General features: G+C 70.9%; 48 protein-coding genes and 8 pseudogenes (1 of these 56 only partly in view). 20 read left to right on the forward strand and 36 right to left on the reverse strand.

Going from position 1 to position 57,039, the window contains the following annotated elements:
* Positions 1-293: 293 nt before the first annotated feature.
* The 4 genes and pseudogenes from ACLZN2_RS36640 to ACLZN2_RS36655 all read right to left on the reverse strand — a co-directional run.
* Positions 294-1,061 (reverse strand): IS110 family transposase, encoded by a 768-nt coding sequence (locus ACLZN2_RS36640; RefSeq protein WP_416983865.1) that lies wholly within the window; start codon positions 1,059-1,061, stop codon positions 294-296.
* Positions 1,058-1,315 carry a hypothetical protein gene (locus ACLZN2_RS36645; RefSeq protein WP_416983867.1) on the reverse strand — a complete coding sequence of 86 codons (258 nt, stop codon included), beginning with the start codon at positions 1,313-1,315 and terminating at the stop codon, positions 1,058-1,060. The genes ACLZN2_RS36640 and ACLZN2_RS36645 overlap by 4 nt, the downstream gene beginning before the upstream one ends.
* 78 nt (positions 1,316-1,393) lie before the next feature.
* Positions 1,394-1,588 (reverse strand): hypothetical protein, encoded by a 195-nt coding sequence (locus ACLZN2_RS36650; RefSeq protein WP_416983869.1) that lies wholly within the window; start codon positions 1,586-1,588, stop codon positions 1,394-1,396.
* Positions 1,589-1,703: 115 nt separating this feature from the next.
* Positions 1,704-1,984: pseudogene (locus ACLZN2_RS36655) on the reverse strand (transposase); the annotation flags it as partial.
* A gap of 47 nt (positions 1,985-2,031) precedes the next feature.
* On the opposite strand from ACLZN2_RS36655, the pseudogene ACLZN2_RS36660 reads away from it, so the two are divergent.
* The 3 genes and pseudogenes from ACLZN2_RS36660 to ACLZN2_RS36670 all read left to right on the forward strand — a co-directional run.
* Positions 2,032-2,750 (forward strand): annotated as a pseudogene (locus ACLZN2_RS36660) (IS5 family transposase); the annotation flags it as partial.
* 941 nt (positions 2,751-3,691) lie between these two features.
* Positions 3,692-3,853: a hypothetical protein gene (locus tag ACLZN2_RS36665; protein ID WP_416983871.1), complete on the forward strand. Its 162-nt coding sequence runs from the start codon at positions 3,692-3,694 to the stop codon at positions 3,851-3,853.
* Positions 3,854-4,096: 243 nt separating this feature from the next.
* Positions 4,097-4,366: a hypothetical protein gene (locus ACLZN2_RS36670; protein WP_416983873.1), complete on the forward strand. Its 270-nt coding sequence runs from the start codon at positions 4,097-4,099 to the stop codon at positions 4,364-4,366.
* A 306-nt stretch (positions 4,367-4,672) separates the two neighbouring features.
* Here the strand turns inward: ACLZN2_RS36670 and ACLZN2_RS36675 are convergent, their stop codons facing one another.
* Positions 4,673-5,245 carry a hypothetical protein gene (locus ACLZN2_RS36675; protein WP_416983875.1) on the reverse strand — a complete coding sequence of 191 codons (573 nt, stop codon included), beginning with the start codon at positions 5,243-5,245 and terminating at the stop codon, positions 4,673-4,675.
* 71 nt (positions 5,246-5,316) lie between these two features.
* Positions 5,317-5,556, reverse strand: a complete 240-nt coding sequence (locus ACLZN2_RS36680) for a hypothetical protein (protein ID WP_416983877.1) — start codon at positions 5,554-5,556, stop codon at positions 5,317-5,319.
* An 86-nt stretch (positions 5,557-5,642) separates the two neighbouring features.
* Here ACLZN2_RS36680 and ACLZN2_RS36685 point away from each other — a divergent pair.
* A pseudogene (locus ACLZN2_RS36685) lies at positions 5,643-6,533 on the forward strand (IS110 family transposase); the annotation flags it as partial.
* A gap of 8 nt (positions 6,534-6,541) precedes the next feature.
* On the opposite strand, the gene ACLZN2_RS36690 reads toward ACLZN2_RS36685, so the two are convergent.
* The 4 genes and pseudogenes from ACLZN2_RS36690 to ACLZN2_RS36705 form a co-directional block, all read right to left on the reverse strand.
* The gene (locus tag ACLZN2_RS36690) at positions 6,542-6,958 is read right to left on the reverse strand and encodes a nuclear transport factor 2 family protein (RefSeq protein ID WP_416983878.1); all 417 of its coding nucleotides are present in this window, start codon (positions 6,956-6,958) and stop codon (positions 6,542-6,544) included.
* A 58-nt stretch (positions 6,959-7,016) separates the two neighbouring features.
* Positions 7,017-7,094, reverse strand: a complete 78-nt coding sequence (locus tag ACLZN2_RS36695; protein WP_416983937.1) for a hypothetical protein — start codon at positions 7,092-7,094, stop codon at positions 7,017-7,019.
* 97 nt (positions 7,095-7,191) lie between these two features.
* Positions 7,192-7,332: pseudogene (locus tag ACLZN2_RS36700) on the reverse strand (hypothetical protein); the annotation flags it as partial.
* Between the two features lie 16 nt (positions 7,333-7,348).
* Positions 7,349-7,780: an Rrf2 family transcriptional regulator gene (locus ACLZN2_RS36705; RefSeq protein ID WP_416983880.1), complete on the reverse strand. Its 432-nt coding sequence runs from the start codon at positions 7,778-7,780 to the stop codon at positions 7,349-7,351.
* 1,384 nt (positions 7,781-9,164) lie between these two features.
* Between ACLZN2_RS36705 and ACLZN2_RS36710 the strand changes: the two genes are divergently transcribed.
* Together ACLZN2_RS36710 and ACLZN2_RS36715 are read left to right on the forward strand one after the other, a co-directional pair.
* Entirely contained in the window at positions 9,165-9,506 is a 342-nt protein-coding gene (locus tag ACLZN2_RS36710; protein WP_416983944.1) for a hypothetical protein, read from the forward strand.
* Positions 9,507-9,768: 262 nt separating this feature from the next.
* Positions 9,769-10,119: pseudogene (locus tag ACLZN2_RS36715) on the forward strand (transposase); the annotation flags it as partial.
* On the opposite strand, the gene ACLZN2_RS36720 reads toward ACLZN2_RS36715, so the two are convergent.
* The 5 genes from ACLZN2_RS36720 to ACLZN2_RS36740 form a co-directional block, all read right to left on the reverse strand.
* Positions 10,079-10,507, reverse strand: a complete 429-nt coding sequence (locus ACLZN2_RS36720) for a hypothetical protein (RefSeq protein ID WP_416983945.1) — start codon at positions 10,505-10,507, stop codon at positions 10,079-10,081. The pseudogene ACLZN2_RS36715 and the gene ACLZN2_RS36720 sit on opposite strands and share 41 nt — an antisense overlap.
* A 72-nt stretch (positions 10,508-10,579) precedes the next feature.
* Positions 10,580-10,804 carry an ArsR/SmtB family transcription factor gene (locus ACLZN2_RS36725; RefSeq protein ID WP_416983938.1) on the reverse strand — a complete coding sequence of 75 codons (225 nt, stop codon included), beginning with the start codon at positions 10,802-10,804 and terminating at the stop codon, positions 10,580-10,582.
* 33 nt (positions 10,805-10,837) lie between these two features.
* The gene (locus tag ACLZN2_RS36730; protein WP_416983881.1) at positions 10,838-11,269 is read right to left on the reverse strand and encodes a hypothetical protein; all 432 of its coding nucleotides are present in this window, start codon (positions 11,267-11,269) and stop codon (positions 10,838-10,840) included.
* A gap of 535 nt (positions 11,270-11,804) precedes the next feature.
* On the reverse strand, positions 11,805-12,449 hold the full coding sequence (locus ACLZN2_RS36735; protein ID WP_416983882.1) for a GNAT family N-acetyltransferase: 645 nt from the start codon (positions 12,447-12,449) through the stop codon (positions 11,805-11,807).
* Between the two features lie 24 nt (positions 12,450-12,473).
* Positions 12,474-12,851 (reverse strand): hypothetical protein, encoded by a 378-nt coding sequence (locus ACLZN2_RS36740; RefSeq protein ID WP_416983884.1) that lies wholly within the window; start codon positions 12,849-12,851, stop codon positions 12,474-12,476.
* 734 nt (positions 12,852-13,585) lie between these two features.
* Here ACLZN2_RS36740 and ACLZN2_RS36745 point away from each other — a divergent pair.
* The 6 genes and pseudogenes from ACLZN2_RS36745 (at position 13,586) to ACLZN2_RS36770 (ending at position 22,734) form a co-directional block, all read left to right on the forward strand.
* Positions 13,586-14,008, forward strand: a complete 423-nt coding sequence (locus tag ACLZN2_RS36745) for a nuclear transport factor 2 family protein (RefSeq protein WP_416983939.1) — start codon at positions 13,586-13,588, stop codon at positions 14,006-14,008.
* Positions 14,009-14,095: 87 nt separating this feature from the next.
* Positions 14,096-14,386: pseudogene (locus ACLZN2_RS36750) on the forward strand (hypothetical protein); the annotation flags it as partial.
* 330 nt (positions 14,387-14,716) lie between these two features.
* Positions 14,717-15,217, forward strand: coding sequence for a GNAT family N-acetyltransferase (locus ACLZN2_RS36755; protein ID WP_416983885.1), 501 nt, complete (start codon positions 14,717-14,719; stop codon positions 15,215-15,217).
* Positions 15,218-15,700: 483 nt separating this feature from the next.
* Entirely contained in the window at positions 15,701-16,825 is a 1,125-nt protein-coding gene (locus ACLZN2_RS36760) for a hypothetical protein (RefSeq protein WP_416983886.1), read from the forward strand.
* 131 nt (positions 16,826-16,956) lie between these two features.
* Entirely contained in the window at positions 16,957-22,146 is a 5,190-nt protein-coding gene (locus ACLZN2_RS36765) for a hypothetical protein (protein ID WP_416983887.1), read from the forward strand.
* A 225-nt stretch (positions 22,147-22,371) separates the two neighbouring features.
* Positions 22,372-22,734: a hypothetical protein gene (locus ACLZN2_RS36770; RefSeq protein WP_416983888.1), complete on the forward strand. Its 363-nt coding sequence runs from the start codon at positions 22,372-22,374 to the stop codon at positions 22,732-22,734.
* Positions 22,735-23,002: 268 nt separating this feature from the next.
* Here ACLZN2_RS36770 and ACLZN2_RS36775 read toward each other — a convergent pair whose 3' ends face one another.
* The 5 genes and pseudogenes from ACLZN2_RS36775 to ACLZN2_RS36795 all read right to left on the reverse strand — a co-directional run bounded on the left by ACLZN2_RS36775 (position 23,003) and on the right by ACLZN2_RS36795 (position 26,142).
* Positions 23,003-23,380 carry a fic family toxin-antitoxin system, toxin component gene (locus tag ACLZN2_RS36775; protein ID WP_416983889.1) on the reverse strand — a complete coding sequence of 126 codons (378 nt, stop codon included), beginning with the start codon at positions 23,378-23,380 and terminating at the stop codon, positions 23,003-23,005.
* Positions 23,380-23,619 (reverse strand): hypothetical protein, encoded by a 240-nt coding sequence (locus ACLZN2_RS36780; RefSeq protein ID WP_416983891.1) that lies wholly within the window; start codon positions 23,617-23,619, stop codon positions 23,380-23,382. The genes ACLZN2_RS36775 and ACLZN2_RS36780 overlap by 1 nt, the downstream gene beginning before the upstream one ends.
* A gap of 122 nt (positions 23,620-23,741) precedes the next feature.
* Positions 23,742-23,894: pseudogene (locus ACLZN2_RS36785) on the reverse strand (EamA family transporter); the annotation flags it as partial.
* A complete protein-coding gene (locus ACLZN2_RS36790; protein WP_416983893.1) occupies positions 23,879-25,744 on the reverse strand; it encodes a caspase, EACC1-associated type in 1,866 nt (621 codons plus the stop codon). The gene ACLZN2_RS36790 and the pseudogene ACLZN2_RS36785, both read right to left, overlap by 16 nt.
* Positions 25,741-26,142, reverse strand: coding sequence for an effector-associated constant component EACC1 (locus tag ACLZN2_RS36795; protein WP_416983895.1), 402 nt, complete (start codon positions 26,140-26,142; stop codon positions 25,741-25,743). The genes ACLZN2_RS36790 and ACLZN2_RS36795 overlap by 4 nt, the downstream gene beginning before the upstream one ends.
* 168 nt (positions 26,143-26,310) lie before the next feature.
* Here ACLZN2_RS36795 and ACLZN2_RS36800 point away from each other — a divergent pair, with 168 nt between their 5' ends.
* Together ACLZN2_RS36800 and ACLZN2_RS36805 are read left to right on the forward strand one after the other, a co-directional pair.
* Positions 26,311-26,436, forward strand: coding sequence for a hypothetical protein (locus tag ACLZN2_RS36800; RefSeq protein ID WP_416983897.1), 126 nt, complete (start codon positions 26,311-26,313; stop codon positions 26,434-26,436).
* A gap of 86 nt (positions 26,437-26,522) precedes the next feature.
* Positions 26,523-27,401, forward strand: a complete 879-nt coding sequence (locus ACLZN2_RS36805; protein WP_416983899.1) for an alpha/beta fold hydrolase — start codon at positions 26,523-26,525, stop codon at positions 27,399-27,401.
* A 32-nt stretch (positions 27,402-27,433) separates the two neighbouring features.
* On the opposite strand, the gene fxsT is transcribed toward ACLZN2_RS36805, so the two are convergent.
* The 5 genes from fxsT to ACLZN2_RS36830 all read right to left on the reverse strand — a co-directional run bounded on the left by fxsT (position 27,434) and on the right by ACLZN2_RS36830 (position 36,053).
* The gene (fxsT, locus tag ACLZN2_RS36810; RefSeq protein ID WP_416983901.1) at positions 27,434-31,375 is read right to left on the reverse strand and encodes an FxSxx-COOH system tetratricopeptide repeat protein; all 3,942 of its coding nucleotides are present in this window, start codon (positions 31,373-31,375) and stop codon (positions 27,434-27,436) included.
* Positions 31,372-32,688, reverse strand: a complete 1,317-nt coding sequence (locus ACLZN2_RS36815; protein WP_416983902.1) for a TIR-like protein FxsC — start codon at positions 32,686-32,688, stop codon at positions 31,372-31,374. Before ACLZN2_RS36815 ends, fxsT begins: the two co-directional genes overlap by 4 nt.
* Before the next feature lie 103 nt (positions 32,689-32,791).
* Positions 32,792-33,574 (reverse strand): aminoglycoside N(3)-acetyltransferase, encoded by a 783-nt coding sequence (locus tag ACLZN2_RS36820; protein WP_416983904.1) that lies wholly within the window; start codon positions 33,572-33,574, stop codon positions 32,792-32,794.
* Positions 33,575-33,590: 16 nt separating this feature from the next.
* Entirely contained in the window at positions 33,591-35,735 is a 2,145-nt protein-coding gene (gene fxsBH / locus ACLZN2_RS36825; RefSeq protein WP_416983905.1) for a radical SAM/SPASM protein FxsBH, inactivated beta-hydroxylase extension form, read from the reverse strand.
* A gap of 150 nt (positions 35,736-35,885) precedes the next feature.
* Positions 35,886-36,053, reverse strand: a complete 168-nt coding sequence (locus ACLZN2_RS36830; protein ID WP_416983906.1) for a hypothetical protein — start codon at positions 36,051-36,053, stop codon at positions 35,886-35,888.
* Positions 36,054-36,328: 275 nt separating this feature from the next.
* Here ACLZN2_RS36830 and ACLZN2_RS36835 point away from each other — a divergent pair, with 275 nt between their 5' ends.
* Positions 36,329-37,246: a DUF4231 domain-containing protein gene (locus ACLZN2_RS36835; protein ID WP_416983907.1), complete on the forward strand. Its 918-nt coding sequence runs from the start codon at positions 36,329-36,331 to the stop codon at positions 37,244-37,246.
* A 56-nt stretch (positions 37,247-37,302) separates the two neighbouring features.
* Here ACLZN2_RS36835 and ACLZN2_RS36840 read toward each other — a convergent pair whose 3' ends face one another.
* Positions 37,303-37,833: a hypothetical protein gene (locus tag ACLZN2_RS36840; RefSeq protein WP_416983941.1), complete on the reverse strand. Its 531-nt coding sequence runs from the start codon at positions 37,831-37,833 to the stop codon at positions 37,303-37,305.
* Between the two features lie 82 nt (positions 37,834-37,915).
* The gene (locus ACLZN2_RS36845; RefSeq protein WP_416983908.1) at positions 37,916-40,411 is read right to left on the reverse strand and encodes an NACHT domain-containing protein; all 2,496 of its coding nucleotides are present in this window, start codon (positions 40,409-40,411) and stop codon (positions 37,916-37,918) included.
* A gap of 239 nt (positions 40,412-40,650) precedes the next feature.
* On the opposite strand from ACLZN2_RS36845, the gene ACLZN2_RS36850 reads away from it, so the two are divergent.
* Positions 40,651-42,297: a protein kinase domain-containing protein gene (locus ACLZN2_RS36850; RefSeq protein ID WP_416983910.1), complete on the forward strand. Its 1,647-nt coding sequence runs from the start codon at positions 40,651-40,653 to the stop codon at positions 42,295-42,297.
* 3 nt (positions 42,298-42,300) lie between these two features.
* Here ACLZN2_RS36850 and ACLZN2_RS36855 read toward each other — a convergent pair whose 3' ends face one another.
* The 3 genes from ACLZN2_RS36855 to ACLZN2_RS36865 all read right to left on the reverse strand — a co-directional run bounded on the left by ACLZN2_RS36855 (position 42,301) and on the right by ACLZN2_RS36865 (position 45,442).
* Positions 42,301-43,347 (reverse strand): NADPH:quinone reductase, encoded by a 1,047-nt coding sequence (locus ACLZN2_RS36855; protein ID WP_416983911.1) that lies wholly within the window; start codon positions 43,345-43,347, stop codon positions 42,301-42,303.
* 115 nt (positions 43,348-43,462) lie between these two features.
* Complete coding sequence (locus ACLZN2_RS36860; protein WP_416983912.1) at positions 43,463-44,020, reverse strand: TetR/AcrR family transcriptional regulator; 558 nt, start codon at positions 44,018-44,020, stop codon at positions 43,463-43,465.
* 282 nt (positions 44,021-44,302) lie between these two features.
* Positions 44,303-45,442, reverse strand: a complete 1,140-nt coding sequence (locus tag ACLZN2_RS36865) for a hypothetical protein (RefSeq protein WP_416983913.1) — start codon at positions 45,440-45,442, stop codon at positions 44,303-44,305.
* A gap of 135 nt (positions 45,443-45,577) precedes the next feature.
* On the opposite strand from ACLZN2_RS36865, the gene ACLZN2_RS36870 reads away from it, so the two are divergent.
* Positions 45,578-47,395, forward strand: a complete 1,818-nt coding sequence (locus ACLZN2_RS36870; RefSeq protein WP_416983914.1) for a GNAT family N-acetyltransferase — start codon at positions 45,578-45,580, stop codon at positions 47,393-47,395.
* A gap of 48 nt (positions 47,396-47,443) precedes the next feature.
* Here ACLZN2_RS36870 and ACLZN2_RS36875 read toward each other — a convergent pair whose 3' ends face one another.
* The 4 genes from ACLZN2_RS36875 to ACLZN2_RS36890 form a co-directional block, all read right to left on the reverse strand.
* A complete protein-coding gene (locus ACLZN2_RS36875) occupies positions 47,444-49,375 on the reverse strand; it encodes an AMP-binding protein (protein WP_416983915.1) in 1,932 nt (643 codons plus the stop codon).
* 82 nt (positions 49,376-49,457) lie between these two features.
* Positions 49,458-49,658, reverse strand: coding sequence for a hypothetical protein (locus tag ACLZN2_RS36880; protein WP_416983916.1), 201 nt, complete (start codon positions 49,656-49,658; stop codon positions 49,458-49,460).
* Between the two features lie 231 nt (positions 49,659-49,889).
* Complete coding sequence (locus tag ACLZN2_RS36885) at positions 49,890-50,690, reverse strand: thioesterase family protein (RefSeq protein ID WP_416983917.1); 801 nt, start codon at positions 50,688-50,690, stop codon at positions 49,890-49,892.
* Between the two features lie 91 nt (positions 50,691-50,781).
* Positions 50,782-53,778 (reverse strand): carbohydrate binding domain-containing protein, encoded by a 2,997-nt coding sequence (locus ACLZN2_RS36890; protein WP_416983918.1) that lies wholly within the window; start codon positions 53,776-53,778, stop codon positions 50,782-50,784.
* 241 nt (positions 53,779-54,019) lie between these two features.
* Here ACLZN2_RS36890 and ACLZN2_RS36895 point away from each other — a divergent pair, with 241 nt between their 5' ends.
* Positions 54,020-55,009, forward strand: coding sequence for a helix-turn-helix domain-containing protein (locus ACLZN2_RS36895; RefSeq protein WP_416983919.1), 990 nt, complete (start codon positions 54,020-54,022; stop codon positions 55,007-55,009).
* Between the two features lie 5 nt (positions 55,010-55,014).
* Here the strand turns inward: ACLZN2_RS36895 and ACLZN2_RS36900 are convergent, their stop codons facing one another.
* Positions 55,015-55,278, reverse strand: coding sequence for a cupin domain-containing protein (locus ACLZN2_RS36900; protein ID WP_416983942.1), 264 nt, complete (start codon positions 55,276-55,278; stop codon positions 55,015-55,017).
* 19 nt (positions 55,279-55,297) lie between these two features.
* Here ACLZN2_RS36900 and ACLZN2_RS36905 point away from each other — a divergent pair, with 19 nt between their 5' ends.
* The gene (locus ACLZN2_RS36905; RefSeq protein WP_416983920.1) at positions 55,298-55,426 is read left to right on the forward strand and encodes a hypothetical protein; all 129 of its coding nucleotides are present in this window, start codon (positions 55,298-55,300) and stop codon (positions 55,424-55,426) included.
* Positions 55,427-55,468: 42 nt separating this feature from the next.
* Here the strand turns inward: ACLZN2_RS36905 and ACLZN2_RS36910 are convergent, their stop codons facing one another.
* Positions 55,469-55,750: a hypothetical protein gene (locus ACLZN2_RS36910; RefSeq protein ID WP_416983921.1), complete on the reverse strand. Its 282-nt coding sequence runs from the start codon at positions 55,748-55,750 to the stop codon at positions 55,469-55,471.
* A 203-nt stretch (positions 55,751-55,953) separates the two neighbouring features.
* On the opposite strand from ACLZN2_RS36910, the pseudogene ACLZN2_RS36915 reads away from it, so the two are divergent.
* Positions 55,954-57,039: pseudogene (locus ACLZN2_RS36915) on the forward strand (MFS transporter); it runs 354 nt beyond the window's last position.

Below are 57,039 nucleotides of genomic sequence, written 5' to 3' on the forward strand. Positions count from 1 at the left end.
GAGTACGAGGAAGCCTTCTGGCGAAGCCAGGAGCAAACCCCGCAGTCCGCCTGAAACAAGATCACCGGACTCTACGAAACTCGGGGCAGCTCAGTATGCGGTTGTGGGTGTCGCTGTTATCCAGCCCGCGATGCGGGAGGGCAGGGCCGTACTCGGCTGCCGGTCATTCCTTCGCGACGCTGGGCCGCATGGAGCGATACGACGTGGGGCAGGCGGGGCCAATCAAATCCACGGCCGCGCCGTTGAGGGGGCCGGACAATTGCCCGGCCACGCGCCTGCCGCCACCGAGCTGCTCACGCCGCCTGGCGGGCCAGGGCGCGGATGTGTCCGTCGCGCAGCCCGTAGTAGACCAACGTGAGCAGTTTGCGGGCCGCGGCGACCTTCGCGATGTTCCTGCCGCGGCGGGCCTCGATCCGTGCCCGGTCTTCGGCGATCTTGGGTGTGGTGGCGCGTTGGATGGCCTCCACGACGGCCCAGCGCACGAGCTTGCTGCCCTGCTTGGTGACGTGCCCGCGGCGCACGACGGTGTCGGATTCGTAGGGGCGCGGGGTCAGCCCGGCCCAGGAGCACAACCGGTCGGCGGAGGGGAACCGATGCACGTCGCCGATCTCGGCGACCAGCACGGCGGCCAGAACCGGTCCGATGCCGGGCAGCCGCCGGATGGCCTCACAGCCGGTGTGGCCGCGAAGCCGCTCGGCGATCCGGGTGTTGAAGACGGCTTCCTCGGCGTCGAGGATGTCGATCAGCTTCAGTAGAGAGTCCACGCGCTGGGCGTAGGCACCGGACAGCGTGGTCTGCCCCAACTGGCGGCGGCCGTCGGTCCCGAACAGGTCGGAGACGGCGATAAGGACCCCGGCCTTCGCGAGCACCGCGTGCACCTGGGCCTTCAGTCCGCTGCGCAGGGCCACCAGTTTGGCCCGGTAGCGGACCAGTTCGCGCAACTCCCGCTGGTCGGGCGGGGCGATCCAGGACTCCGGAAGACGCCCCATGCGCAGCAGGCCGGCGAGGTCCGAGGCGTCCTTGATGTCGTCCTTGACGCGCCGGTAGGCGAAGCCCTTCACGCCCAACGGGTGGGCCAGGTGGACCTCGGCCCGGCCGCCTGAAGCACGTCAACTGCCCAGTACCAGCCGTAGGTAGCCTCCACGACCACGTCCGGGCAGCTGCCGGCCTGCTCGATCTGCAGGCCCAGCGCGACCGGGTCGTTGGCGATACGCACCGCGCTCAGCTGCGTGCAGTCCGCGGTCTGACGCACGATCACGGAGCGCCTGCGATGCAGGTCGATGCCGACGTACTGATGTCCGTCGTACTCGCTCATCTGGGGGCCTCCTTCGCCATGACGAACGTGAACACCGGGTATGTACCCGGCCCCCGCGGGGGCGGAGGCCCCGCCCCTTCAGCGCATCAATTCCTGTGGATCGGTAATGCGCTTCAGCCTTCCTCGGGCTTTTGACCCTTGGCTTCGAGGAGGCGGCGGAGACGTCGGATCTCGGGCGATCAGGCGGGGAATGTCCTGGCGGGCGTTGGCGATGAAGTTGGCGTTCTCGTCCCAGCGTTCGTCCGCGACGTCGACGGCACAGATCTTGAGCATTGCTCGCATCGGCTCAGCCGTCACTCAATCAGTGCCACTCTGAAAGTGCTCATTGACTGACGTGCAAGATGCGTCCTGTCCCCGAAGCTGAACCGCTTTCCCCTGTGAGGTGCGGTTATCCGGCGAGCGCGAGGTTGTGCAGGCGGGCGATGCCGAGCATGGCGTGGTGAACACCGTCACCTTTCAGGCGGCAGTCGCGCAGGATCTTCCAGCCGTTCATCCGGGCCAAAGACGTGCTCGACACGGGCACGGACCTTGCGGGTGAGAGGCGTTGTGTTCCTCTTTCCAGGCCGGGAGTTCGGCCTGGCCGGGCTCGCGGCGGTGCGGGATGACCAGGCCCGTTCCCCGGTAGCCGCCGTCAGCGATGACGGTGGTCCTGCCGACAGCGTCCTTAGAACTCCTAACGAAATGATCTTCGAGGTGGTTGGATCACTCCGGGACTGATGATCCGGGGGTGCGGGGTGGCGCGGCCGAAGCCGTGGGAAGTCGATGACGAGCTGTGGGCGGTGATTGAGCCGCTGCTGCCGAAGGTGGAGCGTCGGGCCCGGCATCCCGGGCGCAAGCGGCATCCGGACCGGCTGGTGTTCCAGGGCATCCTGTTCGTGCTGCACACCGGGATCGCCTGGGAACACCTTCCGCAGGAACTCGGCTTCGGCTCGGGCATGACCTGCTGGCGCCGCCTGGCCGAGTGGACCGAAGCAGGTGTGTGGCCACGGCTGCACGAGGTCCTCCTCGCCAAGCTCCGCGGCGCGAACGCCCTGGACTTCTCCCGGGCGGCGGTCGACGGCTCCCACATCCGCGCGTTAAAGGGGGAGCCAAGACCGGACGAAGCCCTGTCGACCGGGGCAGAACCGGCAGCAAGCATCACCTGATCACCGACGTCACCGGCATCCCGCTCGCCGCCACCCTGACCGGCGGCAACCGCAACGACGTCACCCAGCTGATCCCGCTCCTCCAGGCCGTGCCACCAGTGCGGGGCAAGCGCGGCCGGCCCCGGCGCCGACCGGACGTAGTGCTGGGCGACCGTGGCTACGATCACGACAATTACCGCCGCCTGGTCCGGGACCTCGGCGTGAAGCCGCTGATCGCCCGGCGCGGTACCGAGCACGGCTCCGGGCTCGGCACCCAACGCTGGGTCGTGGAGCGCGCGTTCGCCCATCTGCAGCCAGCCACCGGCAAGCCCCATCGAACTTGGCCATCGCCTGGGCACGCCGAGTTCGTCGAGCCGGGTCAGTTTGGTGTGTCGGAAGCGGTGGGTGTTGCTCAGCCCGACGGGCTTGCCCTTGCTGTCGGTGATCTTCACGAGCTTGCTGAACTCGCGGAGCATCCAGTTGCAGGTGCCCAACGGGTAGGGCTTGTCGCCCTGGCGGTTGCCGGTCCGCTGCAGGAACAGGTGACGCGGGGTGACGCCGGGGAAGTGATCGCGGACCCACTGCCGTTGTTCTTCGATGACGGCGACGACCTCGGCGTCGACGAGGATGTTGTCCGGCGCGATATCGATCTTGCTCTGTGCGTAGTGGAAGCGGTCGATCTGTTCGCCCTCGGCGGCGTCGACGGCCCGGTCGGGGACCGGGGAGAGGCAGTCGAAGGGCAGGTGCGGATCTCGCTGGACCGCCGTCCGGTGAGGATCTGCAGCAGGATCATGCGCATGGCCTGCGGGTCGTCGAAGCCGCGGGCGGCGGCCTGCTGCCCGTCGCCGCAGGTGACCAGCATCTGTTCGTCGCGCCCAAGGCCGAGCAGGGGCAGGGCGGCGGGGATCTGGGCGAGCACGTGGTCGTCGGCGTAGTGCTCGTCGTTGAGCTCCCGCTGGTGTGGGATGCGGGAGACCTGGCGGAACCAGCCGGCCCCGTGTGTGTCGTGACGCGGGACCACGGATTGGGCCCGAGAACCTGGCGGGCCTCGGCGGGGTTGGCGGCGACGAATGCGAAGAGTTCGGCGACGGCCCGCAGGTCGTCGTTGATCTGACGAGCGGAGACAGGGCAGTTGGCGATCCGTTGTTCGTTCTGGCGAAGGAGCCGGTTGGCGGGGTCGGCGCCCCAGGGGCGGAAGGCGGCGGCCAGCTGGACCGCGTGGGCGGGATCGCCCAGGACGTCGAGCGGGTCGGTGAAAGTCTCAAGCCACCGGTCGAAGCGGACGAAGCACCGCATCCTCTCCTGGCTCACCGTCGACCAGCGCAGGGTCCCGGCCTCCAGCTGGGTTCCCAGGCACCACTTCACGGCCTCCCGCAGCCACGGCTGGCCGATCTTCGAGGGCGAACAGCCGTAGTGGGCCTGGGGCTCGTGCTCGGCCGGCGGGATCCGCGGGTCGCAACGGGGATGCCACTCGTCCAGGGACCACCAGGGGCCGCCTGTGCAGCGGGCCAGCAGGGCCAGACGGGAGAAGCGGAAGATCACCCGTAGCCGGCGACGCTGCCGTGCGGCGGAAGCCGGCCCCAGCGGGTGGCATGGAACCACCGCTGCAAGGCGGCCGCCGTCTCCCAGTCCATGCCCGGATCGAGGTCGGGAAGGGGTGGTTGTCGCGGATCGCGCGGCGCAGGATGTTCGAGAACTGGTTGGTGCCCAGCACCGACGGCCGGGTCCCGTCCAGGGCCTGCCAGTGCGCCATCCAGGACAGTTCGGCGGCGACCAGATCGGGCAGACCGGCAAGGTCGATGCGGCGGTCGCCGTTCTCGGTGATCCGGTCCCAGTCGTCGATGCCATCACCGGTCCCTTCCAGGGCTCGGGCAGCTCCGGCCAGAGCCGCCAGAACGGATCCTCGTCGCCGGCTGCGTTCAGATGACGCTGTTCACCGGCCATCGTCGACCTGTCAGGCGGAGATGTACGACTTCCAGTTCGCTGCGGCCCCAGGGCCTCGTCCTCGCGGACCCAGCCATAGAGGTCGAGCGTGGTCTGCACGTGTGCGTGACCGAGTCGGCGGGAGACCACCCAGTCCGGCGTCCCGGCCAGCAGCAGCGCGGTCGCGTGGCTGAGGCGGAACCAGTGCGGCGTCCAGCAGGCGGGGCCGATACTCTACCTGCGCAGGGTGGACACCTTGTCCCGCACCGTGCCCTCGCGTAGGGCGGCCAGCAGCGGCGGCGCTCCAGGTTCACCAGCAACGACGGCCGGTATCGATCCCGATGCCGACCTCGGTGGCCCGGCAGGCGAGTTGGGTGAGGTACTCGGCGAACAGTCGCTCCAGATCGCAGCCGACATAGACCCGCCGAGGGCGCATCATCTTCACCCTGGCCCCGTTCGTGTTGTCCTCTCGCGGCACGATCTCGACATAGGGAGTGCCGCCTCGGCCCATGACGAAGTCGCAGATCCGCAGGCCGAGGGCCTCACCCAGCCGCATCCCGGTCTCCGCGAGCAGCGCGAACAGCAGCCGGTCACGCAGGTTGCCCGCCCACTCGCCGACCGTGGCGTCCGGCATCGCGCAGCCGTCCAGGATCGCCTGGATCTCGGAGGGAAGAAGCAGTGGCGGGCGCCCCCGATGCCGCTGGCGCCGGACCCTGACCAGCGAGGACGGGGCGGGCGCGGTGCGGGCGTCCAGATGCGCGAGCAGGCCCCGCGCCGGGGCCCGGCGCGGTGTCCCGCGCATGAGCCGGCCCGCGACCGGCACCGAGAAGACCGCCTCCTGCCAACGGTAGAAGGAGATCAACGCGGCCAGTCTCGCCTCCAACGTCCCGGCCTCCGGGGCCTGCTCGAGCTCGACCAGGGCGTGCTCGACGGTGCGGCCGTTGCGCAGCCAGGTCAGGAACCCCGCGACCGCCGGGGCCCCGCGACCGCCCCACCTCCCGTCTCGTCACGCTGTTCGAGGAACGTCCACCACTGGGCCAGCGAGGTCGCATAGCCGCGGACCGTGTTCGGCGACCACAGCTGCCGATGGGCCTCCAACCAAATCTCGACCGGAGCGACGGTCCTGTACTTCTCGTCGATCACGGTCCACGTCCGCTGCCCGTTCGCGGGCCGGACCGCCAAGCTGTGTGCCACTGATGCCGTGCCGTCTCGTTGAAGAACTCCCGTTGACAGCAATGCATCAACGACACAGAACGCTCACGGTGACGCTCGTTGCAGACAGAGAAGATGCCAAGGACGCCACCGTCATCGCGGACCAGGCCCGCATGCGTCGCGACCTGGCCGTCCTGCAGCCGGACGACGAACGCGCCATCGAACTGCGGGTCCTCACCAGTCGGCGAGCCGATCTGAGCGCGGACCGCACGCGACGAATCAACCGCCTGCGCGGTCAACTCACCACGATCTTCCCGGCGTTGGAGCGGGCTCTGGACCTGGGCAACGTCGGCCCGCTGATCCTGCTGACCGGATACCAGACCCCGGCCGCCCTGCGCCGCACCGGCCGCAAACGGCTCGTGACGTGGCTGCGCAACCGTCAGGTGCGCGGGGCCGAAGACCTCGCCGCGGCCACTCTGGAGGCGGCCGAGCGCCAGCACACCGCCCTCCCCGGTGAGAAGATCATCGCTCAGATGATCCACGCCCAGGTGATGGACCTCAACGGGCAGATCGCAGAGATTGACAAGCTCATTGAGGCCCGGTTTCGCGAGCACGAACTCGCCGAGCTGATCTCCAGCATGCCGGGCATCGGCCCGCTGTTGGGCGCCGAGTTCCTGGCCGCCACGGCCGGTGACATGAGCCGGTACGGCAGCGCCGACCACCTGGCCAGCTTCGCCGGAGTCGCCCCCGTTCCGCGCGACTCCGGCAACATCAGCGGCAACCTGCACCGGCCCCGGCGCTACCACCGCGGCCTCCAACGCGTCTTCTACACCTCCGCGCTGATCAGCATCCGCAGCTGCGAGGCGTCCCGTCGCTTCTACGCACGCAAGCGCGCAGAAGGAAAGCGGCACACCCAGGCGGTGCTCGCGCCGGCCCGCCGACGAGTGCACGTCCTGTGGGTCCTCATCCGTGACGGACGGTGCTTCCAACGTGAACTCCCGGTCACAGCGGCGGCTTGACAACATCATTAGGAGGTGCTGAACGCCTGGTCGACGCTCAGCGTGTCCTCGTAGAGGTGCATGCGGACGATCTCGCCGTCTTCGACCACCAGGTGCATGGCCGACGGGGTGGTGAACTCCTTGCCGGTGACCGCGACGGTGTGCGTGAAGACCCCGAGCAGCATCACGTCACCGCCGTCGACGATGATCCGCTCCAGCACGACCTTGCTCTTGCCGGGTACGAAGTGCGGCCACATCGTGGTGAAGTACGGCGCGACGTCCTCCCGCTTCGTACGGCGGCCGGTCCAGGGCAGTTCGTCGTTTCCGGGGACGTACCAGTCGATGTCAGCCGCGAACAGTTCCTGGATGCCGTCCTGGTCCTGCCTGCCGAGGCGCTCCACGAACTGCTCGGCCACTGCCCGTGAGGTCTGGGTATCTGTTGTCATGGTGCTTGTCCTTGTCTCTCGTACGTGTGGGGTGGGTGTGTGCCGCATGCGCCTCACGTCACCTCTGGAGCCGGGTGGCGCCGCCGCCAACGAGCAGTTCCGCACCGGTGGTGAAGGAGCTGTGGTCTGCGGCCAGGCAGAGGGCGGTGGCAGCGACCTCGCCGGGACGACCGGCGCGGCCAAGCGGGGTCGGTGCGGCCGGTCAGGCAGACCGTCGCTCCTTCGATGGCGAACCTGCGCGCGATGGCCGGACCGATGCCGGCAGAGGCACCGGTCACCAGGGCGGTCCTGCCGTCCAACTGTTCCTTGGGGTTCTCCGAATCCTCGAGGTAACCATTTTGGTTACATTGACGCCCGCGGAAACGAGCCACCACCGGGGCCAGGGGTGGGCTAGGCCGTTTTGAGTATGTCCCGCAGGACGTCCTCCAGTGTGGTCCTCGCCAACTCCCGGCGGAGGACAGCCTCGATCTCGTCGTAAACGGAGGCCAACGCCGGTCCTATGCCGTGGCCCACGACGCATTCGGGGTCAGGCGTCGAGCGGTGCAGAGCGAAAACCGGCCCGGCGGCGACCGCCTCATGGACGTCGAGCAGGGTGATCGCCGCCAGGTCCCGGGAGAGCATCCAGCCTGCCCCTGTACCTCGCCGCGAGTCAGCGAGGCCGGCCTTGCGCAGCTCGGCCAGGAGGCGACGGATCACCACCGGATTGGTGTTGACGCTCGTCGCGATCTGCTCGGAGGTGGCGACCTCGTGACCGCGACGCTGATACAGCCCTATCCACGTGAGGACATGCGCTGCGATGGTCAGCCTGCTGTTGGCGCTCACCTCGGACCTCACCTCCCTCGACCCTTCAACCTCGTCGTAACTGTAGTCGTTACAACGGCGTGCAGCAAATCTCTGCAGGGCGAACCCGAGCCGAGCGCCTGGACGCGCACGCGAATCCGCTCACAGGGCGGAGCCGAGGAGGGCGGAGCCGCGTACTGCGAGCCGGCCGGGAACAGGTCGCGCAACCGCGGGCGGTCGCTGTGCAGGTCGCACAGCTCCACGACCCATTCCGCCCAGCCCGGCATTGAGCAGCGTTCCCGGCGTCCTGGCCGGCGGCGGTGAAGCGGCCGAGCACTGCCCCGCCGGGCCGGGCGATGGTCACCACCGCGGCAGCCGGCCCCGGCGCGACACGTGGGGGGAGAACTCGCTGAGGGCGCGCAGGGCGCACGCGAGAGCCCGACCGCGGCGGCTGCATCGCCTGTCTGCGCGGTGCCGACGCTGTCCGTGCTGGTCCAACGGCCGTACTGCTCAGCGGGCACGACAGGGTCCTCGGGCGAAGTGTCTCTGCGGCCGAGGACCCGATGACCACCGCCAGGGGAATACCGCAGCTTCCGAACAACGGCGCTTCGCCAGCGGCACGCGGACACGGCGACGCCACCGCGGTCGGCTTCACCGGCAGTTCCCGGCATCCCAAGGCGCTCGCCGTGCGGCTGCCCGGCAAGCACGCCGCGCTGTCCCAGCAGCTGACCACGGCGCTCGCCCCCACCATCGGTCCACGCCTGCTCCCTAGGCCGGTCGCGCGTTCACGAAGGCCGACGACTCCTCCACACCCGCCGCCGGTGATGTGGTGGTGGAGGCCGTGGCGGGCACGCCCCGGCACGCCGTCGTCACCGTGGTCCGGCTGCGCTGACCGGTGACCAAGTGGACCGGCAGCCGGGAAACTCCGAGCGGGTGGAAAGAGGCACTCGGCAGAATCCGGCGTGCGGGAACAGCACAGCAGACATCGCGGCAGCACCTCGTATCCCAGGTCCTGCTCAAAGAGCTCACGATGCCCGACCCGAAGGGCAGCAGCCGGCAGTTGCTCCCGTCCGACCCGCACAACCCCGCACGCGTGCACCAGCGGATGCCCACCAGCCGATGCGGCTGGGCCGAGAACTCCGTCGCCGTCTACTCCCCCTCCGCTGAAGCACTGTGGTGCGACGTGGACAGGTGCGTGCCTGCAGCCTTCGCCGCCGTGCACGCCGGCACTCCCGTTCGCCGACCCGCTTCACGTGGCAGCTGCGCCTCGAGGCACTGCGCGAGACGGGCCTGTATCTGTCCGGCCCGGCTTCCCCAGGCGCCTTCGCCGAACGCCTCATCGAACGTCCCCGGTCATGCGCGACCACGAGAGCGGCGAGATCTTCCGGACCAGCATCGAGGACACCTTCCACAAAATGCGGGCGCCATGGCGTCGACGCGGCGGCTGGAGGTGATCACGCCCGAGACAGGCCAGTTCCTGATCGGCGACAACCCGGCCCTGACCCTGTCCGTGGAGGGAAGCCGCACCCTGTACGGCACGGCGTTCGGTGACGCCCGGACCCTCGTACCTCCCACCGACCCACGGCACATGCTGTCCTCGGGCCCCGAGGCCGTCCTGCTCACCGTCCCCCAGTCCTTCGCCGACCGCCTCAACACCGTGCGGTCCACGCCGCCCACCGCTATGTCTACATGCACAACCGAGAGCGGCCTGGAGCCGTTCGTGGAACGGGCCGCGCAGCGACGACCGGCCGGGGGCCGTACCACCTGACAGGCGATCGTCGTTGCTGTACCTCTGCGAGAACCCGCGGCAACGCGTCGGCCGGCGCATCCGAGCCGACAGGCTGATTCAAGTCCAGGTAGCAGCGCAGTCGTACGCCAGGCTCGCCCCGCGTCCCGGGTCGTGTGGTCCGCTGTCGCCGTCGCCCACCCGTCGGCGAGCAACTGCCGGAAAGCCATGGCGGTGGCGTCGTCCGCGGCCGCGACGTCGACCAGGAGCTGTCCGGGCGATCATATGACTGCCCCGTGCCCAGGTGATCGACAAAATCTTGCACCGGGTGCGGACCGGCGTGCAGTGGCGGGGTCTTCCCGAGAAGTACGGCCCCTGGAAGACCGTCCGTGAACGCCACCGCCTGTGGTCGGCCGACGGCATGCGTCTGCTGCAGCAGGTCCAGGCCTCGGCCGACGCCGCGGGCGGGAGCGGCTGGGACGTCTCGGTCGACTCCACCATCGTGCGGACCCATCGGCACGCGGCCGGTGCCCGGACCGAACCGCCGCCGGCGCCCGCCTCAAAGGGGGGCCGGAACGCAGAACACCAGGGCGAAACACCGTGGCAGAGCCTGCTCACCCGGCTGGTGGAGGTGGTCCGGTGCCCGCGTCCGCTACGACGAGAGCTGTCTGCCCGATGCGCGGCCGGCTCCAACCCAGTTTGTCGGCGGCCACCATCCGCTCTGCACCGAGAAGCAGCTCCAGCACGGCGCCACTGGCTGACGAGGTGAGCCAGGGTTCGTGATCCACGCCGTACCGCCCATCCGCGGCAAACACGGACGATCCCGTCAGCGCCCCGACGTCCTCTACGCCGACCGCGGTCACGACCACACCGTCTACCGCCGCCAGGTCCGTGAGCTGGGCATCCGCACGCTCATCAACCGGCGCGGCACCGGGCACGGAAGCGGCCCGGGCAAGCACCGCCGGGTCGTCGAAGCGGCCTTCGCACTTCTGCGCCGGTTGCGCCGACTGCGTATCCGCCGGGAAATCCGCGCCGACATCCACCAGGCATTCCTCACCCCCGGCCGCGCAATCATCTGCTGGCGGCACCTCAGAAAACAGTGCTGATCCGAGCCCTCAGCCCGAACCGGCGACCAGCGCCTCGCCGAGCGGGGTGCGCCGGTAGAGCACCGACCGTCCGGACCGGGCGCGGACGAGCAGCCCCGCGCCCCGCAGGATGGCGAGGTGGTCTCCCACCGCGCCGGGTGCCATGGCGAGGCTTCGGGCGAGGTGGCTGGTACTGGCCGGGGCGTCCAACGCCAACAGCAGCCGGGCTCGGGCCCGGCCGACCAGAGGGGCCAGCGCGTCCGGTTGGGGGACGGTCGCCTGTTCGCCCTACAGGGCGGCGGTGCCGCGAGCACGATAGACCAAGGTCCTGGGCCAGGGGTCTTCCAGGTGGGCGGCGATATTCCCGACGAAGACCGAAGGAATCAGCAGGAGCCCGTCGCCGGCGAGCCGGACGCTTCCGACTGGGGGGAAGAAGCCGATCTCGATACCGCCGGCGCGCCAGTCGATGCTCGGGTGCAGGCTCTCGATGGTCCTGGCCCATCCGTGTTCGCCGATCACACCCACCCGGTGCACGACATCGCGCTCACAGATCGCGCGCAGTTGCGGCCAGTCCGCGGCGAGCAGCTCGTGCCACGCCTGGTCCATCGCCTCGGCGATCCTGGAGACGGCGTCCGGCGAGTCCAGCACCGCGCGTACGCGGGGATCACGGGCGGACGGGCCGGTCGCGGTGGCGGCGAATTCGTGGCGGGCCGCTTCCAACCTCGGTGTCGTGGCGCTGGTCGCCCTCACCACAGCGGTGTTCGGCGGCGCGTCGAGTCGGCTGGTCGCGCAGTGGCTCAAGGGCGACGCCTATGTACTGGGCCGTTCACTGAACAACATCGCCTCCTCTGGCGCGCAGTTGTTCGGTCTGGCGCTGGGAGGCGCGGTCGTCGCGGTACTCGGCCCGTACCGGGCGCTCGCGGTCAGCGCCGCCCTCTACCTCGGCTGCGCGCTCGCTGTCCGCATCCGGCTGCCCCGGCTGGAGCCGGGAGAGTTAGGCGGCACACCCGGCAGCGCTCGGGGCGATGGCGGGGCCGTCCGGGCAAGCCTGCACGGTGCCCGCCTGCTGCTGCGCGGACACACGGTACGACGACTGATGCTGGCCCAGTGGCTGCCGCCCGCGTTCGTAGCGGGCGCGGAAGGTCTGATCGTCGCCTACACGGGAGGACGCCACTTCGCGCCCGGCTGGTACGCGGTGCTGATGGGCTGTCTGCCCGTCGGCATGCTTGCCGGTGACCTGCTGGTGGGTCGACTGCTACGGCCACCCACCAGGGAGCGACTGGTCGTCCCGTTGACCGCGCTGACGGGACTGCCGCTGGTCGGCTTCGCCACCGAGCCCGCAGTGGGCGTCTCGTCCTGTCTGCTGCTGCTCTGCGGCTTCGGATTGGCCTACGGAACGTGACCAATTGCGCAGGACGCCCTCGAAGCGGGCGCCGGCGGCCTCGATCGCCACGCGGGACCTGCTGTTGCGGGCGTCGGACTTCAGGTCGACGCGGGCGACCTTCCAGGTCTCGAAGGCGTGCCGGAAGAGCATGAGCTTGGCTTCGGCGTTGATGCCCATCCCCTGGGCCGATGCCGCGAGCCAGGTGAACCCGACCTCCACGGCGGACAACTGGTCCTCCCCGACCCACATCCGGGGATCCCAGTAGGCGGTGGCTCCCACGACCCGCCCTGTCTTCACCGACACCTGCGCATAGGGAGCGAGGCGTCCCGCCGCCGCCCGCTGGAGCTGTGCGTCGATGTACGACTCGGCCTCCGACGCGGTGGGCACCCATGTGAAGTTGTACGAGTCCCGGTTCTCCTCCGCGGCCCCGGCGAGACCCTCCACATGATGTCGGCCGAGCGGCTCCAGTCGTACCAGAGAGCCTTCCAGCAAGGGTCCTTCGAGCTGAAACACCATCAACTGCTCCGTGATTGCGCTGTGTTACTCGCGCTGTCCTGATTTGATCACGGTGAGAAGGCCGACGGGAGTTCCCACCGGAGTTTCGATCAAGGCCATGCGCACCGGCCGTCCGCCGACGGAGGTGGTGATCGGCTCCGCGCGGAGTTTCGCCCCGGCGGTGACCGCCTTGGCGCAGTCTGTGTCGATGGCGGTGCTGAAGACACCCATGGACGGGAAACCGGCATCGTTCATGGCGTGGCCGGGGGCCGGCTCCCCATGGGCCGGCACGATCAGGAGCCGGCAGCGGGTCTCGGGAACGGGCGAGGGTACGGTCCCCCATGCGGCTTCCCGGGCACGGCTCTCCCACCGCAGCCCGGCGAACCGCGACCAGAACTCCGTCTCCGCCGGAAGGTCAGCCACCGAGCACAGGACGCCCGCGAGGCCGCCCTGCAGTGATCCCGCGTCGCCCCCCCTCGCCGTCGGCTGCGGGTACAGCGACACACACGGCGTCGCTCACCATGCCGGCAGCGGAGAGGAGTTCACCGATGCGCTGCCGGCCGGTCACCTTCCGTGCCTGTGCCGGCGGCGCGGAGCGAAACACGCCCGTGTAGGCGTTGCGCACTCCCGAGTGCCGTCGGTGGTGCACTATTTCGAGCCGTATCCCGGACGGGCCCGCCATCACGGCCAGGGGCAGCGCGTGGGGGGATTCCTCGATGTTCTCGAAGGACGCCGGAAGCGCCGCCTCGTCGTGGAAGAGTGGCTCGAACCCCCATTCCGCGCCTGCCGCCAGGCCGTCGTCCAACTCGGCCTGGACGGAGCAAGGTGCACCGGCCCTCCGGAGCCGCTCCGATCGCCCCGCTCGCCGCGCTGGTGAGGTGGGTCGAGGCGGGCGAGGCCCCCGAACGCCCTGCCGGCCGGGAAGGGGCGCATCACCCGGCCCCATGCCGCCGGCGCGCCGTTGCCCGTTACACCGGCCACGGCAGCACCGACGACGCCGCGAACCTTCGCTGCGCACCGACACAGGAAGGAGTAATTCTCAGGTAAAGAGTACTGACCTGTATCCGCATGTCGGCGTCCAGCGCGACGGCCGATAATGATCGTTAGCTGACTGTTCGTATTTCTTGGGGGGTCTTGTGAGTCTGAGTCCGCGCGAGGTGTTTCTCCGGCTTGTTCATGGGGTCGCCGACGGGAACTTGAGCGAGTTGCCTGACCTGTATGGCGAGGTCACCGATGTCCGGCATCCGATGGCGACGCCGGAGTCCGAGCCGTTGACGAGTCGGCGTGCGCTCCGGGAGCACTTCACGGTGCCCCCGGAAGTTCGGGAGTCCTTGCCGAAGAGGAGTGTCGTCGATGTCGTCGTTCACGAGACCGCCGATCCTGAAGTGATCGTCGCCGAGTTCGCCTACGAGTTCACGTTGCCGGACGACTCCATGGCCAAGGTGCCCTGTGTCTTCGTCATGCGTGTGCGGGACGGTCAGATCATCGAGTCGCGCGACTACATCGACCCGATCCGTACGTACACGGCACGCGGGGACCTTGACCGCCTCATCGCGTCGTTGCGCAAGGGCGTTTCCTAACCTCGCGCTTTCACGAGAAGAAGCGCATCAGATCCTATCCGCATGTCCGCGTCGAGGGCGGCGGTCGCGACACAGGCCCCGTCGCGCTTCTCCTTCGTTCTGAGCCTGTACTTCGGCTCGCACGGCAACTGGACACCCTCACCGCCGGCTACCGGCTGCTCATGGTCACCTCGATGTCCGTCCTGGTGGGCATCCCGGCCGGATGCCTGATGCACCGGGTCTCTGCACACTTGCTGATCAGGAGCGGCCTGCTCAGCGCGGATGGGCGCGGTGATCACGCCGATGACCGCCACCGCGGTCGCCTCGGTCCCACACCACCTCGCGGGCATGGCGTCCTCCGGCAACAACGCCTTGCGCCAGGTCGGCGGCGCACCGGGGCGTGTTTCGAAAGTCCCGCCTGCCCGGCCTACGGGCAGCGGACGACCCTCCTTTCGAAACTCGTTCTTTCGAAACCCGCGCCGGGCTTCGCGCCACCGGTACCAGGTCGTGACATGGCCAGGACAGTCGCGCCCACTCGCACGCTGGGTCCGCGTCATCTCCGCGATCATGCTGGGAGCCGACAGGTTCGTACTCCAGGCCGGCAGCGGCTCAGGCCGCACGGGCCAATCCACGTCGTCGGACTCGGACCAGGGCTGGACCGGGGCGTCTATCGAAGGTGGATCAAGGTGCTCGTGAGGGTCCTGACATACGGCATGTCATGCTCGCGGCATGACTGATCAACGTGAGGTTGTCATCGTCCGCCGGCCAGGTCAGGACCCTTCCGATCAGGGCGGACTGGCCGCGCTGCTGGCGGCCTACCATCTGCAGACGCAGGCGGAGAAGGGCGAGGCCGTCGAGGATGCGGCCCAGTTGCCGGACCGCTACCGGGCAGAGGTCCTGGACCCGCGAGCCGCGTTCGCCGACGACGTCGTGCTGGTGGCGTTGAGCGGGGACACCGTCGTCGGCTGCCTGGTGGTGACCGCTCCCGTCGGCGGGCGGTGCGAGGTCAAGAGGCTCTGGACGGCTCCGGCATTCCGGGGCCAGGGTATCGCGTCCGGCCTGGTCAGCGCCGCGCTTGCGCATGCTGTGGACGGCGGCGTCAGCACCGTGCGGCTGTCGGTGTGGCGGTGGCGGGCAGGCGCCATCGCCCTGTATGAGCGGCTCGGCTTCACCGTCACCGAGTCGTGGGACGAGCGGGATCAACTGGTCTGTATGGAGCGCGCCGTGTGAGTGGTCACAGTCAGGCGTTGGCGACCGCGAGAAGGACGGTCTCCTCGTAGCAGACTGCGAGTTGTTCGTCTCGTGGCCACAGCCCGGTTGGCAGACGTGCCGGACACACACCCGCCAGCTCTGACGTCGGGCCCGTCCCGGTCGACGCCCAGCCCAGCCCCGAGGTCTGGCCGACTCGTCCTTCTCGCAGGGAGGCTGTGGCCTCCGGGGCGAAGGGATCCGCACGGTTGCCGCCTCCTCCGCCGCCGTGTCACGGGTTCGGTACGCGTGTGGACGTCCCTTGTCGTCGGTACGACCCGTCGGCGTACGGCCTGGGCTCAAGGGGTATCCAGAGCAAGGCGCGGGGGCGCGGCATCAGAGCGAAGGGGGCGTGGGATGGCTGCTTCGTGTGGGTCGACCATGTGCGGGGGCACAGGCGGTTCGACCGAACAGGGCCGAGCGATGGCGGGGGTGGCGCGGACGCGCGGCCCGGAGCACCTCAGGATGCCGGCGGCCCGTGTCCGTGGCGCCGACGTGGTGGGCTGGGCGGGTGCGCCGCGGCAGGCGGTGGCGGGGCTGCGCGAGGACCTCGACATCGCGGGGCACACCTTCCCGCTGACCACCCGGGCCGTCAAGGCCCGCGCCGAACTGACGCGTTGGCGGGTCGCGGATCGCCGGCCCGGTCGGGTCCTGGTCACGACGGAGGAACTGGTCGGATTCCGGCTCGCCGCCCGGTGGCCCGACTCCGACGCGGTGCTCGACACCCGTTCGCCGACTGCGGACCAGCGCGGCTGGAACGGTGACGCGTTGGATGCGGTGACCGAACCGCGCACTGTCCTCGCCGTGCTCGCCGGCCCGGGTACGGCCCCCGGTTCCGTAGCCCCTTTCGTCGGTGCGACGAGGTGCGGTGGCCCCGCGGCGCGGCAGGTGTCCCCCATCTGCCGTCGGCTGGAACAGCTCCCGGAGGCAGGTGGAAGGGACCTGGCCAACGTCGACTGTCAGGGGGACCTGCCGGCCGACGGCTACGCCGCGGATCCGAGCCGCGCCCCGTCCGCCCGTCGGCAGACCGGACAGCTGTGTGTCCGCCTGGCCGACATCCGGATGTGCACGGGCGACTCGGCCGCCGCATCGATCGAGTACCGCGTCCTCATTCCGGCGACCACGCGACTGAAGGACGCCCCCTTATGTCTCCTTCCTGCTTATGTCTCCTTCCTGAAGCGGCCCCGCCGACCGGCCGCCGTCCTCCTCGCGGCCGGTCGGTCCGGCGAAGTGGCCGAGACACCGCGCACGGCGCCCGACGCGATGGCCGGAGGCGGCTCTGACAACGCCGACGCCGCCGCTGCCTGGCCCGGCCTCGCCTTCATTTTCCGGGTAGGTACGGACATATCGCCCCACCTCGCGCTCTGTTCGCCGGTGTACGCGGAGTGCCCCGTGGGCGAGTTCGGTGCGGCAGTAGCTCATCTGGCGGAGCCATACGCCCGTCGGCGCGCGAGTTCGGGCGAAAAGGCCCGCGACACCTGCGCCGTGGCCGGAGTGCCGGCCGAGTGGCGCGGCAGGCGTGCCGGTACGACCCGCCTCGAGCGACGTGCGGGACGCGACGGACAGGTGGGGCAGGGGGGCTGTCGATGAGCCCTCAGGACTGGACGACTGACCCCCGCGATGACGCCAACACCCCCGGTGGCGGCGGTCGTTGCCACTTCAGCGGCGGCCCTGACAGCGTTGACCTCCCCGGGCAGTCCGGGTCTTTGGCCGAGCCGGGCGTGGATGACGGCCTCCACACGCTGTTCGACGACCAGGTCGCGGCATCGCTGCGTGTCCACTGGGCCGAGCAGGGCGTCACCGTACGCGCCCAGGCCGAGCCGTGGCGACGCTCCGGCCACAGCGGTGCCCGGCTCGGCCTCGTCGTGTTGGGCCATCCGCACGGACCGGACGAGCGGGTCGTCGTCAAGCTGCTGCCCGCCGGGCAGGACACCCATGAGGCCGGGCGGCACGACCAAGCCGTCTCCGAGGCGCCGGAGTTCGCCGACGCGTACTTGGTCAGGCAGGCATATCCGCCGCACGATCTGCCCGACGGCCGCCGGGTGATGTACCAGAAGCTGCCGCCCGCCACCGACGAGGTGATGCCCCTGGGCGCCGCACTCAACGGCGAACTGGCCTCACCTTGCGGTCAGTTGGTCACGTCTCTCTTCGAGACCTGGAACGCCGGGCGGAGCCTGGTCTCCACCACCGTCGGGGAGTTCGTGGCGAGGGAGTTACGTGCGGCTCTGCAACCGGGGCGCTCGGCCCGCGCTTGGGCACAGGCGATCCTCATGGCCGACGCGGAGGTCGGCCGGTGGATCCGGGAGGAGGACGACCCGGGTGTGGTCCTGCCGAACCCGGTCCGGATCACCGAGCCGGGCCATCCGATCGGCGCGCTCAGGTTCGACAGTTTCGTCGGCCGCGCCCACGGCGACCTGCACCTGGAGAACGTCCTGGTCGAATGCCGCGACGGCCGGCCCGTGCCCGGTCGGCACTGGCTGATCGACCTGGCCCACTACGAGGAAGGCGTCCCGCTGAGCCGTGACGTCGCCGCGTTGGTGCTGGCCCTGGTGGGCCGACGCGTCGCCGACCTGCCGGATGTCGCGTCGGACGAGGCACATGCCCTCATGGGCGCCGTGATCGACCCCGGGAGCACAGCGGGCCCCGGGACCGGGGCCGGCGTGGTCGACGCGATAAGGGCCGTGGACGAGGCATGCCGGGCCGCCCTGCCGGGCGACCGGGAGGTGTGGCGCGCCCAATACTTGTGGTCCGTGGTGGCTGAGGCCCTGGTGCGCACCTCGTACGAGGAGAGTGGGGAGCAGGTCCGGTGGTGGTACTCCCGGCTCGCCGCGCACGCCGCGGGTACCGCCCTCGACGAGATTCGACGGCGCATCCCGGCGGACACGTTCCGGTCTGTTGACAAGGCGGGTGGGGCGATCCCCCTCGTGGGGCCCCGCACGGCGACGGCTCGCCGGGCGCCGCGCCGCGTGCTGCGCACCCTGGACGAGGTGGTGACGGCCGTACGCGGGCGGTTCCTGCTCCCGGAGGAGCTTCCGTTCTTCAGAAAGGCGCCGACCCGCACCCCGGACGTGCTGGTCCCACCGGCGCAGGGCAGCCAACTGCCGCGCGGGGTCGCCCTGTTGGGTGCGCCGGGTGCGGGCAGGTCCCGGTGGTGTCTGGAGGTGGCGGCGCGGTCGGAGGCGGCCGGTTCCCCGGTCCGCTTCCTGGGCGGGATCGACGGCGGCTCGGCCGAGCCGCTGCCGCTGTCCACCGAGGAAGTCGTCGCGGAGTTGACCGCCGTGCTCGACGACACGCCCGTTGCCCGTACGGCGCTGCTCGTCATCGACGGTCTCGATCGTTTCCCCGGGCTCGACCTGCCCGGGCTGCACGACGCCCTCCTTGAACTGGCCTACCGGGGCAAGCCAGTGGCCGTACTCGCCACCTCCCGGCACGGCGCGCACTGGAAGTCGCAGCTGGCCCGGGGAGCCGCCACGTTGCTGCCGGTCGAGGAGCACCTGCCGACCGATCCGTCGTACCGGCGTCCGCTGCTGCGCTCGGTGCTGCGTAAGGCGGCGCCGGAGACGTTGGCGGTTCACCGTGTGAGCGCTGTCCTGGCCGCCCTGGGCAATGACCCGGAGGCGCCCCTGGCGCCGGGTGTCGCCGTGATGTGGTCCGGAGTCCTGGAACACGCCACGGGGGCCGCCGGGGCGACGCCGACCGAGGACGCGTCCACCGCTCGGGCGGACTCCTGCGGAAGCGGAGCGGACGACGGCTCTGCGCTCTTGGCCGCATCGCTGCCCGAGGCCGTGCGCCGGTCGCTCCAGGGTGTGCGGAGCGATCCCGAGACGGCCGGCCGGCTCGTCCTGCTGCCCGTGGCGGCCGTGCTCGCCGCGGCCCCGCTGCCGTACGACCGTCTCGTCGCCGTCGCCGACGCCGCCCTGTCCGGGACGGCCAGGGCACTGAACCGGCCCGCGCCCTGCTCCGGCGTGGAAGTGGTCCGGTGTCTGCGCGAGACGCGCCTGCTGCATCTCGACCCCACCGCCGTCGGTCACTCCCGTACATGCGTGGTGTCCCACCCCCTCGCCTGCGACACTTTCCTGGAGTACGCCACCACCTGCGGCGCCGAGGGCCCCGGACTCGACCTCGTCCTGGGCGCGGCGGCGCGAGACGTGGGGGCGTTCGCCAACGCGGCCGCCTCGATCACCCGTTGGTATCCGGTCGCGTCCGGGGAGGACCGCCGGCGGTTCGACCAGCAGGCCGGGCTCTGGCTGCACGAGCATGCCGCGACACTGGGCCGGACCGTGGCCACGGCGGACCCCGGCGGGGCGAGCGTCCTGGAGTTCCTCCTTTTCACCCGCCCGTGGCACAAGCTCACGTACGCCTACTGGAGCCCCCTGGCGGACCCTTGGTTCCAGCGTCCCGTGGCCTCGCGCGTCGACCCGCTGCTGCTGGCCCGCGCACTCTACGAGGACCGCAACGACGACCGCAGGAAGATCATCGCTCTGGCTTTCGGATGGCTGGAACGCCATGCGCGTGAGCCGATCGCCGCCCAGGTCCTGCGGTGGTTGCTGCGCCGGCACGAGACCCGTGACACCGTCCGGGACCGCGCTCTCCGCCTGGCGGACGAGTTCCTGGACGCCAACCCGGGCGTGCGGCCCAACCACGTGCTCGCCGCCGCCCTGGTCCAGCAGGGCGCGGACCGAGAGCGTACCGGCCCGCTCGCCGAACGGGCCCTGGCGCAACTGCGCGAGACGCCCGGGGCCGAAGCCAACGCACCGCTGCTGGCCGCCTTGCTCTCCCGGCGCGACATCGAGGAGCGGGTCCGGGACGAGGCACTGGAGATGGCGCAGGCGCACGTGGCGCACAATCCTCTCGCCCTCACCTCGAGCGAGGTGCTGAAGTGGCTACTGCTGCGCACCGAGTTGTCGGCCGACGGCCATCGCGCGGCCGTGAGCGCGACGGACGCCTGGCTCGCGGTGAACGCCACGCACCTCTGCGCCTCCCACGTTCTGTCCGGTGTCCTCCTGGACCGGCGCGGTACCGAGTCCCGCCGCCGGACGGCCGCCGCGCTCACGGTGGACTGGCTGGAGCACAACTGGCAGCGGAGACCGGCCATCTGGGCACTGACCGACCTCATGGAGGCCCAGGAGCAGTTCAAGAAGGACCGCGGCGCCGGGCAGTCGCTGATCCCCGACGACCTGAGGCCCCGCCTTGCCACGGTGACGGTTCCATGGCTCCGGCGGTGGGCACGGGAGGCTGTCACTCCGAACACCGCGGCCCGGGTCCTGCGCCTGACCCACCGGACCGCCGTCGGCCCCGACCTGGCCCGTGCCCTGCTCGCCTGGGCGAAGGAGCACTCCCGGTGGTACAAGGCGTTCCCCGTTCTGATCGCCGTGCTCGACATCTCGGGCCCGGGACTCCCCCTGGGTGCGGAGGCCGTGCGGCCCGCCTTGGGATGGCTGCACACCCACCACGAAGGGGACGACGCCACCGGTGTGCTCCAGAAGCTGCTCCAGTTGGCGGACCTCAGGGGTGACGAGGCGTGCGAGGCCTACACCTACGCACTGACCTGGCTGGACAGTCATCGTGACCGGCACCCGACCGACACGCACGTCGCCCGTTGGCTGCTGTTGGCGTTCAAACGACAAACCCCGACCCCCGAGCAACTGGCGAGAGCGGTCGACCATGTCGTCGCCCTGCTGGACCGCCTGGAGAGGGCTCACCGCCCCCCGCGTGACTCCTTGAACGTCCACCTGCCGATGCTGCGGGCGGCCCTGGAACTGCAGCCGGACCCCGAGCGGACGGAGCGTCTGCTCACTCATGCGAGGCGGCTGCTGCGGCTTCAGGACCTGAGCGGTCAGCGGGGCATGCTCCTGCAGTCGCTGCTCGGCCCGCGGGATCTCCCGCCGGACTTCGTCACCGTGGTGGTCGACGACGCGCTCCGCTGGCTGGACGCTTTGGTGGGGACGGAGCAGGCCGGCTTCGCCCTCAAGGGACTTGTCCGACGCAGGGAGGTCGCCGCCGGATCCGCGGAACACACGCGCATGTGCGCTGCCGCGCGCGTCTGGCTCACCGGGCACCCCGAGCATCCCGAGGCGGGCAGTCTGGCCGGCATGCTGCTCGACCGGGACGACATCGATGACCCGACGAGACAGGCGGCCGTGGAGGCCGGCACGAAGTGGCTTCTGTCCAGCGAACCCACCATCACCAAGTCCGCTCCCCTCCTCGCCCGGCTCCTGCCGCTGACGCCTCCGGACGACGACCGGGCCGTCCGTTTCGCGCTGGACGTGCTGGAGAAGAACCCTCCGTGGCGGCGGGCGATGCTGATCCTGGGCGGTCTGCTCCGCTGCAAGGAGCTGAGCGAATGGAGCGACCCGGTCCGGCAGAAGGCCCTGTCGCTCGTCGCCGACCACCGGTTCGACTGGGAGTCGGGTCTTGTCCTGCAGCGCCTGTTCGAACGTGACGACCTCGGAGCGGAGCAGCAGCGGGAAGCGATGGAACACGCCCGCGACTGGTGGAGACACCACCATCAGTTGGCCTCCGCCCCGTACCTCGCCGAGGCGATGTTCGCGCATCTCGGGCATCCGCCATGGCAGGACGGAAAGCGCGACTGGACGAGCCGGATGGTGAACGACCTGGTGCACTGGCTCGGTGCGGAGCCCGGCGGAATCCCGAACGAGCGGCGTGGCTCCCTGCCCACCGCCGTCCGCCTGGTCAAGGACAACCCCAGACTGAGCGCCATGCAGAAGGCGGAGATCGCCAAACGGGTCGACCACTGGCTGACCGCCCGTCCCGGGGACGCCGATGCGCGGGAGTTGGCCGGGTGGGTCGTAGCCCTCGTCGACGAGGGCAACCGCGCCGACCCCTTCGGCGACGGGATCGCCGTCGACCCGGACGTCCTCGTCCGTCTCCGGGCGGTGGCAAACGGCTGACCGTTGCGGCCTTGTTGTGCCGGATACCGGCGGCCATCGCCAGGAATCGTCCAGCCCGGCTGCCGTCCGTGTACCCCCGTCGGGGGACAGCCGTCCTCGGCTCCCGCTCGCCCCGGACCGCAGGCGCCCTGCGTGATGTACGTGGTCGGTTACGTGCTTTCTCCGATGGCTCCCGGAAATACGGCTGGGAGACTGGCCCGGAACGGTGTCCGAGAAGGGCGCGCGGTGTCTCGGGAGCCTTCGACGCAGGTTGGGTATGCGGACGACTGGTGGCTGCTGCTGTTCGCCCCGGCGATTCTGTGGTTGCCGTTCGGCCCCTTCATCATGGGCACGCTCGGGATCTGGTGCGCCCGCAGACCTGGCCGGTGGCCGCGGCGGTGGTCGGTGCTGCTGCCGCTGGAGCCGGTGGGGGTTCCGCTCATCGCGTTGCTTTTGCGGGAACCCGACCTGAGCGATCCGGTCTGGAGGGACGACTTCCTGGGCACGTTCTACGTCCTCGTCCTGGGCGACACTGTGCTTCCCTGGGTGCTCGGCTACGGCATCACACGTGTGACGCGAGCCCTGCGCGCTCGCCGAAGCCAGGAATGAGGCGACGCGGGGAGAGGAACCGCTCGTCGGTCACGCGGTCGGTGGCTTTCCCGAGGACGCCGACCACCCCGACGACGAATCCTGGGCCGAGGAACTGCGGCACCACGGCCGAGCGGTCCTACACCCTCAACGTCCGCGGTGTCCCCCCTGCCGGTGCGTCGCGCGATCTTCATGAGCGGGCCGGCGACGGGTGAGCGGCCGGCCGGGTGGCGGCTGCGCACTGGCCCAGAGGGCGCCGATGCACCGTTGCCGGGTCGTGCTCATGGTCTCAGGTGGCTTGTGGCCAGGCGTGCAGGAGAGTGGAGATCCTGGCGGCGGTGCAGGTGGGGTCCCGGAGGAGATCGCGCAGGGCGACGGCGTCCTCCCGGGTGGGCTTGACGGGGATGCCCGACGCTTCCAGGTACATCACTCCGGTCGCGGCGGCCACCGCCATGTTGGAGCGCTCCAGCCAGCGGCAGCGGCCGAGGACGTGGATCAGCGCCGCCGCCCGGGCGTAGGGGCCGTCGTAGACGGGCTGGTCCAGAAGTTCGGCCCGGTGGCAGGCTACGGCGGCCACCGGGACGCCGTAGTCGTCCGGAGCGGGATCTCCCGCACCGGCGAGCTCGGCGACCTGCAGAATCCACGGGACATCGATGTACAGATCCATCAGGCGGCGTGCGTCCCCGGCGAGTGCCGCTCAGCGTCCTCGGCGTCGTCGAAGACGCTCTGGTGCTCGTCGAGGAACCGCCGCGCGGCATCCAGCCCCCGCTGCCGCAGCCTGCTGGTGTCCTCGCGCACCAGGGCCCCGATGTAATCGCCCAGGCTCATACCGCGGTCCTTCGCACGGGCCTTCGCCAGTTCCACGATCTCGTCGTCGACCCGCGCACCCAGTTGTGTCTTCGCCATTCCCTGACGGTAACACTTGTTACCACACTCCGTCCCCCCTCTGCGGCCATCGCGGCCTCTTCTCTCACGGGGGATCGCTTACGGAGGGCGCTTGCACGGGACCCTCGTCGGATACCGGGTGGGGTAGCGGGGTTGAGCAACCCGATCAGCCCCACTGTCCCTGCGGGCAGGTGCCGCGGCCCGGTGAACCAGGCGGCGAAGGCCAGCGCGGTGGCAGCAGGAGCCGGGTGAGCCGGCCGGCGGATCGGCGCGACAAGCCCTATCGGGGGACCGTCCAGAACCGGATCGTCCTGTCGGCGCCCCCGCTGGCGAGGATCCCGCCGTCGGTGGTGAAGGCGAGGGAGTGGATCGCGTCCGTGTGTCCGGTCAGGGCATCGCCGAGCGGTGTCGGCCTGGTGGGGTCGGTCATGTCCCAGAGGCGGATTTTCCTGTCGGCGCCCGCGCTGGCGAGGATCTTGCCGTCGGCGGTGAAACAGAGGCAGTGGATCGCGTCCGTGTGGCCGGTCAGGGGCGCGCCGATCCGTGCCGGGTGCGCGACGTCGGTCACGTTCCACAGGCGGATGGTCCGGTCACCTCCGGCGCTGGCGAGCCGTTTGCCGTCGGGGCTGAACGCCACGCTGTGCACACGGTTACCGTGCCCGCGGAGGGGTTCACCCACTGTGGCCGGCGGGGTGGCCACGTTCCACAGCAGAATCGAGTTGTCGGCGCTGCCGGTGGCCATGAGGCTCGGATCCTGGCTGAAGGCCACGGAGAGGACGGCGTCCGTGTGGCCGGTGCCAGGACGGCCCATCGGTGTCGGCTTCGCGGGGTCCGAGACGTTCCAGAGGCGGAGGGTCCGGTCCGCGCTGCCGCTGGCCAGAATGGTGCTGTCGGGGTTGAAGGCGACGGAGAAGACGGCGTCCGTGTGCCCCGTCAGGCGGGCCGTCAGCGTCGGTTCGGCGGGCTCGGCCGTGTTCCAGATCCGGACCTCGTTGTCGTTGCCTCCACCGGCCAGCAGACCGCCCTCGGGGCTGAACGCCACCGAGTCGACGTTGTCCGTGGGGGCGGTGAGGGACGCGAGCGGTGCCGGCTTCGCCAGGTCGGTCACCTTCCAGAGCCGGATGGTTCTGTCGCTGCTGCCACTGGCCAGGATGCGTCCGCCGGGACGGAACGCCACCGACTGGACGGAGCCCGTGTGACGCGCGACGGGCTGTCCCGAAGGAGGGGTGGCCGTCACCTTCATGGCGGGTGATCCACTGGAGGACGGCCCGGCGGCCCCCGACGCGTCATGGCCGAATCCGTCCTGGAGCGCCCATCCCGCGGCGGTTGCGGCGCCGAGGGACACGCCGGTGGCCGCCGCGATCAGGAACCGGCGACGTTTCCACAGGAGTGGGGGTACCACGGCGACGGGCGGTGCCGCGGTGGAAGGCGGGCCCTTCGTCAGGCTCATGCCGCCTGCCGTGTTCATCACCCGGCACTGGGGCAGGGGAAGCGATCGTCTGAGGAGGTTGCGGTGCACCTTGAGGAACACCTCGTCGAGGGTGAGGGGCTCCGGGTCGCCCAGCGCCACGAGCAGCGCGGCGGTGAAGGCCGTGTGGGTCTCACCCGATGGAGCCATCGAGGGCTTGTTCGACGGCGATGAGCTGAGGATGTAGGTGCCGGCGATGTCGATCTGCCCGCTGATCAACCCCGCTTCGTCCGCCATCGCGCCGGTCGCACGGCCGGAGAAGCAGCAGTCCAGTACCAGCACCCGGACCGTCGCCCGACTGTCGACCATCGCCTCGCGCACCACGTCGAAAGGGAGCGCGGTCACGCTCGGCCGGGCCGGGTCACTGCCGGACACGGCCAGATGGAACCTGCCCTGCGCGTCGACGAGCCCGTGGCCGGCGTAGTAGACGAGGAGCAAGTCCGTCGCCTCACTCGCCACTTCGGCTACGGGGATGCCGAAGTCGGTCGGTACTCGGGGTTCGCCCACCACCTTGCAGTGCTCGGCCCTCACCGTCCCACTGACCGGATCCGTCAGGATCGCCCTCAGATCCGCCAGGTTCGCCCGCACCGCCGGGATCCCGGGCAGCTCGCGGTGGTCGTACCGGCTCACACCGATCAGGACGGCCCGCGAACGAGCCGGATCCGGGAACCGGGTCACTCCGGTGTTCCCTCTCCGTCCCCGCCCGTCCGGCCGTCCTCCAGGAGTCGCTCGACGACCTCCAGCAGTACGGGAACGTCGACGCGCTTGCCGTCCACCTCGACGGTGCGGCCGCTGTCGTTGGTGACGGTGATCCGCACGTCGGAACGGCGATTCGGGAACCAGGTGGCCAAAGCTCCGATCAGCGCGCCGACCACCGCGCCCGCGCCGCCGGGGCCGATGGCCACCACCAGGGCGTCCAGTGCCCCGCCCATCTCTCCCTGGGCGATCGGGGCGTGTTCGGGGCGCACCCGACCGCGCAGCGCGTCCTCGTGGCGCAGCCAGTCGAAGAGGGATCTCAGCTCGTCGGCCCCATGGTCGGTACGGATGCGCAACTGTTGGGATGTCACCGATGTCACCAGCTCATCATCCTCGCCCGGAACGGGAAATGGGGGAAATCTCAGTGTTCTGCCCGCACCGCTGCGGACCATGGAGGAACAGCCGGAGCAGAAGGCCTCCGTACGAGGGGGCATTTCCACCTCTGGCGCGACGAAGGCACCGACCAGGACTTCAGGCAGAGCGGCACGGTGAAGAAGGCCCTGGGCGACCAGGGCTTCAGGAAGAAGGTCGTCGAGCACCCGTGGGCCGGCGACCGGATCGGGCCGGGCCGTCGGTGCGAGCGAGCCAAACTCCTGTTCCCCACCGCTGGTTGACCTGCCTGTTCGTTTCGCTGTCCGGCCGTACGGGCAGGTGTCGTGCAACGTGGTCCCGGGCATGGGCGCGGGAGGGGGACACGGCGGTGCCTGACCTGGTGCGGACGGCTGGTGGGCGGCGGTTGCGCGTGGAGATCTCGGGGGATCCGTCCGGGCGGCCGGTGTTCCTGCTGCACGGCATGCCGGGCAGCCGGGTCGGGCCGCGGCCCCGGGCCATGTTCCTCTACCAGCGCGGGGCCCGGCTCATCAGCTTCGACCGGCCGGGATACGGCGGTTCGGACCGCAGGCCCGGGCGGCGGGTCGTGGACGTGGTCGAGGACGTCGCCGCCGTGGCGGATGCCCTCGGACTGGGACGCTTCGCGGTGGCCGGGCGCTCCGGCGGGGCACCGCACGCCCTCGCCTGTGCCGCGATCCTGCCGGGACGGGTGACACGGGCCGCCGCGCTGGTGGGGCTCGCACCGAGGGACGCCGAGGGGCTCGACTGGTTCGCGGGGATGACACCGTTCAACGTCCGCGACTTCCGTACGGCGTTCACGGATCCAGAGCGGTACGCCGCCGGCATCATCCCGCGCTCGGCCGCCATCCGCAGCAACCCGGCGCGGCTGCTGGAGGAGTTGCGCTCCGACCTGACCGACGAGGACCGGCTGATCGTCTCCGAGAACAGCATCCGTTCGATGCTGCTGCGCAACTATCACGAGGCGCTGCGTACGTCACCGTACGGCTGGATCGACGATGCGCTCGCGCTGACCAGCCCGTGGGGCTTCGATCCGGCGCACATCGGGGTGCCGGTGCTGCTGTGGCACGGCGCGAGGGACGTGTTCTCGCCCGCCTCCCACTTTTCGTGGCTGGCCCAGCGCATTCCACGGGCCGAGGCCGTCCTGGAACCGAAGGCGGCGCATTTCGCGTCCCTGCGCGCCCTCCCGGACGTACTGGACTGGCTGCTGCAGGACACGCCGAGAGACTGAGCAGGCCGAAGGACGGACGCCGCCTGCGTGCCTCACACCGCCAGTGGCTCCAGGTCCCGGTACACCCGCCGTTCGAGTGTCACGAAGTTGGTGATGCCGTTGTTCTCGCCGAGTTGGCGCAGTTGGCGCTCCAGTTCGGTGACGGCCTCTCCGCGGTGGACACGGGCCTCGTCGGAGCGGCCGAGGCCGGCGAGGGTGAGGGCGCTGTTGCTGACCACGGCCAGGGTCTCCGGGTGCTGGGAGCCCAGGATGCCGCGCAGGGCGTCCACGGCGTGCTTCTCCAGCTCCCAGGCCTCGTCCAGCCGGTCGGTCTCGGCCAGCACGATGGCGTAGTTGGCGGAACAGAACTGGGTGTGCGGGTGGTGGTCGCCGAGCACCTCCGTCATCCGTTCGATCGTCCTGCGGAACACGGCCTCGGCCTGCGCCATATCGCCGCAGCCCCAGTGGAAGATGGCCAGGTTGTTCATCGCGGCCTGGGTGTAGGGGTGCGCCTCGCCGGGGACCTTCACGTACTCGGCGAGCACCCGCTGGGCCACCTTGCGCGCCTCCTGCCGGTCACCGGCCGCGAACAGGTCGGCGGCGAGATTGAGTTCGCAGGCCAGCGAGTCCGGGGTGGGTGCCGTGTACTGCAGGTGGTACTGCTCCAGGGTCGCCGACGTCAGCCGCAGTGCGTCCTCGAAGAGACCGGCCCGGCGCAGGGAGACCGCGAGTGACTTGGCGCACCGCAGCGTGCCCGGGAACTCCTTGCCGAGGATCCGCTTGTGCTGCTGGTACGCCCTCGAGAGCACGGTCACCGACTCGGAGTACCGGCCCACCTCGCGCAGGTCGCGCCCGAGGCTGTCGGCCGACGCCAGAGTGTAGGGGTGCTCGGGGCCGAGGACCTCGGTACGGCGGTCGTAGGTCTGCTGGTCGAGCCGTCGGGCCTCGCCGTAGTTGCCGACCATGCGCTGGGCCAGCGCGAGGTTGTTGGCGGCGTTCAGGGTACGGGGGTGGGACTCGTGGAAGATCTGGCTGAAGCCGTCGTGCGCCTCCTTCGCCAGTTCCACGGCCCTCGTGTACTCGCCGAGGGCGGCGAGGTCGCTGGCGAGGCTGGATGTGGTGACGTACGTGTGCGGGTGCGTGGTGCCCAGTACCCGTCGCTGCCGGTCGCGCAGTTCCTCGTCTATCGCCTGTGCCTCCACGTAACGCCCTTGCGAGCGAAGGACGTTGGCGAGCTGGCACTGAAGGTAGAGGTACTGCACGTCGTCCTCGCCCAGGATCGGCTTCCAGTGGGCCAGGAGGTCCTCGGCGAGGTTCTGGGCGCGCGGGAACTCACCGCGCTTCCACAGGTACCGGACGCGGTCGATGAGCAGCCGGCGCGGGTCCGCCTCTCTGCAGTTGCGGATGTCGGAGGCGGCCAGGTGCGGCCAGATGACGCCGAAGCGCGGCCAGGACTCCGGGTCGTCGATGGGTTCGTCGCCGTCGGGCCGGGTGCCCGCGAGGACCGTGTGGACCATGTGACGGGCGGTGCGCCGGTCCTCCTCCGTCATCTGCGAGCGGATCACGGCCTGCACCAGCCGGTGCACCTGGATGGAGCTGGAGACCTGGTCGACCTTGGCGAGCGCGAGCTGGCCGATCTCCCGGATGACCCGGCCGAGCAGCAGACTCTCCTGCAGGGCGGGGTCGTACGGCTTGAGGGCGTCGATCATCTCCTTGCTGTAGAGCAGTTGCGAGGAGATCGGCTCGGGTGCGAGGAAGGCGCACAGCTGGAGCAGCCGCACGGAGGCGGGGGATCGTTCCTTCAGCCGTTCTATGGAGATGTTCCAGGTGGCGGCGACCGTCTCCGGGTAGTCGGGGGCCTGGTTGAGTGCGAGGACCGCGGCCGTCTGCTCGGTGAGCCTGCGCAGGTACTCGGCGATCGGGGTGGCGGTCTCGGCGAGCCAGGCCGCCGCCTGTTCCACGGCCAGTGGCAGGTCGCCCAGCGCGGTGGCCACCTGGTCGGCCTCGTCGGCGGTCAGGCCGGGTGCGCGCCGGGAGAGGTGCTCCACGCTCTCGCGGCGCAGGAAGACGTCGACGGCGAGTGTCGCCCCCTGATGCGACCACGACTGGTTGCGGGAGGTGACGAGGATGTGCCCGCTGCTGCCGGTGGGGAAGTAGCCGGTGAGGTCTTCGGGCGAGTCGGCGTTGTCGAACACCAGGATCCAGCGTTCGGTGGGGATTCCGCGTGAGAGCATGTGCACGGTCTCCTGGCTGGCCAGTGCCATGTCCTCGCCGCCGGGCGCGCCGATGAGGGCGCCGAGTTCGGCGAGTGAGGCGACCACGTCGTCGACGTGCTCCGCCGAGACCCACCACACCAGGTCGTAGTCCGCCATGAACCGGTGGACGTACTCCAGTGCGATCTGCGTCTTGCCGACGCCGCCGAGCCCGAACAGCGCCTGTGGCTGCGGCAGGACGACGGACATGCCGCCCCGCAGCTGGTCGCGCACCTGTTCGAGGATCTGCCCGCGTCCGGTGAAGGTGGTGTTGCGCTGCGGCACGTTCCAGAACTTGGGTGTCTGCGCGGGGAACCGGGGGGCGGCCGCCCCGCCGTCCGACAGTTGCCCGGGCAGCTCCAGCGCGTCGAGGAGGACGGCGGCGCATCCCGTCTCGTCGAGTCCCTGCAGATCGACCAGGCCGCCCCGGTCCAGGTACGCCTCCGGCAGCCGGACCTCGTCGACCCGCACGGGCACCGGTGCGCCCGGGGTCGGCTCGGCGGACATGAGGGCGGCCAGGACGGTCTCCGCGTGGCGGGAGCGCTGGAGGGCGTTGGACAGCAGGACGAGGGTGCGGGTGGCGGGCTCGACGCGGTCGAGGGGGCCGCCGGACAGGTTGTGCAGGGTGACGTTGCACCCGGCCCGCCTGAGCAGTGCCTCGACCCAGTCCGCCCACATGCGGTTCTCCGCCGCGTAGGCCACGACCATCTCGGCCGCCACGGTCGGTGGCCGGCGCCGGATGAAGGTGTCCCGGCAGCGCAGCCGTACCGACTCCGGTATCGGTGGCAGTCCGGTGACCTCGCCGTCGGAGATCACCGAGGTCAGTCGTTCGAAGGCGGACAGCAGCGACTTGGGGTCGCCGGTCTCGTCGCCGAAGGTGGCGAGCGTCTCCTCGTAGGCGTAGTAGGGCCGGTAGGGAATCTCCACGCTGCCCCAGTAGGCGGTGGCCTCCTCGGCGCTCAGCTGCTCGCCGTTCGGCCCCTTGGGCAGCCCCATGAACTTCAGCCGGGCCAGGGCGCGGCCGGCGTCGACCTTGTCCTTCTCGCCCTCGTCGATGCGCATCGGCACGGGTAGTACACGGATCCGCCGTTTGCGGTGCTCGTCCCCGACGCTGTGCGCGACCTCGGCTGCGCCGTCCAGGGACTGATCGCTGAGCGTGAAGCAGTCCACGAGCATGTCCGGCATCTGCAGGGTGCAGATGTCCGCGGTGTCCGACAGTCCGGTGCGCGAGTCGATCAGGACGTAGTCGTAGGACTGTTTCATGCTGTCGCGCAGGGCTTCGAGGAAGGCGCCGCCGCCGAGGCGGTCGTAGAAGTTGTCCCACTCCAGGGAGGAGGCCGTCGCCGAGTACGCGCGGAACTGACGGCCCGCCGAGAGGAAGTCCAGTGAGCCCCCGTCCAGGAAGTTCAGGCCCAGTCGCTCGGGGGTGAGCGAGACGGCGTGCTGCTCGACGTCCGCGTACTCCAGGTGCCAGGCCCCGGTGCGGCGGGCGCCGTCCGTGGCCGCCCAGGCGTAGTCCTGGAGGATGTTGATGACGCCCGTGGTCGCCGTGAGCGCGTTGGGGTCGAGGAACGGGTGGAAGAAGCGGTGCAGGCCGGGCGCCTCGAGGTCCCAGTCGACGGCGAGGACGCGTTTGCCGTTCGCGGCGAGGATCCACGCCGTGTTGGCCAGCGCCATGGTGCGCCCGGTGCCGCCCTTGTACGAGTAGAAGGTGATGATGCGTCCGTCCCTGGCGGCCGTCATGCCTCTCCTTGGTGGTCGTCTCCCGTTTCGGGGCCGGGCGGGTCCGTCAGTCGGAGCCTGGGCACGTGCGGGGCCTGCGGCAGCCGGGCCTCGGCGTGCTTGAGGTACTGCCGGGTGGTGTGTGCCACGACGGCGGGCAGTACGTTGGTGAAGGCGTTAAGGGTGGGTACGCCGTTGACGGCGATACGGCTGTCGCTGCGTCGCGCCCGCTCCAGGATCGTCGGCATCGACCGCTCCAGCTCCTCGGCCAGACGCTGCCCCTCCTCGTTGCGGCACTGCAGATCGGCCCGGTTGCGGGGCACGATCGCGCTCACCCAGGGACGGGCGGCCGCGTCGAAGGTCTTGAGCCTGCGCCGGCGCTCCTCGTCGGTCAGGGCCCACTGGTCGACGATCAGGATCCCGGGCCGTGCGGCCTGCGCCTCCGGCGCGGCGGACTCGGCCGGGGCCGACTCTCCGGTGTCCTCGTCGTCGAAGTCGGCGACGGTCACCCGGTAGTCCAGGGAGCGGATGAGGTCCTCGGCGAGCGCGGACAGCGGCCGTGTGGACTCCGAGTGGTACGGGTTCCAGCTCAGCGCGTCGTCGCCGTAGGGGTGGCGGTCGCGGTAGTCGGGCACGGTGTCGCGGGTGGGGGCGGCGACGGTCAGATGGATGTGCCGGGGACCGGAGCCGCGCGGTTTGAAGGCGCTGGGGGTGGCCTCGTAGTCGCGGGGCCGGGCGACGGGCAGCGGCGACTCGCGGGCGACGCGCACGATGCGCTCGGCGAGGCCCAGCACGGTCTCCTCGTACTCGTCGCGGAACCGGTTGAGCTTGATCAGCCCGTAGATCCCGTTGGCGGCGTAGCGGCTGCCGAAGCCCGAGTTGTCCAGGTGGATGTGGCGTACGGAGTCGGGGAGTTCGGAGAACTCGACCCGTGTCCACAGGGCGGGCACGATGGCCGACACACTGCCCGCGCCGGTGCTCTTGGCGTGCAGCATCCGCTCGGTGAAGGCGAACCACTCCCGCCCGCACATCTCGCTGGAGAAGTAGCGCGGGGAGAAGAGCGGCACGAAGACCCGGCAGGTCGCGAGGTTCTCGCTCAGTCTCTCGGGCCAGCCCTCTCCCGAGCGCATCTCCCGGTCCATGAAGCCGACGGCGGAGCCGGCCGGCAGATCGGTGAGCGCCATGATGTGGCTGCACAGGTCCTTGTACAGAACGCGCACCCAGTGATCCGGGTCTCCGCTGTCCGGGCCCCACGGCGGGGTGTGGGCGTAGGAGAGGAAGAAATGGGGCCGGTTGTCCGGCACCCGACCGTGCACCCGTTCAGGTATGTCCACACGTCCCCCTGCCCGCCGACAAGCCGCTGGACTGCCCCCGCCGACGGCGCCTTGAACCGGAACCAACAATGTGCCTGAACGGCGCCCGGACGGTTCGCTGTTTTCAGGCCAAAGCCTTGCGATATCCGGTCATCTGCCCCTTCGCGTGGCCGACGACGTCCCGCATTCCGCAGAGTACGACGCCTTTGGACGCCCACTCGCCCTGACGGAGGAATTCACGCGGGAGCCGGGAGCCGATCTCGCCGAAGTCGCTGTCGTCCAGGGAGACATCACGGTACGAAACCCAGTTCCCCTTGTCCCGGACCACGCACCGATAGGTGCGTTTCGGCGGTCTCGGCCGCATCAGGTACTCGGCGTAGTGGAAGGCGCTGCACACCTCGAATCCGACCCGGAGCAGCAGGATCTGGGCGTCGGCGGCGTACAGCTTCGCCATCGGCGAGAGTCTGCCGAGGTGGCTGCGCAGCGGGTGGCGCCGCAGCAGCGTCCGCGCCCGCGGCCCGAGTCCGGCGAGCGAGGTCTGGGGATGCGCGCTACGCACGGCGCCCAGTGTGGAGCGCACGCAGTCGGCGAGCGCCCCCATCGTCGGGCACTCGGTGCTGTCCGGGTCGAACGGCGGCATCGACCTGCGGAACTCCGCCGCTTCCGTCTCGCTGCGCCCCTCGATGTTCTTCCGGTACGCCCGTGAACTGTCGGAGTTCTCCGGGGTGAAGGCCGGCACGATCAGCGTTCCCGCGGGGCCGAGCGTGTCCAGCAGGGCGTCCCGCACCGTTTCCGGGGCGGTCGCGGTGCCGCTCAGCGAGGCGTGCACCATCAGCACACCGCCGCGTCGCACGCCCAACGAGGTGAGCAGGGCGGTCAGTTGTTCCTTCCTGGCCGCATCCGTCACAGGGGCGCAGGTATGGTCAGCCACGGTGCCCCGCCCACTGTGACCACATCCGGGCCACCAACGCCGCCCCGGTGGCGGTCAGTTCGCGCTCCGGCAGGAGAGTGAGAGCGGTGAGGGCCCGCGAGGCCTCGTCGTACGCCTGCCGGCCCAGCCTGTCGTCCGCCTGGTCCAGCAGGTCGCCCGCCGGGCTGCCCAGCCGGTGCAGATCGGCCGTCGCACGCAGGGCGGCGAGCCTGGCCCGGCGTCCGATACGCGGCAACTCGCGGGCGAACTCCTTGGGTTCCACGTCCACGGCCACGCCGAGCGCTCCGAACCCGTGCTCGCCGAGCTGCACGCCGCTGCCGGCCTCCAGCGGGGTGAGGACGGTGGGATGGAACGCGTCGGGGTCCCTGTCGTGGTCCGGTGCGTCCTTCTCCAGGATCTCGTAGGCCTCCCTCAGCCGCTCGACGAACTCCTCGCCCGCCGGCGGCGGCGCGACGGCGGCCGGATAGCAGTCGCGGTAGAGGTCGGCGTCGTCGATGAGCGGGCCGTCGGGTGCCCACAGCCGGGCCAGAGGGCGCCAGCGAGGCGAGGCGCAGGGCCCGTCGAGCCGCACCGTCGTCCCCTCCGGATCCCCGTCGCCGCGCACCCGGAAGGCGTTCGCCGTGACGCCGACCTCGATCCGGCCGGGCGCGTCCAGCCGGTAGGTGCCCAGGGTGGGCAGATGCACTCGGCTGCCGGGCTGGTCCCAAGTCAGCGTGCAGGTCACCCCCGCCCGCAGCGCGGCGGTGACGGCCAGTGACATGAAACGCGCCGGATCGGCACGCCCTTGCAGGGACCGCTGGAGGCTGGTCCGCACATAGGGGTGCCCGAGGACCTGGTCCAGGTACGGGGCGGTGTCCGGGTCGCTGTCCAGGGCCACCATGAGGCGCCAGGCGTCCGGCCAACCGGGTTCGGGCGTCAGGTGCTCCTGTACGCGGCGCAGCAGGACCGCGTCCAACTCCAGGTTGGCGGAGCGCAGTTCGGGGGTGCTCAGGACGGCCGGGGAGAACGACGGGTCGGTCACCCGGTCGGCGATGCCCTCCACCAGGGAGCGGAGATCACCGCAGAAGACGCTGGGGCCGTCGAAACCGCGCCCCGAGCGGTAGCGGTGCCCGTACAACCCGCCGCCGCAGCTGCGCACGACCGGACAGCTGCGGCACGTGTCACTGAGCCCGTCCAGCCCCGACTGGCGTGCCTGGAGCCCGGGATGCTCGGCGAACTCCGCGAAACCGTGCGCGAAGACGTCGTACCCCGTCTCGGGGGCCCCCGCGTAGGCCGTCTTCAGCCAGTCGGCCTGTTCGAAGGTGCCGTCCGTCTCGATCACGGCGAGATCACTGGGCGCCAGCCCGAGCGCCTCGGTCAGGCTGGGGCCGCCACGCAGGGTGCTGAGCACCGAGTCGAACGTGCGCACCGGCATGGGACGGCCCTGCTGCTCCCAGCGGTCGAAGACCGCGAGCAGCCAGTCGGCGTAAGGGGTTTCGGCTCCCGCGGGGTTGGGCGGCGGGCTGTCCCACGTGGAGTGGGGCAGGAGGTAGTCGATCCGGGGCGCTTCCAGTGCGGTGAGCGTGTCGTGCACGGCGACGGGGTCGTTGGCCACGTCGACGGTGCAGAGCACCCCGCTGAACAGATGACGGTACTCGGGCTCCTGGAGCAGCCGGATGCCGCGGACGACGCGGTCGTAGCTGCTGCGCCCCCGGCGGTCGAGTCTGTGGCGGTCGTTCGAGGTCCGGTCCCCGTCGAGGGACACGCTGACCCGGACGCCGAACTCCCTGCAGACGTCTAGGTGATGGCGGTTGAGCGTGACGGCGTTGGTGTGCATGCGCAGGTCGAGCACGGTGTGGGGGGAGAGAACGCGGGTGAGTTCCGCGCAGATGTCCCGTAACCGGGCCGGGCCGACCAGCAGGGGTTCGCCGCCGTGGAGGATCACCGACACGGACTCCAGGGACCGTGCTCCAGCGTACTCGGCGAGTCGTCCGGCGACGGCGCGCACCGTCTCCGGGCGGATGAACGTCGGGCGGGACCGCCAGCTCTGGTCGGCGTGCTGGTACACGTAGCAGTGGTCACAGAACAGATCACATCTGCTGTGGATCTTGAGGACCAGCTGTCTCAGAGGTGGATGGTCCGGGGCCTGACTCTTCACTGGAGGGAGTGTGCCATGCAACCCACCCCATGACACGTCAAACCATGGAAGAACAGGGGGCATTGACGCCCTGTCGAGTCACTGACGTGGGTACGCGCGGCAGGAGACTCCGCCGGGCGCACCCCATCGTGTGATGTTCCGGCGTCCGGGTCAGGAGGCCGAGTTGAAGGTGATCGGCCGGCCCGAGCGGCGGTCGGGGACGTCCGTCACGCGGCCCGCGGTGCGTGCGGCGGCGGCCGCGTACGGGTCGATGTCCGTCAGACGAGTGCGGCGGGCGGCCGAGACGAGGGGCTGGGAGGGGCGCCTCATGGGCGTCACGTCGAGGATCATGGCGGTTCGTCGCTCCGGTTCGGGTCGTTGGGAACAGCGGTGGGTGTCGGGGCGCGTCGTCTTGGGTGTCCCCGGGTGTCCCCGGGCTTCCCCGAGGAGGCGAACCGTCGAGCGAGTCGGGTCCCGATAGTGCGGACACTACAACAGGAACGTCAGGACCTCCTCTCGTGCGGGGGCTGGTTCCAGCGGTCCATCCATTCGTACGCTGGTTTTCGGGGGCGCGCGACAGAAGTCGGGGGCGCGCAGGGATTTCGGGGGGCGCCATGGCGGCCGGTACAACTCCTGCACCGAGCACCATCCTGAACGACTGGGACCTGCCACCGCTGTTCCGGCGGAGTGATCAATGGGCGTTACGTCATCAGAGTGAGTCGTTCAAAGGGGTCCGTACGCATCTGGTCGTCCTGCTCCTGGCCACCGCGGCCGCCATGCTGACCGAGCAGGCCACCGGCCGCATCATGGCCGCGTGTGCCGCCGTCCTGTACGGCGCGACGATCCTGCTCGGACTGACCACCTCGCGCCGCCGCTCCCGTACCCACTGGCAGGCGCACCGGGCGGTCGCCGAGCTGGTGAAGACACTGGCCTGGCAGTACATGGTGCATGGCGGCCCCTTCCACTCCGGCGTCAAGGACCCGGACGCGCTGTTCGCCGAGCGGCTCGAGGAGCGGCTGCGAGAGCTGCGCAAGTGCGGCTGGGAGGATTCCCGGGAGAAGGCCCAGGAGTTCGGCAAGGGGCAGATCACCGCGCAGATGCGTGCGGTGCGGGCCAAGTCGTACGCCGCACGCCATGACATCTACCTGCGCGACCGGCTGCTGGAGCAGGCGGTCTGGTACAAGAACCGGGCATCGCGCGCCCATCGTGCCGCCGCCCGCTGGTCGGCCTTCACCGCCGCCCTGACCCTGCTCGCCCTGACAGCCGCCCTGGTGGGCACCACCGGGCTGATCGGCGGCGTGGACCTGGCGGGGCTGCTCAGCGCGGCCGCGGCGGCGGGCGTCGCCTGGCAGGAGGTGCGGCGGCACGGGCCGCTGACGCACGCCCACTCCATCATCGAACAGGACCTGGAGGCGGCCCGGGTCGCCATGTCCACCACGGTGACCGAGGCGGGCTGGGCCGAGGCCGTGGAGGAGACGGAACGGCTGATGTCACCGGCGCACACGGAGTGGCTGGTGCGCTTCGGTGGCTGAACATCAGCCGCCGTGGCGGCGAACATTTCCGTCGGGCGTGGGCAGGTCGGTCCCGTTCAGTCCCTGAGCACTCCCGCCTGCCACAGCACCGTCACCGGCACCCCGAGGCGCCGTGCGTAGGCGACCACGTCACCGGTGCCGCCCGGGCCACGGGCCGGGCGCCCGTCCCAGACGGCGATCAGGTGGTCGACGTGCTCCACGATCCACTGGCCGGCCGCGACGTAGGCCATCTCGTGCGTCGGCTGCAGGGGCAGATCGACCCTGGTCGTACAGGAGTTGAGGATTCTGCGGTACGTGCGCCGCGCCTCCGTGCCGCCCAGGTGCGTCTCGTAGTCCATGCCCGGAATCACAGCTGTCACCGGGACGCCGTATTCCAGGGCGGTGTCGGCGAACAACTGGTCGGCGCCGGCGGCAAGGCTGCTGACCGCCTCCAACTCGACGTCCGTACGGCTGAACTGGCGCCGCAGGGCCGAGCGGACGTACGGGAGGACGGAGGCGGGGATCGAGCGGTGTCCGGTCACGCCGACGCGCAGCACCGCGAGACGGGGGACCGCGGGCGCCCGGTCGAGGAACTCGGTCGTATCGATCGTCACGGAAGACCCCCTCCGGTCACCGACGGCAAGTACACACTAACGCAGAGCTATGGAGGGGCACAGGGGGCGCATCGGTTCACGGCGGGGCGGGCCGAGCAGGTCGGTGTCCGTCCGCGGGCTCACGCCGGGCGGCGAGGCGGTGCTGCAGTTCGAGGTGCCGGAACTGGTGGACGGCCCCGACGCGCCGTAGGACACCCCGGTCGTGGGCGTCCGTGAGGAAGGCCATGAGGTCGTACGGCAGTCCCCGGCGCAGAGTCAGATAGCAGCGGGCGACGGCGTAGTGACCCCAGGCGGCCTGGCGGATCCCGATGGCCAGCCCGGTCAGGACGGCCGGGACGAGTCCCACCACGAACGCCCACAGGGAGCCGCCGCCCGCCTCTGCGCCCCACACCCGCGTCGAGCCCGTGAGCACCGCGCACCAGCCCTGGAACCCGATGATCATGGCGCCGACGACAGCCGCGACCGGTACGCAGGTGAGGAAGGTGCGCCGGTCGTTGGCGAGCAGGGCCCGGCCGTCGACCGAGGTGCCCAGATCGACCGGGACGGCGCGCAGACCGTGCACGAGCACGCAGGACACGGCGAACACCGCGCCCGTCTGCTCGGCCGACCAGAACGCCGCGAGCGGATCCGGCGGCGCGATGTACTCGACGCCGTCACCGCCCGACAGGACGTCCGCGAGCAGCCCCTCCAGCAGGATGCTGCCGCCGAGCAGCATGCCGACCAGGAGCCCGCGGCCCACGCCCCGCGGACTCCAGTGCCAGCGCAACCGGGCGGCGGGACAGCCGGGTTCCGCGGGCACGCCGTCCGCGCCCACGACGGCTGCGGCCGCACCGTAGAGGAGGGCGCTGACCGTGCCACAGCCGTTGCCGAACGCCGCCGCGTAGCAGACGGCGGCCACGGCTCCGGTGGCCAGGGCCCGGCGGTCCCAGTCGGCCGGGCGTCGCAGACTCGGCCGGCCGCCGAAGGCGAAGCCGGAGATGATCGCCCCGACCAGGGCCAGTGAGGTGCCGTCCGCCAGACGGTTGAGCACGAGCTCGACGGGGACGTCGGGCGCGACGACGAGGACGCACAGCACCGTCGCCGCCAGGCCCGCGGACAGACCGCACACCAGGCCCCCGCAGATCCCGGCCGCCACGACACCGAGACCGCCCCGCTCGTCCCAGCGCACGGGCACCAGGTCCGGGGTGAAGTGGTGGGTCAGTTCCATGATCAGGCCTTCGGACAGCCAGGCCACGACGCCCAGCAGCACTCCGGCCAGCACCTGGGGCAGCGCCGCGGGAACCGCGTGTCGCAGCTTCCACCAGGCGAGTTCCGCCGCGCCGTCGCGTCCGCGTTCCATGGACCGGGCGAGGAAGCGCAGCGCCGGACGGGCCCGGTCCGCGCTCCACCGGGAGGGGCGGTTGGTGTGTGGCCGGTACGCGGCGCCGAGGAACGCGTCGAGGAGGTGATGCTCCACGGCCGTACGCGTGCGCAGCCGCAGCAGCTCACCCGGGTCCGGCAGCCGCTCGTAGCCGTCTCCCGGGCGGGGGTTGTAGACGGACCGCGCCAGGGACACCATCAGCGGGCTGGTCAGGACCCGCGCCACCGGCTCGGCCGTCCCCAGCACATCGGTCACCGCGCTCCAGCGCCCGGCTGCCCGGGCACCGGGGCCGCCCGCGTCCCGGCGCAGGTAGTCCGCGACCTCCCGGGCGCCGAGGGGCAGGAGATGGATGCCGGCCAGTTCCGCGAGCCGGGCGGGTACCGCGCCGCGCGGCCGCAGTGCCGCCCGGTACTCGGCGGGACGGCTCGACAGGACCATGCCGCAGCCGTACGGCAGGGCCTCGTTGACCCGGTGAAGGGCCAACGCCCCCACGGCTGGCGCGAGTTCGTCGAATCCGTCGAGCACCGGCAGGACCAGCCGCCGATCCAGCAACAGGCCGGCCAGGGTGACCTGACCGTAGGCGTCCGACGCCTGGGCACCCAGTTCCGGGTGGTCCTGCACAAGCCGGCGTTCCATCCAGGTGCGCAGGTCCAGCGCGGTCGGATCCCAGGATGCCAGCGGGAACAGCACGGGCACCGGCTCGTCGGCCTCCCGCCGCTCGATCATCGCCAGCACGAGCCGCACCAGCAGCAGGGTCTTGCCCGATCCGGGCTCGCCGAGGACGAGCAGCCGCCGGGCCGGGGCGCGCCGTGCGAAGACGTCGACGATCTCCGTGTCCCGGCCGGCGAGCAGCCCCGGGTCCGAAGCCTCGGCCAGGTCGGGGTGGGCGGCCCGCCAGGCGACGGGCAGCGGGTGCGGGTCGGCCAGGCGCCGCATCGCCGCCTCGGCCTCCCACTGCCGCCGTACGGCGTCGGCGAGCCGGTCGGCCGCCTCGGCGGGGCCGAGCGCCACGGCTGCCTCGGCCCGGTCGGCCCGGTAGGCGCTCCAGGCCAGAAAGGCACCCGCCCAGGTCGGCAGCAGAGCCGCGAGCACCGACGCGGGGTCCTCCAGGTGCGGGGCCACCAGGAGCGCTCCCGCGGTGCCCACGGCCAGCAGGGTCAGGTACACGATCCCGGCGCGCCGCACGCGTGCTCCGGGGACAACATCACTCACCCGACGAAGAGTTGCCCACGCGAGCGGCGGCGGGCATCCGTTCGGTGCCGCGCCACACTCGTGGGTGAACCGGCGCGGCAGGGCTGGTCACCGCGACGGGCCCCATGCTCTGCTTCGGGCGAGGAGCGCGGGGAAACCTGCGTCGCGTGCCCGGTGACCTGTCACAATGACGGGGCCGTCACCGCAGGGGAACAGGCGGCGGAGGGGGCGGGTGTGCCTGCAGTGGAACGGAACATGCGATGAAGCCGCTGCGGGACAGTGATCCGCGCGCGCTGGGGCCCTACCGGCTCCTGAGCCGGCTGGGGCTCGGGGGAATGGGGCAGGTGTTCCTGGCCCGGGCGCAGGACGGCCGATTCGTCGCCGTCAAGCTGATTCACCCTCATCTCGCCGAGGAGCCGGAGTTCCGGCGCCGGTTCCGGCGCGAGGTCGCCGCCGCACGCCGTGTCTCCGGAGCCGGTACGGCATCCGTGGTCGCCTCCGACACCGAGGCCGACATCCCTTGGTTCGCCTCCGAGTTCGTGCCCGGCCCGTCGCTCCAGCGGGTGGTCGACGAATGGCGGTGCCCCCTGCCGCGCACGTCGGTGTGGCACCTGGCGCGGGGGCTCGCGGCGACCCTGGGCGCCATCCACGGCGTCGGCGTCCTGCACCGGGACCTCAAACCGTCCAATGTGCTCATCACTCTGGACGGGCCCCGCGTCATCGATTTCGGCATCGCACGGGCCGTCGACTCCAGCGTGGCCACCCGTACGGGTGCCGTCATCGGATCGCCCGGATTCATGTCTCCCGAACAGGCTCGCGGCGAGCGACTCGACGAGGCGAGTGACGTCTTCGGCCTGGGCGCGCTGCTGGCCTACGCCGCGACCGGCCACGGCCCCTTCGACGGTGAGGACGACGCACCGCACGCGGTCCTCCTCCGGGTGGTCTCCCAGCCACCTCGGCTCGACGGCATGGACGGCATCGACGGCACACTGCGCACCCTCGTGGAGCGCTGCATGGCCCCGGACCCCGCGGACCGGCCCTCCGCTGCGGACGTCGAGGCCGAGGCGGTCCGCGCTGTCGGGACCGAACTCCCCGACAGTGGCTGGCTCCCGCCGGAACTCACCACCCGGCTGGGCCGGGAGGCGGTGCGGCTGCTCGCGCTGGAAGGCCCGGTGCCGACCCAGGTCGACGCGACCGCGCGCTCCCTGCACCACGCTCCCACCGCGTCCTCCGCCCGCGCGCCCGGACCCGTTGCCGGGACGCCCCCGGCAGGCGCCCCCACTCCACCGCCACCGGCCTTCTCCCCCATGACGCCTCCCTTCCCGCCCACGCGATCGCGCCGCCGTATGGCACCCGTGCCGGCCGCCCTGGGTGTCGTCCTCGTCGGGGGGATCGTGGTGTCGCTCGTGCCGGCGCTGCGGGACGGCGGCACGAGCGGGGCGGGCAGTCCCGGCGTGACGGCGGCACCCGTACGGTCCAGCGCCGCGACCGGCCCGACGTCCCAGCCGACCGCGTCGCCCTCGCCCTCCTCCTCTTCCTCCTCCGCCGAGACCGGACAGAGCACGTCGCCCCCGCCTTCGCCCCGGCAGTTCGACTTCAACGGGACATGGCGGGGGATCGTGAACCAGGGGGACGGGGCCAGCATCTACGACGTCGAGATCGAGTACACCGGAGGGGCCCGGGGCGAGCGCGTCGCCAAGGTCGACTACCCCACGCTGGGTTGCGGAGGGTACTGGACACTGCAAGGTCGTACGTCCGACCGTGCGAACGTCGTGGAGCACCTCACCTACGGCGCCGGGAAATGCGTGGACGACGTGGAGATTTCCCTGACCGCGCTGGACGCCGACACCGCGCGGTACCACTTCGACGACCTCGGCGCGGGCGAGGGGCGACTGGCGCGCGACTGATCCTCAGGGGGTGATGTCCACCAGGACCTTGCCGATGGTGTGGCTCTCCACCGCCCGGTGTGCGTCTGCGGTGCGGTCGAGCGGGAAGCGGACCACTGGCAGACCGTGCTCCTCGCCGACCGGCATTGCACCGTCCCGGACCGCGGCGGCGACGTCCTCGGCGGCCGCGGTGAGCGCCTGTGGTCCGGCCGTGTAAAGGACCAGGAACTGCAGGCGGGTGTTCAGCACCATGTTCTGCAGCACGTTCAGTTCGACCGGCTTGCCGCCTTCGTTGGCGTAGGTCGAGATCGTGCCGCGTGTCCGGAGCACGGCCAGGTCCAGTGCGAGGTTCGTGCCCAGCGCGACCTCGGCGACGATGTCTACGCCGTCCGGGGCGATCCCGCGGATCGCGGCGGCGGGGTCGCCCTCGCGGTAGTCGACGACGTGGTGGGCCCCGGCGGCGGTGGCCAGCCGGGCCTTCTGCGGGCTGCTGACCGTGCTGATCACGGTGGCGCCTGCCCATCGGGCGAGCTGGATCACCGCGTGCCCGACCGCCCCGGCTCCGCCCGCGGCGAGGACCATCGCGCCGTCCAGCGCCCCGGGTCGCAGTCGGCGAGGCCCGTCCTCGGCGACGGTGAGCGCGCGGTGCGCGGTGAGCGCCGGGACGCCGATGGACGCGCCGACGTCGAATGCGGTGTCGTCGGGCAGCGGCACGGCGCGTTCGGCGGGTACGACGGTGAACTCGGCGGCCGTACCGGTGGGTCGCCCGGCGGCGGCCATGAACAGCCAGACCCGCTGACCGACCCGGTTCTGGTCGATCCCCTCCCCCACGGCGTCGATCGTGCCGGCGCCGTCGAGGTGCGGGGTGACCTCGGGGAAGCGCTTGGGGTGGCCTGCGCCGGACCGGGCCTGCCAGTCGGTCGGGTTGACGCCGGACACGGCAACCCGGACGCGTACCTCGCCGGGACCGGGCGCGGGCAGGTCACGGTCGACGAGCCGAAGCACTTCGGGGCCGCCGTTGTCGCGGTAGATGATCGCCTTCATGATCCGCCCTTGTTCAACTTTCCTCATCTTTATCCATCCCTGTTCGTCCTTGGAAACTTGTCGTCTTGGCGAAGTGCCGGTCAGCCGACGGGGACCTCGTTGGCCTCGAGGTGGGTGGCGTCGGTCGGAGTGGTCGGAGTGGTCACGACGCTGTCTCCTCGGTCGGCGGGTGCAAGGCGGTGTACAGCAGTTCGGCCTGGTAGAGCGCCATGACCCGGTGGGCGATCGGGGCGGCACGCTCGCGGGCCTCGGCCGGCTCGCGGTGCTCGGCCTTGACCAGCCATGCCGTGACGCAGTCGTGCAGCATCGCGCGCATCCGGTCGGTCATGTCGACGACGATGTCGCGCACGGCGGGGTTGGTGGTCGCCTCGCCCCAGGTCTGCACGCCGACCCGGGCTCCGGCGGGGTCGATCGCGGCGGTCAGGCGGGCGAGCAGTTCGTCGGGGTCGGGCGGCGTGTCGCTCGCGGCGTACGCGCCGAGGACCTCGGCCCGCTCGGCGAGCACCTCGCGGGCTGCGGCCTGGACCAGGTCGGCCTTGCCGCGGTAGTGGGCGTAGATCGAGCCGGCCGAGAGCCCGGACTCGGCGGTGATGTCGGCGATCGAGGTCCGCTCCAGACCGTTGCGCCCGAAGCAGCGCACGGCGGCCTCCGTGATCTGGGCGCGCCGGAGCTCCTTGCGCGCATCGGTGAGCCGGGGCATGACGAACTCCCTCAAAAAGAGCGGCGGTTCTGCTTGTGGAGCACACCCTACAAGCAAAACCACCATTCTGTTTACGGTGCCTGCGACATGTTCAGGTGTGTGGTTGTACAGTGCAATCGGCGAGGGCGCTCGGTCCTGGCGGTGGGCAGCGGCTTTCTGTTCCACCGAACCCCTTCCCAGGGCCGCCGGGTCGGGGCGCTCCCACTACTCGGGGTGAACTCGTGGAGTCCGATGGTCGATCGAGTGAGGCCGACACTGTCGGTTTCCTCAACTTCCGCTTGACTACAGGGCCTGGGCCGGCTCGTACTGCCGCCACGCCCGGCCGCCGTCGCGGGAGATCCACAGCCCCTCGCCCTTCACGAGGTCGTACGTCGCCGTCGTCGCGTCCGCGATGCCGTAGAGCGTCGTACCGTCGACGGTGAGCGACGTGAAGGCCGCCGGGGTCTCCAGTTCGTGGAAGGCGCTGTTGGTGCGGTCGTCGGCGAGCCAGTGGCGGCCGCCCTCCTCGCCCACCAGCAGTCGCCCGTCCGTGAGCGGCTTCAGGACCAGCCAGTCCGGGCCGCCGGTGAGGTCCCGCCACGGAATGCCGCCGTCCAGGACCGTCTTCCAGTGCCCGCCGCCGTCCAGCGTCACCAGCAGGCCGCGCACGCCCTCGCCCCGGGAGAGGGCCAGCGCCGCGGTGCCGCCCCGGGCGGCGAGGACGCCGCCCGTGTACGGCTCGGGGACGGCCTTGGAGCCAAGGGTCCGGCCGTCACGCTGCCACACGACACGGCCGCCGCTTTCGGTGAGGGGCTGGTCCAGGCTCCAGACCGTGCCCTGTTCGTCGACGGCGAGGCGCACGGCGTCGTCCGGCAGTCCGGCCGGGGGCGCCGCGGGGCCCGTGGCGGGGCGGTAGACGAGGGCCGGTTCCCGTTCGGTGAGCAGGATGTCGCCGGAGCGTGTGCGCAACGGGGTCGCGGTGACGACGACCTGGTGCCGCTTGCCGCGTACGTCGAGGACGTACGCGTTCTCCGTCCCCTCCCCCGGCACCCGCACGAAGCCCTCACGCACCCCCGCGAACGCGGCCGGCGGCGCCTCCGCGTCCGTGTGTTCGGCGTGCTCGGCGACCGTACGCCCGTCCGGGCCCACGATCCGCCAGGCGGAGGCGGCCGGCCCCTCGTCGTCCTCGACGTTGTCGGCCTCGTAGGTCAGGAGCAGCGAGCCGTCGCCCGAGCGGGCCACGCCGTCGGGCGCGCCGACCGCCTCGATGACATCGGCGGGACGCGGGTGGGCGTCTTCGATGACCCGCTTGTACTTGGCCTCCCGGTCCCCTGACTGCCCGTCGTCGAAGCCGCCCGGGCCGCAGGCGGGCAACGCCAGCGCCGCACTCGCCGCAACCAGGAACCCGACCGTCCGCCACCCGCGTTTCCCGAGCCACCCCATTCACACATCCTCACATGACGCGGCGAGCGCCTTCGCGCGGGAACCACGCGACTCGTGGGCTCCGGCCGAGCGTTTATCGTTCGTCGTCGTGCCGGTGTGCGCAGGGGCGGCGAGGGCGTACGGGAGGAGCAATCGGTGTTGTTCGTGGTGGGTTCCGGACGACGGTCGCTGCGGATACGGTCCGCCCGGTCCGACGAGGCGGAGGCTCTGTCCGCGCTCGTGCTGCGTTCGAAGGCGTACTGGGGGTACGACGAGGCGTTCCTGGCGGCGTGTGCGGACGACCTGCGGATCGCGGCCGGGGACGTCGCGGCACGCCGGGTCGTCGTCGCCGAGGAAGCGGGCTGTGTGCTGGGCGTGGCGTCCCTGGAAGGGGCGGCGCCGGACGGTGAGTTGGGGCTGCTGTTCGTCGAGCCGGACGCCATCGGCGGGGGTGTGGGCCGCGCGCTGTACACCCATGTGCTGGCCACGGCCCGCGCGTTGGGGTTCACGCGGCTGGCGATCGAGGCCGACCCGCACGCGGAGCCCTTCTACCGCGCGATGGGTGCCCGCCCGGCCGGCGGCGGGCCCTCGGGCTCGATACCGGGGCGTGAACTGCCACTGCTCCACGTGTCGATCGCCGCGGCGGCGTCGGGCTGGGCGCAGGCCTGGACGGGCGGCCGGCGTGCGATCCATCTGGGCAATGTCAACGGTTTCCAGGCCCAGTTCGCCGGTATCGGCGAGCAGTCCCGGTACGGCGGTGCCCACTACGCCTGCCTGGCGGCCTTCGCCGGCCCGCATCCGGCGGCGCTGGTCCTGCCGAAGGCCGTGCCGGAGGGCTGGACGGATCTGGTCGGGCGGCAGCTGGCCTGGGAGCCGGTCGAGGTGTTCGACGGACTTGAGTCCGAGGAGACTTCTCAGGGCGGGGGCCTGCCCGTCGGCGCGGACGGCCTGACCGCCGCCGTGCTGGCCCGCCCCGCGCTCGCCGCGCATCTGCGTGCCTCGGGCCTGCCGTTGGTGCCGTGGGGGCGCACCCCGGCGTTCGCCGAGCTGGCCGGAGAGGAGCCCCTGGCCACGGAGGCACTGCGGTACGAGTCCAAGCGGGCGGCCAACGAGTTGTTCGCCCGGCTCGCGCCCGGTCATCCGGGGGTCCGGGTGCCGCGGCAGTGGCCGGTCGCGACCCGGCGCGAGGCGGGCCGGGTCCTCAGGGCACGGGCCCGTGCCGGACAGGCGACCGTCGTGAAGACCGAGCACGGCGCCGGAGGCTCCGGCACCTGGCTGGTGACCGGCCGCCGGGACCGTCCGCCGCTGCCACGCGGCCCGCTGCTGCTGGAGGAGTACGTCGAGCAGGGCGCCGGGGTCGGGGCCGTGCTCGACGGCGAGCGCACGCCGCGGGACCTGACGTACGACGGTCTTGTCGCGGCGGACGGCGAGGTGCACGACGTGGGCGTCGCCGTGATGGACGTACGGGGCACCGCCTACCAGGGGGCGACCGTCGGCCCCGGCCTGGTGCCGGGGCCGGTGGCCGACACGGCGGCGCGGTTCGGGCACGCCGTCGGCCGGGAACTGGCGGCGGACGGCTACCGGGGCTGGTTCGACGTCGACTTCGTGACCGGCTCCGACGGACGGCCGGCGCCCACCGAGATCAATCTGCGGTTCACCGGACCGGCCGTCGCCTTCATGGTCAAGGCCCGTCTCGACGAGACCAGGGGTGCCGGGCATCTCGTCCGTACCGTCGACCGGGTCCCGCTGGGCGCCCGTCTTCCCGCCAGGGAACTCAACGCCCTGCTGCGCGAGCTGACGGAACGTTGCACCGCGATCGACACCGTGCTGGTGCCGTCCATCCCGACCGCCGCCTTCGACCCGTCGCCCTACGTCGGGGTGGTGCTCGCGGCGCACGGTGTCGAGCGGCTCGACGCCGCCGAGGCGCTGGTGCGCGCCGCGGCCCGGGACGTGGGGCGGATGTTCGGTCCTTAGCGTCGCCGTTCCCGTCCTCGGCGTCCGTCGTCTCCGTGTCTCGGCGCGTCAGCCGTCGGTGTCGTCGTTGGCCGTGGCGGGCCGACGCGTCGCCCAGACCGCGACGACGGCCGCCGCGATCATCAGCGGGACGTTGAAGACATAGACGAGTGCCGCCTGCCGTGGCCAGTCGGTCTTCGCGGCGAGCCGATAGAGGTTGTCCTGCGGCCACCAGGCGGCCAGCAGCCAGACGATCGCGAGATGCGCCGCGACGGTCAGGCGGCGCGTTCTGCCCTGCCGCAGCATCGCCGCCCGTCCGCCGACCAGGAACGTCACTCCGGCCGCGAAGGCAAGGCACTCGGCGAAGTAGAGCACGCGGAACAGCACCGACCATGGTCCGGGCACACCGGTGAGATCGGTGGAACCGGGCCAGAGAACGTCGGTGAGCGCGGCGGCCACGATGGCGATCACCGGCAGTGCGCACGCGACGAAGCAGGACCTGGCCTCCCGCTTCGTCATCGGCTGCCCGCCGCCCTTGCCGCCCCTGCCGCCCGGCGCGCTCGGCGGCTGGGGCAGCGCCCGGCGGTCGATCTTCCCGGCCCGGTCGCGCGGCAGGGACGGCAGGGCCACCACCGTCCCGGGTATCTCCGCCTCGGGTACCTCGCCGGTCAGGTGGGCGCGTATCACCTCGGCGCCGGGCGCGGTCTCCCCCCGGGGCGCGACGACATGGGCGACGAGCCGCTCCCGCTGCTGTGCGCCCCCGTCCGCCGGGACGGCGGTGATGACGGCTTCGCGGACCCCGGGGTGCGAGGCCAGCGCGGCCTCCGCCCGATGCGGGTCGACGGTACGGCCCCGCACGGTGAACCGGTGCGCGAGACGCCCGCGGAACTCCAGCAGGCCGTCCTCCCGCAGCAGCCCGAGATCGCCGGTGGGCAGCGCGTCGCCGCCGTCCGGCGGTGTCAGCCGTATCTCACCCTTGTGGATCTCCACGTGGCACCCGGGGAACGGGCGGCCCAGCAGCGAGACCCGCTCCGGCCGGGGCACCGGCCCGGTCAGCTGGTCCGGCTCGAACCAGGTGCCGCAGCCCGCGGTCTCCGCGGGACCGTACACGTTCAGCAGCCGCGCCCCGGGCACGAGCCGTCGGTGCAGTCGCACCTGCTCGGCCACGGTCAGCCGTTCCCCGCTCACCACCACCAGGCGCAGCGAGTCGGCCGGCCGGCTCCTGAGCAGCTCGGCCGCGGTGGCGGGGTCCGTGTCCAGCACGGTGGCCTCGGGGTCCCAGCTGTCGGCTTCGACGGGCAGGCCGGGCAGGAGCAGGGTGGCTCCGGAGCACAGCGCGCGGACCCAGCCGCCGGTGAACGCGGCGGTGTCGGGCGGTGCGGTGACCAGGTGGCGGTCACCGGGGACGAGCTGGTACACCTCGGCCCAGCCCTCGTACGCGGCTCGCAGCCGTGCGTGCCCCACGGCGACGGCCCGCCGCTCGCCCGAGGCACCGGCGGTGAGGAGTACGGCGGCCGCTGGGCCGCTCGGCATGTTGAGCCGCTTGCCGGAGCGGGCGTCGATGGCGGTGGCCTCGCTGTCCAGACAGACGACGCGCCGGCCGCTGCCGTCGTCGACGTGCGGGCGGAACGCCTCGTACGTCACGACGGCCGTGGCACCGGCCCGTTGCAGCAGCTGCCCGGTCCGCCCCGTCGGCCCGTGCGGGTCGACGAGTACGTAGGCGCCCCCGGCCTTCAGTACGGCGAGCACCGCGACCAGCGTCTGCTCCGGCCGGCCCGTGCTCACCGCGACGATCCCACCGGGCCGCAGCCCGCCCTCCAGCAGCTGCCGCCCCAGCCGATCGGCCCGGCCGTCCAGCTCGCCGTACGAGACCGTGTGCTCTTCCGTGACGACGGCGGGCCGGTCCGGTGCCGCCTGGGCCTGCTTCTCGACCAGATGATGAATCCCGGCTCCCCCGCCCGGTCCCGTCCCCGAACCGCGCGCGCTCACGACACCACTCATGATCGAACCGTAGACGCCCACCCCTCGTTCCCACGCCCGTTGCGGGCGCTGTTTCTCAATTTCCGTACTCCGTTACGTACTTCTACGGATACCCACCGGTGTCTTCAGGTGCGGTCGCCCGACGGTGGTGGATGCGGCGGGCGGCGGTGTCGGCGGCCCAGACGAGGGCGACGGCGGCCAGGGCGAAGAGGGCGGTACCGAGGACGCCGGCAGCCGCGAGTAAAGAGAGCCACGGGGCGTTGGGGTGGTCGGGGCAGAATCGGGCGGGCTCGCAGCTGGGCATCGGTCCTCGTTTTCAGGCTGGTGTGCGTGGATGGCGCTGAAAACGTCGATGTCGCGTGGGGCCGGTTGCTTACGCCACTCTTCCTGACTTTTCCTGTTACCTACGTCACTTCACAGCGTGATGGGGCCGAGGTCGGCTGCGGTCTGGGGCCGGGGACACCGCCCCGTGAAGCGGGAGGGTTGCCGGTACCACTCCGTCGTTGGCGCCGGCGGCCGTTGCCCATCAGTCCGGTCAGCCGCGTGCCGCCACGTACAGGCTCTGGGTGCTGCGGCCGATCGGCCCCTTCTCGTCGTGCAGGGCTGACTCGGCGAGGCCGATTCCGGCGCCGTCGACCATCGTCCGGGCGTCCAGGCAGACCCACTCGCCCTCGGGATGGCGATGCGTGCTGACGGTGAGGTCGGTGTTGATGAAGACGTACCGGTGGAAGTCCAGCGCGGCGCTGACGCCGTTGCCCGAGTCGGCGGCGATCAGCACCCTGCTGAGCGGCGCGGTCTCCTCGCCCGCGACCAGGGGAACCCTCATGCGCATCCACGCCGTCGCCGGGCCGGGCTCCAGGAAGGAACCGGCCGCGAAGCGCACTTCCATGCCCGTGTGATAGCCGCGGTCCCACGGGACGGGAAAGAACGCCTTCTCGGGTGCGCCCGTCGGACCGGGCACCTGGGGGCCCGGCGACACCTCGGGTACCGAGTGCGGCGCGGTCTTCAGGAGCAGGGCCGTCACCCGCATCACCTCCCCGCCGCCGTCGGGCGTCAGGGCCGCCTCCACGAGCTCGGTGCTGCGCCCGGTGCGCAGCACGCGCACGGCCACGGTCAGCGGTCGAATCGGAACCGGGCGCATGATCTCGTACGTGAGCCGGGCGACCCGCAGGTCCGGGCGGGCCTCGGGCCGTTGCTCGACGGCCAGCCCGAGCAGCGCGGCCGGCGGGCCGGCGTGCTGGGAGTCGGCGTCCCACGGTCCACGGGTGTACGGGGTGGGGAGGAACCGGTCCTGGGCCTCCCGCTCGTAGAAAGCCTCTGCTTCCGACACCGGCATGACCTTCCGTCCGTGCTCCGCGGGCCCCGCGGCCCCTGTTCACCCCCATGCTACTAAGCGCTTGCTCATTCCGCTGGGTGATGGTGTGGCGTCACTTCAGGTACGGGCCGTCGGTGCCGATCTTGCCGGGGCCGTTCAGCACGTACACGCGGAGGTTGCCCTTGCCGGGTGCGGCGACGGACAGGGATCCGCCTGAGACGGTCTTCGTGTCGCCGGTGACGGCGTCGGTGTAGGTGCCGTTCGGGATGGCGGTGAAGGTGGCGTCCCCCGTCACGGTGACCAGGGCGAAGCTGTCCGTCGTGCCGCTGGTGTAGCGGCGCTTGAACGCCATCTGGCCGCTGATGCCGGTGGTGGAGTACTGCCCCGTCTGCAGAGCGGGGACGGCGCGGCGGATCTGGTTGAGCCGCTGGAGGTGCTTGACGAGGGGCTGTGCGAGGGTGGTGGCGACCTCGCCGCTCGCGGAGTCGGCCCTGCCGAAGTCGGATGCGGTGACGGAGCCGGCGAGGTGGTCGCCGTAGTAGGCGCGTCCTGTGCCCGCCAGCGGGCAGGTCGGGCCGCAGTCGATCTGCTTGCCCTTCTGGAACTCGATCTCCGACCCGTAGTAGAGGGTGGGGATGCCGCGGAAGGTCCACATCAGGGACAGGTTCTCGGCCCAGGCGTCGGTGCCGCCGCTGTAGCGGGTGCTCGACTTGTTCGGGCCGTAGTCGTGGCTGTCGACGTAGACGACGTTGTAGGTGGCGTCGTTGACGCTGTCGTCGGAGTCCTTGCCGTTGTTGTAGGCGTTCTGCGCGTCGCTGAAGTTCATGTGCATGCGCATGTCGATGATGTTCATGCCGGAGAACCGGCTGCGGTCCGGCGTGTGGTACGTGTTGCCGTCGAGGAAGGCGTTGGTGGAGGTCGGCTGGTTGCCGGTGCCGAGCTGTTCCTCGTAGGTGTACTGCTCGATGGCCGCCGTCTCGTCGTCGGCGCTGTACTCCTTGCGTTCCTTCCATGTGTAGAACTGGGCCGAGTGGTTGACCGAGCCGCGGTTCCACTTGTCGTTGACGAAGGCGCCGACCTCGCCGAACACGAAGAAGTTCTGCGCGGCCGTGGTGCCGAACCGCTGGGTGACCCGGTCGTAAATGGCGGGCAGGAAGCGGCGGTTCCAGGTGATGCGCGGAATGTGGACGGCCGTGTCGACACGGAAGCCGTCGACGCCCATGTCGATGTACTTGTCGTAGGCGCCGATGAGGTAGTTCTGCACGGGCGTCGACTCGGTGTTGAAGTCGGCGAGGTCCTCGTGCAGCCAGCAGGAACGGGAGTCCTCGCCCTCCCAGTTGCCGATCCAGCACTGGTGGTAGTACGTCTTCGGGAACATGCCCGAAGTGGGGCTGGGCCACTGGCAGTTGTAGAGGGTGTAGCCCTCGGCGCTCTTGCCGCCGGTGGTCTTGCCCCAGTTGAGGCAGGTGTTGCCGGAGGGCTCGGCGGTGGACCAGAGGTCGCCGTTGTAGTACGACTTGCCGGACTTGGGCTCGACGGTCAGGCCGTCGTATTCGAACCCGTCGCTCTTCTCGTCGTAGTACCAGCTCCACTGGGAGTCGCGGACGCCGTACACGGTCGGGGTGAACAGGCCCTTGGCGCCCCAGCGGGAGCTGTGGTTGTAGACGACGTCCTGGTAGATCTTCATACCCTTGGCGTGGGCCGCGTTGATCAGGTCCTGGTAGGAGGCGCCCGCCGACTCCAGGCGGGGGTCGACCTTGTAGAAGTCGTAGCCGTGGTAGCCGTGGTAGTCGTAGTCCGAGCGGTTGAGGACGACCGGGGTGATCCAGACCGCGGAGAAGCCGAGGGCCTTGATGTAGTCGAGTTTCTCGACCAGGCCCTTGAAGTCGCCGCGGAACATGGGGTCGTCGTTGGCCGCGTTGCCGGACCTGACGTGCTGGCTGCCGCCGCGGTCGTTGGTGGTGTCGCCGTCGAAGAAGCGGGCGGTGAGGACGAAGTAGACGGGGTCCTTGCGCGGGTCGGTGCCGAGCGGGGTGCCGGCGGCCGGTTCGGGGGCCTTCTCGCCGGTGGTGGCCGTGACGGCGGCCGAGGCGGGTGAGGTGTTCCCGGCCGCGTCGACGGCCTTCACCGTGTAGGTGTAGGTGGTCTTCTCCTCGAGCCCGGTGTCGGACAGGACGGTCGAGCCCACGTCGGTGACGACCGTGCCGTTGGTGCCGCCGGTGCGGGTGACCTGGTACTTCGTCACGCCCTTGTTGTCGGTGGCCGCGTCCCAGCTCACCACCACGGAGGTGTTGGCGGCGCTCGCGGCGACTCCGGTGGGTGTGGTCGGCGCCTCGGTGTCCGGTGTCTCCGCCGCACAGGGGTTTGTGGCTCCGGCGGTGACGGCGCGGTCCTTCACCGTGGTGGTGCCGGTGGTGATCGTGTAGTCGGAGCTGTTGTTGTTGTCCCAGACGCCGTTGCCGTTGTTGAAGGCGGCTTTGAGCGACGTGGCCGTGCCGATGTCGAGTGTCTTCTTCCACCAGCCGGTACAGGCGGCTTCCATCCCCAGGCCGGGGACAACCGTCCAGGAGCCGCCCGCGGGTGCGTAGTGGATGTTGGCCGTGGTCCAGCCGGAGGTGGCGGTCGAGTAGTAGACGGTGGCCTGGTTGCCGGATCCGCTCCCGGAGTCGGTACACGGGTCGCTGTGGGCGATCACTCCGTCCTTCACCGTCACGGCGCCCGTGCCGAGCGCGTAGTTGCTGCCGCCGTTGTTGTCCCAGGTTCCACTGCCGTTGTTGAAGGTGGCCTGCAGGCCGGTGGCCGAGCCGAGGGGGATGGTCTTCTTCACCCAGTCCGTGCAGGCGGCTTCCATCTGCACGCCGGGGACCGTGGTCCAGGAGCCGCCGTCGGGGGCGTAGTGCACGTACGTGGAAGCCCAGTTCCTGGTCTTCGTGTAGTAGAAGACGGTCGTCGAGTTCGAGGCGTCCGCCACTGTCCGTACTGGGGTGGGGCGGGGCTCCTGTTGGTGCGTGACCAGCCCGAACACCGTCGCCGCCGCGGCGGCGAGAGCGAGCGCGCGCCGGACCGGATGTGCTTGCTCACGTCGCGCGGGTGAAAACGTGCGTCTCATGGTGTGCCTCCCAGCGGGCCGGCGGGATTTGAGCAGCACCCCTGCAACATGAACCGGCAAGTTGCTGCAAGTTTTTGCATCGAGAAAGCTACAGGGACATGTCATCAACGTGAAGGGGTCTGACACCCGGACCGCCTGACCGCCTCACCGCTCGTCCGAGGGGACGGCCCGCGTCGCGGCGCACTCCCCGTGCGAGGATGCCGGAGGGAGCGTCAGGCGGCGGCATCGGAGTGGGAACGGAATGATCGGGACGGTGTTCCGGAGCGAGGATCTGCCCTCCGAGGACAGGTTCGACCACTGGCGGGATCTGGTGGGCCGGATGCGATCGCCCAGCGACCTCACCAGTACGCACGCCTCCGAGTTCTGGGCCCAGTGCCGGCTGATGGATCTGGGGTCCGTGACCGTGTGGCCGACATCGTTCCTGCCGACGCGGTACCGGCGGAGTCCGAGACTGGTGCGTCAGTCGGACCCTGAGATGTACCACCTCTCCCTGCTGCTCGACGGAGGCCTGGCTCTCGAGCACGCGGGGCGGAGCAGCACATTCGGACCGCGTGACCTGCATCTGACCGACAGCTCACAGCCGTACGACCTGCGTCCCGCGGACGAGCACGAGCCGCGTGTCATCAGGGGGGTGGGCGTCGACTTCCCCAAGGCGCTGCTCCCTCTCCCACCGCACCGGGTGCACGTGTTGCTGGGCCGGGGGCTGTCGGGGCGGGACGGCCTCGGCGCCCTGCTGGCGGATTTCCTCATCGGTCTGGAACAGCAGGCCGACACCCTCCAGCCGTCGGACGCGCCACACCTGGGCGCGGTCGTACTGGACCTGCTGTCGGCCTGGTGCGCCCGAGCGCTGGACGCCGAGGACGCCCTGTCGCCGGAGACCCGCCAGCAGGTCCTGGCGCGGCGCATCCAGGCGTTCATCCGGCAGAACCTGCACGACCCGGACCTCAAGCCGCCGATGATCGCCGCCGCACACCACATCTCCGTCAGTTATCTGCACCGGATCTTCCAGCAGCAGACGCAGGGGGAAACCGTCGCGGCCTGGATCCGCCGTCGGCGACTGGAGGGCGCACGCCGGGACCTGGCCGACCCCGCGCTGTGCGCCACGCCGATTCACAACGTCGCCGTGCGGTGGGGCATCTCCCGCGCGTCCGACTTCACACGCGCCTTCCGCGCCGCCTACGGGCTCTCTCCCAAGGAGTACCGGTACCAGGCGCTGAGCGGGCGGGAGTAGCGGGATCAATGGTGCGGGCTGTCGCCGAAGGCCGTCACCGTCAGGAAGCGGATCGGGAGTTCGACCAGGCGTTCGGGTCCGTGGGGGGCCTCGCCGTCGAACTGGAGGGCGTCACCTGGGTGGAGGGTGTAGCTGGACTTGCCGTGGCCGTAGACCATGACGCCTTCCAGCATGTAGAGGATCTCGGTGCCCGCGTGCTGTGCGGCGGGCCGGCGCCTGGCCCACGGCACCTGCACCATCGAAGCGCTGCCCGGCGGCGGCAGCCGCATCGCGTTCACGTACGCGTGGGTGCGTGCCCCCGCCGTCGACCGGCTGCTGGCTCCCGTCGTACGGGCCACGATGCGGCGCGCCAACCGCACCGTCATGGAGCGTCTGGCCACCGAGCCGGCTCGTCACGTGTCCACCGCCGGCGCCTGACAGCGGCGCCCGCCCCCGCACTCCCGGCGCCCAGGGCCCGGGTCAGGCCTCCACGGCGGACTCCTCGGTCTTCGCCGTCTCCTCCTGGGCCATGCGAAGGAAGCGACGGATCGCCTCGGGTGCCATGTCGAGCCCCTCGGACGCGGACTTCTCGTCACCGAACACCTGCACCGCGTCGGCGACCGCCACGGCGAGTTCGGCCTCCGCCTTGCGGACCTTGGCCTCGGCCTTGTCCACCGTGTCCACCACCGACAGCTGCCGGCGCTGCTTCTCCTGGAGCCTCTGCTTGCGGGAGAGCGTCTTGTCAGAATTCTGCACAGTCACGGCCAAGATCATAAACGGGCGAGGTGTGCGCGGCGAAATCAGCAACTCGCCTGCCGTACAAGGATGTTCAGGCCTCAACGATCGCCCCGGACAGTCCGATCCTCAGGACGAACCGCTGCGCGGCCCTCCGCCCCGATATAGGTGATATGTCGCGTAAAGTGGCTTCTCTCTGGGCTCTTCGCGGGCGGGATGGAGTTGAGGCCGTGTCGTTCGCGGAGTCAGCCGGTGGCGGGGCCACGTCCTCTTCCGGGCCGACCGCGCAGCCCGAGCGACGGTCCTGGGCGCCGCTGCTGGCGGTGTGCGCCGGGTACTTCATGGTCATCCTGGATGTGACCGTCATCAACGTGGCCGTGCCGGTCATCGGCCGGGAGCTGTCGGCCTCACTCACCGGCATCCAGTGGACCACCGACGGGTACACCCTGGTCTTCGCCGGGTTCCTGCTGACGGGTGGCGCGCTGGGCGACCGACTGGGGAACCGTCTGGTCTTCTGCCTGGGCGTGGGGGTGTTCACCGCGTCCTCGGCCGCGTGCGCGCTCGCTCCGAACGCTCCTTTCCTGGTGATCGCGCGGCTGGTCGAGGGGCTGGGCGCGGCATTGATCGTGCCCGGTTCACTGGCTCTGCTGCAGCAGGCCTACCCGGAGCCCGCCGCCCGCGCACGGGCCTTCGGGCTGTGGGGGTCGATGGCGGGCATCGCGGCGTCGGCCGGGCCGCTGCTCGGCGGGCTGCTCGTCTCCACGGCGGGCTGGCGGTGGGTGTTCCTCGTCAATCTGCCCGTCGGCGCGGCCTGTCTGGCGCTGACGCTGCGACACGTGGCGCGGTCGCCCCGGCACCCCGCCCGGGCGATGGACTGGCCGGCGCAGTGCGCCGTCGTGGCGGCCGTGGCCCTGCTGACCACGGCGCTCAACGAGGCAGGACGCCGCGGCTGGTCCGATCCGGCCGTGCTCGCCGGACTGGGCCTGGCACTGCTCGCCGCCGCGACCTTCGTGGTGCGGGAGCGGCTCGCCCGCCCCCCCGCTCTCCCCCTGGGCCTGCTGCGCTCCCGTGCGGTCAGCGGCGGGGCCGTGATCGGACTGCTGTTCAACTTCGGCTTCTACGGCATGGTGTTCACCGCGAGTCTCGGCTTCCAGCAGCAGCGCGGCTACACCGCCCTCGTCACCGGGCTCGCCCTGTTCCCGGCGGTGGCGATGACCACGTTCGCCTCCGTCCTGTCCGGGCGGCTCAGCCGCCGTACCGGCGACCGTCCGCTGGTGATCACCGGCATGCTCACCGCCGCCCTCGGACTCGGCGGC

This window comes from Streptomyces sp. T028, assembly GCF_048159505.1.
Classification (GTDB): Bacteria; Actinomycetota; Actinomycetes; order Streptomycetales; family Streptomycetaceae; genus Streptomyces.

Excerpts from the sequence above, each read along its gene's own strand:
- ACLZN2_RS36645 (WP_416983867.1), bottom strand. The coding sequence starts at position 1,315 with ATGAGCGAGTACGACGGACATCAGTACGTCGGCATCGACCTGCATCGC.
- ACLZN2_RS36650 (WP_416983869.1), bottom strand. The coding sequence starts at position 1,588 with ATGCTCAAGATCTGTGCCGTCGACGTCGCGGACGAACGCTGGGACGAG.
- ACLZN2_RS36690 (WP_416983878.1), bottom strand. The coding sequence starts at position 6,958 with ATGACAACAGATACCCAGACCTCACGGGCAGTGGCCGAGCAGTTCGTG.
- ACLZN2_RS36710 (WP_416983944.1), top strand. The coding sequence starts at position 9,165 with ATGGCGTCGACGCGGCGGCTGGAGGTGATCACGCCCGAGACAGGCCAG.
- ACLZN2_RS36735 (WP_416983882.1), bottom strand. The coding sequence starts at position 12,449 with ATGGTGTTTCAGCTCGAAGGACCCTTGCTGGAAGGCTCTCTGGTACGA.
- ACLZN2_RS36755 (WP_416983885.1), top strand. The coding sequence starts at position 14,717 with ATGACTGATCAACGTGAGGTTGTCATCGTCCGCCGGCCAGGTCAGGAC.
- ACLZN2_RS36760 (WP_416983886.1), top strand. The coding sequence starts at position 15,701 with ATGCCGGCGGCCCGTGTCCGTGGCGCCGACGTGGTGGGCTGGGCGGGT.
- ACLZN2_RS36775 (WP_416983889.1), bottom strand. The coding sequence starts at position 23,380 with ATGGATCTGTACATCGATGTCCCGTGGATTCTGCAGGTCGCCGAGCTC.
- ACLZN2_RS36780 (WP_416983891.1), bottom strand. The coding sequence starts at position 23,619 with ATGGCGAAGACACAACTGGGTGCGCGGGTCGACGACGAGATCGTGGAA.
- fxsT (WP_416983901.1), bottom strand. The coding sequence starts at position 31,375 with ATGACGGCCGCCAGGGACGGACGCATCATCACCTTCTACTCGTACAAG.
- ACLZN2_RS36835 (WP_416983907.1), top strand. The coding sequence starts at position 36,329 with ATGGCGGCCGGTACAACTCCTGCACCGAGCACCATCCTGAACGACTGG.
- ACLZN2_RS36850 (WP_416983910.1), top strand. The coding sequence starts at position 40,651 with ATGAAGCCGCTGCGGGACAGTGATCCGCGCGCGCTGGGGCCCTACCGG.
- ACLZN2_RS36855 (WP_416983911.1), bottom strand. The coding sequence starts at position 43,347 with ATGAGGAAAGTTGAACAAGGGCGGATCATGAAGGCGATCATCTACCGC.
- ACLZN2_RS36860 (WP_416983912.1), bottom strand. The coding sequence starts at position 44,020 with ATGCCCCGGCTCACCGATGCGCGCAAGGAGCTCCGGCGCGCCCAGATC.
- ACLZN2_RS36865 (WP_416983913.1), bottom strand. The coding sequence starts at position 45,442 with ATGGGGTGGCTCGGGAAACGCGGGTGGCGGACGGTCGGGTTCCTGGTT.
- ACLZN2_RS36875 (WP_416983915.1), bottom strand. The coding sequence starts at position 49,375 with ATGAGTGGTGTCGTGAGCGCGCGCGGTTCGGGGACGGGACCGGGCGGG.
- ACLZN2_RS36880 (WP_416983916.1), bottom strand. The coding sequence starts at position 49,658 with ATGCCCAGCTGCGAGCCCGCCCGATTCTGCCCCGACCACCCCAACGCC.
- ACLZN2_RS36885 (WP_416983917.1), bottom strand. The coding sequence starts at position 50,690 with ATGCCGGTGTCGGAAGCAGAGGCTTTCTACGAGCGGGAGGCCCAGGAC.
- ACLZN2_RS36890 (WP_416983918.1), bottom strand. The coding sequence starts at position 53,778 with ATGAGACGCACGTTTTCACCCGCGCGACGTGAGCAAGCACATCCGGTC.
- ACLZN2_RS36895 (WP_416983919.1), top strand. The coding sequence starts at position 54,020 with ATGATCGGGACGGTGTTCCGGAGCGAGGATCTGCCCTCCGAGGACAGG.
- ACLZN2_RS36900 (WP_416983942.1), bottom strand. The coding sequence starts at position 55,278 with ATGCGGCTGCCGCCGCCGGGCAGCGCTTCGATGGTGCAGGTGCCGTGG.